The 55466-nt window shown below is 72.5% G+C and carries 55 protein-coding genes and 1 pseudogene (1 of these 56 running past the window's edge); 26 read left to right on the forward strand and 30 right to left on the reverse strand.

Translation table 11 applies throughout. The annotated features are described in order from the left end of the window. The 4 genes and pseudogenes from ABZ261_RS11710 to ABZ261_RS11725 all read right to left on the reverse strand — a co-directional run. Positions 1-94: pseudogene (locus ABZ261_RS11710) on the reverse strand (short chain dehydrogenase); the annotation flags it as partial. 54 nt (positions 95-148) lie between these two features. Then, positions 149-658: a hypothetical protein gene (locus tag ABZ261_RS11715; protein WP_356857900.1), complete on the reverse strand. Its 510-nt coding sequence runs from the start codon at positions 656-658 to the stop codon at positions 149-151. Positions 659-934: 276 nt separating this feature from the next. Next, positions 935-1114 (reverse strand): DUF397 domain-containing protein, encoded by a 180-nt coding sequence (locus ABZ261_RS11720; RefSeq protein ID WP_356857902.1) that lies wholly within the window; start codon positions 1112-1114, stop codon positions 935-937. Next, the gene (locus ABZ261_RS11725) at positions 1111-1944 is read right to left on the reverse strand and encodes a helix-turn-helix transcriptional regulator (RefSeq protein WP_356857904.1); all 834 of its coding nucleotides are present in this window, start codon (positions 1942-1944) and stop codon (positions 1111-1113) included. The genes ABZ261_RS11720 and ABZ261_RS11725 overlap by 4 nt, the downstream gene beginning before the upstream one ends. 160 nt (positions 1945-2104) lie before the next feature. Between ABZ261_RS11725 and ABZ261_RS11730 the strand changes: the two genes are divergently transcribed. Beyond that, complete coding sequence (locus tag ABZ261_RS11730; protein WP_356857906.1) at positions 2105-2656, forward strand: ATP-binding protein; 552 nt, start codon at positions 2105-2107, stop codon at positions 2654-2656. A gap of 169 nt (positions 2657-2825) precedes the next feature. After that, on the forward strand, positions 2826-3854 hold the full coding sequence (locus ABZ261_RS11735) for a helix-turn-helix domain-containing protein (protein WP_356857908.1): 1029 nt from the start codon (positions 2826-2828) through the stop codon (positions 3852-3854). Positions 3855-3872: 18 nt separating this feature from the next. Here the strand turns inward: ABZ261_RS11735 and ABZ261_RS11740 are convergent, their stop codons facing one another. After that, complete coding sequence (locus ABZ261_RS11740) at positions 3873-4415, reverse strand: MOSC domain-containing protein (RefSeq protein WP_356857910.1); 543 nt, start codon at positions 4413-4415, stop codon at positions 3873-3875. Positions 4416-4549: 134 nt separating this feature from the next. Between ABZ261_RS11740 and hemB the strand changes: the two genes are divergently transcribed. After that, entirely contained in the window at positions 4550-5566 is a 1017-nt protein-coding gene (gene hemB, locus ABZ261_RS11745) for a porphobilinogen synthase (protein WP_356857912.1), read from the forward strand. Here the strand turns inward: hemB and ABZ261_RS11750 are convergent. After that, positions 5556-6284: a DUF4232 domain-containing protein gene (locus ABZ261_RS11750; protein WP_356858206.1), complete on the reverse strand. Its 729-nt coding sequence runs from the start codon at positions 6282-6284 to the stop codon at positions 5556-5558. The genes hemB and ABZ261_RS11750 overlap by 11 nt on opposite strands. Positions 6285-6473: 189 nt before the next feature. Here ABZ261_RS11750 and ABZ261_RS11755 point away from each other — a divergent pair, with 189 nt between their 5' ends. After that, complete coding sequence (locus tag ABZ261_RS11755; RefSeq protein ID WP_356857914.1) at positions 6474-8174, forward strand: helix-turn-helix domain-containing protein; 1701 nt, start codon at positions 6474-6476, stop codon at positions 8172-8174. Positions 8175-8184: 10 nt separating this feature from the next. On the opposite strand, the gene ABZ261_RS11760 is transcribed toward ABZ261_RS11755, so the two are convergent. Together ABZ261_RS11760 and ABZ261_RS11765 are read right to left on the reverse strand one after the other, a co-directional pair. Then, positions 8185-9009: a DUF4253 domain-containing protein gene (locus ABZ261_RS11760; RefSeq protein WP_356857916.1), complete on the reverse strand. Its 825-nt coding sequence runs from the start codon at positions 9007-9009 to the stop codon at positions 8185-8187. A 70-nt stretch (positions 9010-9079) separates the two neighbouring features. Then, positions 9080-9469, reverse strand: coding sequence for a VOC family protein (locus ABZ261_RS11765; protein WP_356857918.1), 390 nt, complete (start codon positions 9467-9469; stop codon positions 9080-9082). Between the two features lie 70 nt (positions 9470-9539). Between ABZ261_RS11765 and ABZ261_RS11770 the strand changes: the two genes are divergently transcribed. Continuing rightward, a complete protein-coding gene (locus ABZ261_RS11770) occupies positions 9540-10487 on the forward strand; it encodes a YafY family protein (protein ID WP_356857920.1) in 948 nt (315 codons plus the stop codon). A gap of 60 nt (positions 10488-10547) precedes the next feature. On the opposite strand, the gene ABZ261_RS11775 is transcribed toward ABZ261_RS11770, so the two are convergent. From ABZ261_RS11775 to argS, 7 genes are all read right to left on the reverse strand, one after another. Beyond that, entirely contained in the window at positions 10548-11084 is a 537-nt protein-coding gene (locus tag ABZ261_RS11775; protein ID WP_356857922.1) for an SUKH-4 family immunity protein, read from the reverse strand. A gap of 202 nt (positions 11085-11286) precedes the next feature. Further along, positions 11287-11991, reverse strand: coding sequence for an SUKH-4 family immunity protein (locus tag ABZ261_RS11780; protein ID WP_356857924.1), 705 nt, complete (start codon positions 11989-11991; stop codon positions 11287-11289). 166 nt (positions 11992-12157) lie between these two features. Then, the gene (locus ABZ261_RS11785; RefSeq protein WP_356857926.1) at positions 12158-12733 is read right to left on the reverse strand and encodes an SUKH-4 family immunity protein; all 576 of its coding nucleotides are present in this window, start codon (positions 12731-12733) and stop codon (positions 12158-12160) included. Between the two features lie 9 nt (positions 12734-12742). Beyond that, complete coding sequence (locus tag ABZ261_RS11790; RefSeq protein ID WP_356857928.1) at positions 12743-14470, reverse strand: nucleic acid/nucleotide deaminase domain-containing protein; 1728 nt, start codon at positions 14468-14470, stop codon at positions 12743-12745. Between the two features lie 126 nt (positions 14471-14596). After that, positions 14597-16264, reverse strand: coding sequence for a hypothetical protein (locus ABZ261_RS11795; protein ID WP_356857930.1), 1668 nt, complete (start codon positions 16262-16264; stop codon positions 14597-14599). Further along, a complete protein-coding gene (locus ABZ261_RS11800; protein ID WP_356857932.1) occupies positions 16261-17136 on the reverse strand; it encodes an SUKH-4 family immunity protein in 876 nt (291 codons plus the stop codon). Before ABZ261_RS11800 ends, ABZ261_RS11795 begins: the two co-directional genes overlap by 4 nt. A gap of 53 nt (positions 17137-17189) precedes the next feature. After that, positions 17190-18953, reverse strand: a complete 1764-nt coding sequence (argS, locus tag ABZ261_RS11805; protein WP_356857934.1) for an arginine--tRNA ligase — start codon at positions 18951-18953, stop codon at positions 17190-17192. Between the two features lie 127 nt (positions 18954-19080). On the opposite strand from argS, the gene lysS reads away from it, so the two are divergent. After that, the gene (gene lysS / locus ABZ261_RS11810; protein ID WP_356857936.1) at positions 19081-20823 is read left to right on the forward strand and encodes a lysine--tRNA ligase; all 1743 of its coding nucleotides are present in this window, start codon (positions 19081-19083) and stop codon (positions 20821-20823) included. Positions 20824-20902: 79 nt separating this feature from the next. Here the strand turns inward: lysS and ABZ261_RS11815 are convergent, their stop codons facing one another. From ABZ261_RS11815 to ABZ261_RS11825, 3 genes are all read right to left on the reverse strand, one after another. Then, complete coding sequence (locus tag ABZ261_RS11815) at positions 20903-22135, reverse strand: DUF2637 domain-containing protein (protein ID WP_356857938.1); 1233 nt, start codon at positions 22133-22135, stop codon at positions 20903-20905. A gap of 169 nt (positions 22136-22304) precedes the next feature. After that, positions 22305-23132, reverse strand: a complete 828-nt coding sequence (locus ABZ261_RS11820; protein WP_356857940.1) for a DUF3558 family protein — start codon at positions 23130-23132, stop codon at positions 22305-22307. Between the two features lie 223 nt (positions 23133-23355). Then, positions 23356-24168: a DUF3558 domain-containing protein gene (locus ABZ261_RS11825; RefSeq protein ID WP_356857942.1), complete on the reverse strand. Its 813-nt coding sequence runs from the start codon at positions 24166-24168 to the stop codon at positions 23356-23358. A 215-nt stretch (positions 24169-24383) separates the two neighbouring features. Between ABZ261_RS11825 and ABZ261_RS11830 the strand changes: the two genes are divergently transcribed. After that, positions 24384-25577 (forward strand): RtcB family protein, encoded by a 1194-nt coding sequence (locus tag ABZ261_RS11830; RefSeq protein WP_356857944.1) that lies wholly within the window; start codon positions 24384-24386, stop codon positions 25575-25577. Here ABZ261_RS11830 and ABZ261_RS11835 read toward each other — a convergent pair whose 3' ends face one another. The 5 genes from ABZ261_RS11835 to ABZ261_RS11855 all read right to left on the reverse strand — a co-directional run bounded on the left by ABZ261_RS11835 (position 25578) and on the right by ABZ261_RS11855 (position 28304). Continuing rightward, complete coding sequence (locus ABZ261_RS11835; RefSeq protein ID WP_356857946.1) at positions 25578-26192, reverse strand: TetR/AcrR family transcriptional regulator; 615 nt, start codon at positions 26190-26192, stop codon at positions 25578-25580. Between the two features lie 49 nt (positions 26193-26241). After that, positions 26242-26427 (reverse strand): hypothetical protein, encoded by a 186-nt coding sequence (locus ABZ261_RS11840; protein WP_356857948.1) that lies wholly within the window; start codon positions 26425-26427, stop codon positions 26242-26244. After that, positions 26424-27200 (reverse strand): SDR family NAD(P)-dependent oxidoreductase, encoded by a 777-nt coding sequence (locus ABZ261_RS11845; RefSeq protein WP_356857950.1) that lies wholly within the window; start codon positions 27198-27200, stop codon positions 26424-26426. Before ABZ261_RS11845 ends, ABZ261_RS11840 begins: the two co-directional genes overlap by 4 nt. A 53-nt stretch (positions 27201-27253) precedes the next feature. After that, positions 27254-27592, reverse strand: coding sequence for a YnfA family protein (locus ABZ261_RS11850; protein ID WP_356857952.1), 339 nt, complete (start codon positions 27590-27592; stop codon positions 27254-27256). 295 nt (positions 27593-27887) lie between these two features. After that, positions 27888-28304: a helix-turn-helix domain-containing protein gene (locus ABZ261_RS11855; RefSeq protein ID WP_356857954.1), complete on the reverse strand. Its 417-nt coding sequence runs from the start codon at positions 28302-28304 to the stop codon at positions 27888-27890. A gap of 132 nt (positions 28305-28436) precedes the next feature. On the opposite strand from ABZ261_RS11855, the gene ABZ261_RS11860 reads away from it, so the two are divergent. The 4 genes from ABZ261_RS11860 (at position 28437) to ABZ261_RS11875 (ending at position 32985) form a co-directional block, all read left to right on the forward strand. Next, entirely contained in the window at positions 28437-29327 is an 891-nt protein-coding gene (locus ABZ261_RS11860) for an NADP-dependent oxidoreductase (RefSeq protein ID WP_356857956.1), read from the forward strand. Between the two features lie 77 nt (positions 29328-29404). Next, on the forward strand, positions 29405-30490 hold the full coding sequence (locus tag ABZ261_RS11865; RefSeq protein WP_356857958.1) for an LLM class flavin-dependent oxidoreductase: 1086 nt from the start codon (positions 29405-29407) through the stop codon (positions 30488-30490). A 293-nt stretch (positions 30491-30783) separates the two neighbouring features. Beyond that, positions 30784-31512 carry a response regulator transcription factor gene (locus tag ABZ261_RS11870; protein WP_356857960.1) on the forward strand — a complete coding sequence of 243 codons (729 nt, stop codon included), beginning with the start codon at positions 30784-30786 and terminating at the stop codon, positions 31510-31512. Then, positions 31513-32985, forward strand: a complete 1473-nt coding sequence (locus tag ABZ261_RS11875; RefSeq protein ID WP_356857962.1) for a HAMP domain-containing sensor histidine kinase — start codon at positions 31513-31515, stop codon at positions 32983-32985. Positions 32986-32991: 6 nt separating this feature from the next. Here ABZ261_RS11875 and ABZ261_RS11880 read toward each other — a convergent pair whose 3' ends face one another. Together ABZ261_RS11880 and ABZ261_RS11885 are read right to left on the reverse strand one after the other, a co-directional pair. Next, complete coding sequence (locus ABZ261_RS11880; protein WP_356857964.1) at positions 32992-34794, reverse strand: phosphatidylglycerol lysyltransferase domain-containing protein; 1803 nt, start codon at positions 34792-34794, stop codon at positions 32992-32994. 105 nt (positions 34795-34899) lie between these two features. Then, entirely contained in the window at positions 34900-35169 is a 270-nt protein-coding gene (locus tag ABZ261_RS11885) for a hypothetical protein (protein WP_356857966.1), read from the reverse strand. Between the two features lie 101 nt (positions 35170-35270). On the opposite strand from ABZ261_RS11885, the gene ABZ261_RS11890 reads away from it, so the two are divergent. Next, positions 35271-36101: a M55 family metallopeptidase gene (locus ABZ261_RS11890; RefSeq protein WP_356857968.1), complete on the forward strand. Its 831-nt coding sequence runs from the start codon at positions 35271-35273 to the stop codon at positions 36099-36101. A 404-nt stretch (positions 36102-36505) separates the two neighbouring features. Here the strand turns inward: ABZ261_RS11890 and ABZ261_RS11895 are convergent, their stop codons facing one another. After that, complete coding sequence (locus ABZ261_RS11895) at positions 36506-36943, reverse strand: hypothetical protein (RefSeq protein WP_003974483.1); 438 nt, start codon at positions 36941-36943, stop codon at positions 36506-36508. 598 nt (positions 36944-37541) lie between these two features. Between ABZ261_RS11895 and hemL the strand changes: the two genes are divergently transcribed. The 8 genes from hemL to ABZ261_RS11935 all read left to right on the forward strand — a co-directional run bounded on the left by hemL (position 37542) and on the right by ABZ261_RS11935 (position 45760). Beyond that, the gene (gene hemL, locus ABZ261_RS11900; RefSeq protein WP_356858208.1) at positions 37542-38861 is read left to right on the forward strand and encodes a glutamate-1-semialdehyde 2,1-aminomutase; all 1320 of its coding nucleotides are present in this window, start codon (positions 37542-37544) and stop codon (positions 38859-38861) included. Next, complete coding sequence (locus ABZ261_RS11905; RefSeq protein WP_356857970.1) at positions 38858-39553, forward strand: histidine phosphatase family protein; 696 nt, start codon at positions 38858-38860, stop codon at positions 39551-39553. The genes hemL and ABZ261_RS11905 overlap by 4 nt, the downstream gene beginning before the upstream one ends. Positions 39554-39695: 142 nt before the next feature. Next, on the forward strand, positions 39696-40994 hold the full coding sequence (locus ABZ261_RS11910; RefSeq protein ID WP_356857972.1) for a hypothetical protein: 1299 nt from the start codon (positions 39696-39698) through the stop codon (positions 40992-40994). Positions 40995-41129: 135 nt separating this feature from the next. After that, positions 41130-41720, forward strand: coding sequence for a TlpA disulfide reductase family protein (locus ABZ261_RS11915; protein WP_356857974.1), 591 nt, complete (start codon positions 41130-41132; stop codon positions 41718-41720). Position 41721: 1 nt separating this feature from the next. Continuing rightward, positions 41722-42495 carry a cytochrome c biogenesis protein CcdA gene (locus ABZ261_RS11920; protein ID WP_356857976.1) on the forward strand — a complete coding sequence of 258 codons (774 nt, stop codon included), beginning with the start codon at positions 41722-41724 and terminating at the stop codon, positions 42493-42495. A 3-nt stretch (positions 42496-42498) separates the two neighbouring features. Continuing rightward, on the forward strand, positions 42499-44211 hold the full coding sequence (locus tag ABZ261_RS11925; protein ID WP_356857978.1) for a cytochrome c biogenesis protein ResB: 1713 nt from the start codon (positions 42499-42501) through the stop codon (positions 44209-44211). Beyond that, on the forward strand, positions 44208-45287 hold the full coding sequence (ccsB, locus tag ABZ261_RS11930) for a c-type cytochrome biogenesis protein CcsB (RefSeq protein ID WP_356857980.1): 1080 nt from the start codon (positions 44208-44210) through the stop codon (positions 45285-45287). The genes ABZ261_RS11925 and ccsB overlap by 4 nt, the downstream gene beginning before the upstream one ends. Positions 45288-45358: 71 nt before the next feature. Beyond that, positions 45359-45760, forward strand: a complete 402-nt coding sequence (locus ABZ261_RS11935) for an SRPBCC domain-containing protein (RefSeq protein ID WP_356857982.1) — start codon at positions 45359-45361, stop codon at positions 45758-45760. Between the two features lie 29 nt (positions 45761-45789). On the opposite strand, the gene ABZ261_RS11940 is transcribed toward ABZ261_RS11935, so the two are convergent. The 4 genes from ABZ261_RS11940 to ABZ261_RS11955 all read right to left on the reverse strand — a co-directional run bounded on the left by ABZ261_RS11940 (position 45790) and on the right by ABZ261_RS11955 (position 49618). After that, a complete protein-coding gene (locus ABZ261_RS11940; protein WP_356857984.1) occupies positions 45790-47337 on the reverse strand; it encodes a hypothetical protein in 1548 nt (515 codons plus the stop codon). An 807-nt stretch (positions 47338-48144) separates the two neighbouring features. Further along, entirely contained in the window at positions 48145-48498 is a 354-nt protein-coding gene (locus tag ABZ261_RS11945) for a hypothetical protein (protein ID WP_356857986.1), read from the reverse strand. Beyond that, complete coding sequence (locus ABZ261_RS11950) at positions 48495-49073, reverse strand: DUF6232 family protein (protein WP_356857988.1); 579 nt, start codon at positions 49071-49073, stop codon at positions 48495-48497. Before ABZ261_RS11950 ends, ABZ261_RS11945 begins: the two co-directional genes overlap by 4 nt. 236 nt (positions 49074-49309) lie before the next feature. Continuing rightward, on the reverse strand, positions 49310-49618 hold the full coding sequence (locus ABZ261_RS11955) for a PLD nuclease N-terminal domain-containing protein (RefSeq protein WP_356857990.1): 309 nt from the start codon (positions 49616-49618) through the stop codon (positions 49310-49312). 76 nt (positions 49619-49694) lie between these two features. Here ABZ261_RS11955 and ABZ261_RS11960 point away from each other — a divergent pair, with 76 nt between their 5' ends. From ABZ261_RS11960 to ABZ261_RS11985, 6 genes are all read left to right on the forward strand, one after another. Further along, entirely contained in the window at positions 49695-51146 is a 1452-nt protein-coding gene (locus tag ABZ261_RS11960; RefSeq protein WP_356857992.1) for a menaquinone biosynthesis decarboxylase, read from the forward strand. Then, positions 51143-52045 carry a menaquinone biosynthesis prenyltransferase MqnP gene (gene mqnP, locus ABZ261_RS11965; RefSeq protein WP_356857994.1) on the forward strand — a complete coding sequence of 301 codons (903 nt, stop codon included), beginning with the start codon at positions 51143-51145 and terminating at the stop codon, positions 52043-52045. Before ABZ261_RS11960 ends, mqnP begins: the two co-directional genes overlap by 4 nt. A 96-nt stretch (positions 52046-52141) precedes the next feature. Next, positions 52142-52792 (forward strand): UbiX family flavin prenyltransferase, encoded by a 651-nt coding sequence (locus ABZ261_RS11970; RefSeq protein ID WP_356857996.1) that lies wholly within the window; start codon positions 52142-52144, stop codon positions 52790-52792. Between the two features lie 52 nt (positions 52793-52844). Continuing rightward, positions 52845-53300 (forward strand): Lrp/AsnC family transcriptional regulator, encoded by a 456-nt coding sequence (locus ABZ261_RS11975; protein ID WP_356857998.1) that lies wholly within the window; start codon positions 52845-52847, stop codon positions 53298-53300. Between the two features lie 38 nt (positions 53301-53338). Further along, positions 53339-54502 carry an aminofutalosine synthase MqnE gene (gene mqnE / locus ABZ261_RS11980; RefSeq protein ID WP_356858000.1) on the forward strand — a complete coding sequence of 388 codons (1164 nt, stop codon included), beginning with the start codon at positions 53339-53341 and terminating at the stop codon, positions 54500-54502. Between the two features lie 521 nt (positions 54503-55023). Continuing rightward, positions 55024-55466: the 5' portion of a UdgX family uracil-DNA binding protein gene (locus ABZ261_RS11985; RefSeq protein WP_356858002.1), read on the forward strand. It continues 208 nt past the right edge of the window; only the first 443 of its 651 coding nucleotides appear in the window; its start codon is at positions 55024-55026; its stop codon lies beyond the right edge, outside the window.

A 55466-nucleotide genomic window follows, 5' to 3' on the forward strand; every position in this document is an offset into this window, starting at 1 on the left:
GGCCGCGGGCCGCGCGCAGCTGCGGCAGGAAGTGCCGGGTCAGCTCGGCCGGGGCGACGAGGTTGACGTTGAGCTGGTGGCGCCAGGACTTCGGGCCCCTCGGCGGCGAGGCGGACGATCGCGTCGGTGCCCAGTGGGACGTGCCGCGTCAGCGGGCGGCGCGGTAGTAGGTGATGTCCCAGTGCGAGCCCTCGCGGGCGTAGACGTTCCCCGACGGGGACTTGTACTGCTTGGCGTGGTCGCCGGGCCGCTGGCCCACGTAGCGGAACTTCCTGGTGATGTAGCGGTTCACGCACGTCGTCGGCTGGATGTCGACCTTGTAGCCGTTCCAGTGGCTGTAGGTCCCGGAGGCGTGTCCCGTCTCGGTGCCGCCGGTGATGGTCACCGCGCACCTGCTCGCCTTCCTGAAGTCGATCACCCCGGCGACGGTGCTCCGGTTGATGCGCTCGAAGGACGTGCACCTCCTGTTGTTGCGGTTGCTGCAGCCGCCCGAGGAGGTCCAGGCGATGCCCGCCGCCCGCAGCTTCTGCGCGGCGGCCGCGTGCGAGTACTTCGCGGGCGCGGCGGAGGCGGCGGGCACGGTCGCGGCCAGCAGACCGCCCGCCAGCAGTGCGGTGGAGGCGGCCAGTGCGGCGGGACGGACCATGCGTCGACTCATGAGCAGTCGCTCCTCTCGTGAGCAGTTCGTTTCCGCTCCGGTCACTGCCCCACCGTGCGTTCGGGCACGCTGCGCGCAGAGGGGCGCGCGGAAGCGCCCGGCGCACCGCGGTCCCCGCCGGGCGCGGGCGCGGGCCGCTGCTGAGCTGCATGTTCATCCCGCGGGGTGACCGGCCCACGCCGTGTTGAGGCAGAGGAGGCGGCCCCGGCCCCCGAGTGACGGCGTACGTGCGGCCCGCACCGTGGGCACGGGTGCGGGCCGCAGGCGGTCGATCCGTCAGTGGGCGGCGGCGTACGGCAGGAAGGTCGCCCAGGTGGTGGGGGAGAGGGTGAGGCGGGGGCCGGTCGGGTTCTTGGAGTCGCGGACGAGGACGGCGGTCTCGTCGGGGACGGCCACCTCGACGCAGTCGGGGCCGCTGGACGTGCTGTAACTGCTCTTTATCCACTCCAGCTTCATGTCTCTCCAAGCACTTTCTCGATGAGGGCCATCGACTCCCGAGGGCTGAGAGCCTGCGCCCGGATGATCCCATACTGGATGTCGAGGAGTTGCACCTCTTTCGGGTCTGCGATCATGCGACTGACGTGCACCACCTCGATGTGGCCGACCGTGGCGCCGTCCTTGAGCCTGAGCAACCTGAACGAACCGTCGAGCCCCGAGTTCTCTTCGCGGCTCAGGGGCAGCACCTGAAGGTCGACGTTGGGGAACTCGGCTACCTCCAACAGTCGTTCGAGTTGCCCGCGCATCACCATCTTGCCTCCGATGAGCCGACGGAGCGTCGACTCGCACTGGACAAAACTGAAGACAGGTCGCGCCGTCGCATCGTTGACGATTGCCTGTCGCGCCACGCGGGCAGCTACCTGCTGCTCCAACTCGTCGGCACTGCAGGGTGGACGACGCGCGCTGAGCACCGCTCGCGCGTATTCCTTCGTTTGCAGCAACCCCTGAACGACGGAGTTGTTGTACACGCACAGCTCGACCGCCTCCGCCTCCAGCTTCTTCAGGTCCCGCACCTTCTTCGGGTACCGGACCTCCGCCACGTCCTGCTTGAGCGCCGCGATCTTGCCGCCCGCGCCCAGGACCTCGTCCGCCGCGTCCAGGTACTCCGGCCGGGGAATCCGTCGTCCCCGTTCCACCGAGGAGACCAGTTCCTCCCCGTACCCGATGGCCGTGCCGAATTCGGCCTGGGTGAGGCCGGCCGCCTCCCGCCACAGCTTCAACTGCCGGGAGACCGTGCGCATCACGGCCCCGGCCTCCTCGTCGTCCGGTCCCGCGTCCCAGTCGCTCACGTCCGCCGTCCTCCCGCCGCGCCCTTTCCTGTCCAACCGGTCCCGCCCGGCGCCGGTCATCCCGTACGGCCCGGACGGAACCGGGCACCGCACGGACAGCCGCCGGTCGCACGGGCCGCCTCCCTTCACAGGCTACGCACGCACGGACACGCTGAGTGATGTGAATGAGCGAATCTCCACCCCGCACACCTCGGCGCACCAGTTCTTCGTCCCGCTCTCCGCGACCCGGCGCGGCGCCCGCCTCGGGCGGCTGCTCGCTGTCGAGCAACTGCGGTCATGGGATCTGCCGTTGGACCCCGCCCGGCTGATCGTCGCCGAGCTGGCGGCAAACGCCGCGCTGCACGGCCGGGTGTCCGGCCGCGGTTTCCGCCTCACGCTGTCGCTCACCGCGCGGCGGGTCCTGCGCATCGAGGTGACCGACACGCGGGGTGATCGGCTTCCGGTCCGCGGGGCGGCGGCGGCCGGCGTGCCCGCCGAGTCCGGCTACGGGCTGCTGCTGGTGGAGGAGCTGGCGGACCGCTGGGGCGTGCGGATCGGGCCGGTGCCGTGCAAGACGGTGTGGGCGGAACTGGACCTGTCCGGCGCGAACGGCCCGGTCGCGCACCGGAGCCCGGACACACGTGCCGCGGTGGCGGGCGGGCCGGGGTCGCGGGCGGTAAAAGACCAAAGAACCAAGGGAAATAACCAACCAACCCGACCAAACCTCGCGTAGGTCACTCGGGCGGGTGAATCGGATCGGTGTGGCTGGCGCGTCGGCGGGCCGGGCGTGCAGTCTCGCCACGAGGCAACCGCCTGCGTCACCACCCACACATGCGTCGGCCCCCGCCGGGACTGCCATCCCAGTGCGAGGGCCTGACCAACGAGGAAGCTGGACCTTCCCCATGGCTGAGAAGAAGACTAACGCCGCGCTGCGCCCGGTTCAGGGTGTTCGGCGATCCACCACCCACTCCGGTGTCACCCACGTACGCACGTACCAGTCGGGGCAGTACGTCGTCATCGGCAACCACCTCGCCCAGCACCGCGCGTTGTCGCTGACCGCGATCGGGCTGGCGACCCACATCCTGTCGGTGCCCGAGGGCACCCCGGTGGACATCCGCAGCCTCGCCGAGCGCTTCCCCGAGGGCCGCGACCGGATCGCGTTCGCGCTGCGGGAGCTGGAGGCGCACGGGTATCTGGAGCGGGTCCGCGAACACACCGAGTCGGGCCGCCTGGTCACGCGTACGTACGCCCACCACACGCCCGCTCCGGCCAGGGCCGCCGCACCGGACACGCCGGCACGTGCCCCGCACCGGCCCGTGGCCTCACCCGCCCGTCCCGCCGGTGGCCCGGCGGCCGACGCGGAGGCCCAGGAGCCGTCCCCGGAGGACGACCGAGCCCCCGTCGCGCCGCAAGCGCCCCCAGCCGGTGGCGAACCCCCGGCCCGTGCCGAGGCGCACCCGCCCCAGCGGCGCCCCGCCGACCGGCACCACAGGGCGGCCGTCACCCTCCTCGCGGGCCTGCGCCGCACCGACGACCGCCTCACTCTCACCCCACGGCAGGTGGACCGGCTCGCTCCCGCCGTCGCCGCCTGGTTGGCGGGCGGCGCCACGGCCGCCGTCGTCCACCGCGTGCTGACCACCGAGCTGCCCGTGGACATGCGGCACCCGGCCAGGGTGCTGGCCTACCGCCTCCGCGAGCTGCTGCCGGCGCCCCTGCCCGCGAACCCGCCTGCCGCGCCGGCGGCCTCCGGCGTCCCCCGGTCCCTCCCGCACCCGTTCCAGACCTGCGACGGCTGCGAACGCGCCTTCCGCGCCCCCCACCCCGGCCGCTGCCGCGACTGCCGTTCCGCTGCGACGTGGGGGACGGCGGCGGCGACGGCGGGCACGACGGCGGGCACGGCGCTGTCGGGCGGGATCACGTGCGCGGCCTGAGCGTCCCGGCGGGGCGCGTCAGACGCGGTCCAGGGGCCGGTGCGGTCCGTCGGGCAGCTTCACCTCGATCGTGTCGCCGGGGCGCACCGTGCCGCCCTCCCTCACGATGCTCATGATCCCGGCCTTGCGCACGAGGTTCCCGTCCTCGTCGCGGCCGACGACCCGCTTCAGCAGCCCCTTCCGGAAGTTCTCGATCTGCAGGCAGGGATTGCGCAGGCCGGTCACCTCCAGCACCGCTTCCCCGCCGATGCGCAGCAGCGTGCCGACCGGCAGGCCGAGCAGGTCGATGCCGCGGGTGGTGATGTTCTCGCCGAGGTCGCCGGGCGTCACCGCGAACCCCTCCGCGCCGACCTCGGCGAAGAGTTCCTCGTGGATGAGGTGGACCTGGCGCAGGTTCGGCCGGGTGGGGTCCTGGGCGACCCGTGAGCGGTGCTTGACCGTCACACCGGCATGCACGTCGCCCTCCACACCGAGCCCGGCGAGCAGCGTGATGCTGTCCCGGTTCGGCTTGGTGAACGAGTACACGCCGTTGCTGCTGACTGCTGTCACTGTCCCGGTCATCCCGGAGCCCCCTCCTCGGCGACGACGCCTGCACCCCAAGCCTATGCCCCGCCCTCCCGGAGCGCAGCGGCCTCCACTCCCGGTCCGACAGGGCGTCGGCAAAGGCGGTGGTGGGGCGGGCGTAGCGTAGAAGCATGACGAAGTACGGATCCTTCCCCGGTACGCGTCCCCGGCGGCTGCGGACCTCGCCCGTCATGCGGCGGATGGTCGCCGAGACGAGGCTGCACCCCGCCGACCTCATCCTCCCGGCGTTCGTCCGGGAGGGCGTCGGCGAACCGGTGCCGATCGCGTCGATGCCCGGCGTCGTGCAGCACACCCGGGACAGCCTGAAGAAGGCCGCGCTGGAGGCCGTGGAGGCCGGAATCTCCGGGATCATGCTGTTCGGCGTGCCGGAGGAGGGGAAGAAGGACGCCGTCGGGACACCGGGGACCGACCCCGACGGCATCCTGCAGGTGGCGATCCGGGACGTGCGGTCCGAGGTCGGCGACGACCTGCTCGTCATGTCCGACCTGTGCCTGGACGAGACCACCGACCACGGACACTGCGGCGTGCTGGACGCCCAGGGGCGGGTCGACAACGACGCCACCCTGGAGCGGTACGCCGAGATGGCCCAGGTGCAGGCCGACGCCGGCGCCCACGTCGTCGGCCCGAGCGGCATGATGGACGGTCAGATCGGCGTCATCCGCGACGCGCTGGACCAGATCGGCCGCGAGGACGTCGCCATCCTCGCCTACACCGCCAAGTACTCCTCGGTCTTCTACGGCCCCTTCCGCGAGGCCGTCGCCTCCTCGCTCCAGGGCGACCGCCGGACCTACCAGCAGGACCCGGCCAACTGGCGCGAGTCCCTGCGGGAGCTGGAGCTGGACCTGGCCGAGGGCGCCGACATGGTGATGGTCAAGCCCGCCGGCCCCTACCTCGACGTCCTCGCCCGGGTCGCGGACGCCGTGGACGTGCCGGTCGCCGCGTACCAGATATCCGGTGAGTACGCGATGGTCGAGGCCGCCGCCGAGAAGGGCTGGATCGACCGCGACCGGGCCATCTTCGAGACCCTGACCGGCATCAAGCGGGCCGGGGCCCGGAACATCCTCACCTACTGGGCCACCGAGGCGGCCCAGAAGCTGCGGGACCCCGAGGGGCCGTTCACCAGCTGATGACGTCGTCCAGGTCCTGCTGCCAGTACGTCACCTTCAGCGAGCTGTCGTAGTAGACGCCCTTGGCGGGCAGGGCCGGGAGCGCGGACGGGCCGCCGCTGCTGTTCGGGGTGAGGCCCTGGAAGCCCACCGTCAGTTTCCGGCCGGTCGTCCCACCGGTGCCGCTGCCGTCGGCGGACGACAGCAGCACGCCCGCGTACCCCGACTCGCCGGGCGCCAGGGCGACCACGGCCTGCGGCTTGGTGGCCTCGTCCGCCTGCGGCGCCCACTGCATCTGGTCGAAGCGCAGCACCGGGTAGTACGGCAGCTGGCAGGTCGTGCCGCCGGTGTTCTTCACGGTGATCAGCATGTGGTTGAGGGGCCGCTGGAGCGGCTCGGCGGTGACGGTGGTGTTCGCGCCGTTGCACAGCACCACGGCAGCGCCGGTGTGCGCGCCCTGGGCACTGCGGCCGGCCTGGGCGGCGCCCGGCTGGGCGGCGGGCGCGGCGGACGAGCCCGGGGCGCGGGTACGGGACACGGGCGCGCCGGCCGCCGTACCGCCGCCGGTGGCGGACCCGGCCCCCTGGGTCTTCTCCGTCCCCGCGGTCTGCTCCGTCCCCGTCGCGGGCGTCGGGTGGGAGGCGCCCTCGTCGTAGGTCCCCGTCCCGTTGCCGCACGCCGTGAGCGCGAGGGCGGTGACGGCGGTGCCGGTGGCGGCGAGCAGACGGATGTGGCGCATACGCATGGCAGGTCCTCTTTCGGGCTGAGCCGGTCGACGTGCTTGGATGACCAGAGCCTGTGGGCAGACTCGTCCCGGGGGCCAGCCTCCACGGGGAAAGCGGGACGCTGGAACGCGTATATGGGCTATGACCTGCGAAGACAGTCACTCCCTGGAACGCCGGGGTGGGACGAGGGGGACGGAGGAACGGTGGCGGAGGGCACGTCCGAAAGCGGTTTCGCCGAGCTGCTGAGGGAGCTGAAGGACCGCTCCGGACACAGTTACGGCACGCTCGCCAAGCGGCTCCACATGAGTACGTCGACGCTCCACCGGTACTGCAACGGGGACGCCTTACCGGCCGACTACGCGCCCGTGGAGCGGTTCGCCCGGCTGTGCAGGGCCACACCCGCGGAACTCGTCGAACTGCATCGGCGGTGGGTGCTGGCGGACGCGGGGCGCGGACGGAAGGAACCGCGGCCGGTACGGGGGACACCGGTGGCGGTACGGGGGACACCGGGGGCGGTACGAGGGGAGCCGGGGGCGGTACGGGAGGCGCGGGCCGCGGCGGGGGACAGCCGCCCGGCGGCCGAGCCGGAAGGGGTGGCCGGGCCGGGGCCCGTGGTCAGGTCGGGGTCGGTGGGCGAGCCGCGCCCGGCGGCCGAGCCGGAACAGGTAGTCGGGCCGGTGGCCGGGCCGGGGCCCGTGGTCAGGTCGGGGTCGGTGGGCGAGCCGCGCCCGGCGGCCGGGCCGGAAGGGGTGGCCGGGCCGGGGCCCGTGGTCGGGCCGGGGCCCGTGGTCGGGTCGGGGCCGGTGGGCGAGCCCGGCGGGGGGCGGGCGCTGGAGCCGGTGGCGGAGCCGGATGCCGATACGGACGCGGAGTCGGTGCGGGGGCCGGCTGCGGAGTCGGTGCGCGTACCGGAGTCGGGGCCGGCCGGTGTTCCGGCGTCCGAGCCGGTGCCGGAGGGGTCGGCCGTGCCGGAGGCGGGGGCGGCCCGTTCCCGGCGGCGGAGGAGGCTCGTTCTCCTCGCCGCCTGCACCGTCGCCGCGCTGCTCGGCACCGCGGCGCTCGCCCTGAACGTCTCCACGAATGACGGGCGGCAGGACCGCGGGGCCGGTCCGGCGGCCACCGTGGAGTCCGCCGCCCGGACCAGCCCGCCGTCCACGCCCACCGCCGGAAGCGCGACGCCGACCCGGTCCACCGCCCGCTCGGCGTCCCCCTCCGCGAAGACCCCCGCCCGCCACGGCAGCACACCCGGCAACGCGCCGCACGCGCCCGCGCCGCGCGGCGCCGCCGCGGCGGCCCCGCCGCTCACCGTCTCCACCCGCCCCTACACCTGGGAAAGCCCCTGCTCCCAGCACTACCTGATCGACCGTCCGCCGTCCGCCGTCTCCCCGCCGCCCCTGGAGCAGGACGCGCCCGCCTGGGTGGACGTGCACAAGGCGGTCTCGTCGCGGGAGCAGCTCGTCACCTTCACCGTGCAGGGCACCGGCAGGGAGACCGTCGTCCTGGAGCGGCTGTCCGTGCGCACGGCGGGCAAGCGGTCCCCGCTCGCCTGGAACGACTACGCCATGGGCTATCCGGGCGTCGGCTGCGGCGGCGGTGTGCCGATCCGGACCTTCACGGTCGCCCTGGACGCGATGCGCCCGGCGCCCGTACCGGAGGCCGGGGAGCCGAACTTCCCGTTCAAGGTGAGCCAGTCGGACCCCGAGGTCTTCCACATCAAGGCCGACGCCTCCGCGTACGACGTCAGCTGGTACCTGGAACTGGCCTGGTCCAGCGGGGACCGGCACGGCACGCTGGTGATCGACGACGCCGGCCGCCCGTTCCGCACCAGCGGCGCCAACGGCCGCCCGGACTACGCCTTCCCGCTCGGCGGCGACAAGTGGCAACCGGCCTCGGGGGCGGACTGACGGCGCGTGCTCACTCCCACCAGAACGCCCAACTGGTCGCGCCGACCAGCTCCTCGGCGTACGCGCCCACGCTTCCCGGGCCGCTCTGCGTCACCGTGTTCGGGCACAGGGCGTAGTGCTCGGCGGCCAGCCGCTCGGCGTCGGCGACGGTGCCGGGCGGCGCCGCGACGGACACGACGAGGGAGTCCAGGCCGAGCGCCACGACCCGGACGCCGAACCGGTCCTCCCACGACCGCAGCACCGCGCAGATCCGGGCCACGTCCCCCTCGTGGTCCAGCGGTCCCGTCCAGCCGATCGCCGCGGGTATGTCGGCGGACCGGCGGGCCGGTACGAGGGCCAGGTGCGGCTCCTCGATCCACTCGCCCCACCTGCTCCGGTCGCCGTTCAGCATGTCGGCCACCTGCGCGGCGCGGGTCCCCGGGTCGGCGCAGAGGACACCGGCGGACGCGAGCCCCGGCCAGTCGGCGCCGAACGGCCGCGCCGTCGGGCAGTCCTGACCGCCCGTCTCCTGCGCCCAGTGCTCGGCGAGCACCTCCTCCGGGTCGTGGTCCCCCGGGTAGGACGCCTCACCGGGCAGCAGCCCCCAGTCCTCGACGCCGCTCCGGCAGCCGGCCAGGTCCACCAGCACCGGCAGCAGCCCCACCCGGGCCGCCGGCGCGCCCAGCGCCTTCCACGTGCCGGGCGCGGACGACTTCTGCGCGTGCCACAGCAGGGGCTCGTGCCAGGGGCCGTCCTCGGTGGTGTCCACCAGCCTGCCCGGAGGCAGCTGAAGCCCCAGGGAGCGTCCGCTGGGGTCGGTGGCCAGTCGGGGCAGCGGGTTGGGAAGAGTCGCCATGCCGGTGACTGTAAGGGCAGCCACTGACAACGCCGTTGAGGGCCTGTGCGGACCGCGGGCTCGGGCCTCGTCAGACCAGAGTCGTGATGCAGAAGGGGTGGCCCGCCGGGTCCAGCAGCACCCGCCAGCGGTCCGGCTGCGGCTGGGTCTCCGGCCTTGTCGCGCCCAGCTTCAGCAGACGGGCCTCGGCCTCGTCCAGGTCGTCGACGCCCACCTCGATGTGCGCCTGCTTCTCCTCGGCCGGGTCCGGCCAGGAGGGGCGGCGGTAGTCCGGCAGGCGGTTGAAGCCGAGGCCCGGCGTGCCGTCGCCGCCGCCGAGGAAGACGAAGTCGTCGGAGGAGTAGGTGACGGGCAGGGCGAACATCTCGCCGTAGAAGCGGGCCAGTTCGGCGGGGTCGGCGCAGTCGAAGGTGACGGCGGCGAAGCGGAACAGGGGTGCGGAAGCGGATGGCGTGGTCATGGGGAGACGGTAGGACCCGACCAGGACAGATCCGGTCCTGGTCATGCGGACCTGTGCGAGACTTCGGCTCGTGCTCAGCGCGTCCGCCCGTCTGCTGCGCCTGCTCTCGCTGCTCGCCGCCCGGCCCTCCTGGACCTGCGCCGAGCTGGCCGACCGCATGGCCGTCACCGACCGCACCGTGCGCCGGGACATCGCCAAGCTTCGGGACCTCGGGTACACCGTCGACTCCGACGCCGGGCCCTGGGGCGGCTACCGGCTGCGCGCCGGGACGCGCGTGCCGCCGCTGATCCTGGACGACGAGGAGGCGCTGGCCGTGGCGGTGGGGCTGCGCGGGGCGGCGCTCGGCGGAGCCCTCGGCGGGGACCAGGCCGCGCTGTCCGCGCTGCTCAAGCTGCGGCAGGTGCTGCCGGGCCGGATCGCCGAACGGCTGGGGGAGTGGGACGACGCCCTCGTCGGGCTGCCCCGGCCCGAGGAGCCGCGGCTGCGGCCCGGCATGCTGCTGGAACTGGCCGCGGCCTGCCGGCGCGGGGAGCGGGCCCGGCTGTCGTACCGCGACGGGCAGGGCCGCGGCACCGTACGGGAGGTGGACCCGTACCGGCTCGTCCACACCGGGCGGCGCTGGTACTTCGTCGCCCGGGACGTGGACCGGGGATGGCGGACGTTCCGGGCCGACCGGGTCGAGCGGCTGACGCCCACCGGGGAGCGGGTGCGGATCACCGACCCGCCCGACCCGGCCGCGCTCGTCTCCCGCAACATCGCGAACGGCCCCTACCCGCTGTCGGCGACCGTCCGCCTGCTCCTCCCGCTGGACCAGGCGCTCCGCCTCGTCCCCGCGACCGTCGGCACCCACCGCCCCGACGGCCCCGACGCCACCCTCGTCGACATCGGCGGCCCGGACGCGGACGGCCTCGCCCGCTACCTCCTCGGCCTGGCGACCCCGCTGCGCGTCCTCGCCCCGGACGAGGTCCGCGAGGCCCTGATCCGCCGCACCCGGGAACTCCTCGACGCGCAGAATTGACGGCGAGATCCTTACCGGGTCAGGGCCGGACGCCTCCTCCGTACGTCTATGACGCCGCCCTCACCACATGCCCTCGAGGACCTCGCCGAGAAGGCGGTTCCACTCGGTGCCTTCGTCAGCGAGAGGGGTGGGGTCGATCCCGGTGACAGCCTGCCGGAACTCGTAGGCGTACGCCTCGACCTCGTCTTCGTCCTCGGTGCAGGCGTCGATGAGTTTCCGGAAGGCACACAGCGTGAAGACGAACGATGCGATGTCGCGGTGAAGCAGCTGGCTCTCGTCCTCGCCCTCGGGGTAGGCGTGAACCGCTCCGGTCTCGGGATCGAGGACGACCACAGCCGTGACGAGGGAACCGAGTACGGCCCAACGCCGGCGCTCCGGAGGGCAGGCGCGGCCCTGGCGGTCGAAGAGGAGACCGAGTTCCCTCGGGGTGGGAAAGCCGTTCTCAGGCTCGGCACGTGAGGCGAAGGTCTGGTCGGTGGGCAGGCCGACGCACGCCAGGAACTGTGCGGTGGGCGCGTGGAGTTCGGCGCCTGAGTGCTGGGGGTGGTAGTTGACGCCGTCCAGGCCGAACAGACGGATGACGTCTTCGCTGCTCACTGCGTACGTTATGTCCGCCACGCTACCGTGCTCACTTCTGGATCATCTCCCGGCCGTTTGCCCTTGTAGCAGTCGTGCGCCCTTGCGGGCCAGTTGGGTCGCCTGTGCCAGGTCACTCGTAGCGGGGTCGATCTTCGACTCTTGTGTGTGAGAGGGCACGAACCGCTACGGGGTCAGGGCCGCCGACGCCTCCTCCGTACGTCTATGTGAAGATGCCGCCTTCGAGGTTGTCGAAGAGCTCGACCCACTCGCTGTACTCGTGGGAAAAAGGCAGGGGATCGACGAGACGGATCTCGTTCGTCAATGCGCCGACCTCGCGTTTGCGGCGCGCGTACTCCTCGTCCTCGTCCTGGTCCTCGCCGGGACTGCAGGACGAGATGTATCCGAGGAACGACATCATGGTCTTCGCCAGTGAGGACAGATCGCCGTGGACGGGAATCGCCTCCTCGGTCGCGTCCGTGTACTGGTACACGATTCCGGTCCGCGGATCGACCACGACCGCGTTGACCGGGAAGGTGCCGATCTTCACGACCTTCTCCACTCCGTCGGGGAAGGTCCAGCCGTGCTCCCTTCCCTCCGCGCAATCCCAGATGAAACCGGGGTCGAACTCGTCGGGCAGGCCGAAGGAGAACTCGTAGTCCTCGGCGCTGGGAAGCCCGGTATCGACGAGGAAGGCGAGTGTCTCGCCGGTGAAGCCGTACTGCGCCGCCGTCGACTCGGACAGACGGTACACCTCGTCCTCGCCGACCGTGTCAGCCAGCGTCTCATGATCGACTCGGAACAGCATGGTCAGCGCCGCCTGCCTCCTCATGGCGCATCGGACTCGGGCCTTGTACTCGGCGAGCTCGATCTTCTCGGCCACGCGGGGGAACCGGCCGGAGTCCATGCGTTTCTGCGGTTGGGACACTTCCGTCGGGAGTACCACGGAAAGGAGGGACTCCGCCGCAGGCGATTCCGAACAGCATGAGAGCCTCGCTGCCTCCGCGCTACGGATCGTCAGGGGAACGACGGTTGGCACGAACCGCCTCGACGGGCCCGGAACGCGAGCTCGACATGCGAGCGGGCCGAGTCGGTCAGGTGTAAATGCCCATCCAGAGATTCTCGAACATCTCATTCCATCCGCTGTGCTCGTGGGCGAAGGGCAGAGGGTCGACGTCCCGGATGCCGGCCATCAGCGCCTCGACCTCTCGCCGGCGGCGGGCGTCGTCGTCCTCGTCGTCCCCCGCGGTCCGGGACTCGATGTAGCCGAGGAAGGTGACGGCGGTGTGCGCCAGCGACGACACGTCACCGTGGATCGGAACGACCTGCTTGGTGCCTTCGGTGTACTGGTACACGACGCCCGTTCTCGGGTCGGCGGCCACCGAGCTGGTGAGGAAACCGCCGAGCTTCACGACCGTCTCGGCCGCGTCCGGATTGACCCATCCCTGTTCCGCCTGGGTGGCGAAGTCCCAGACGAATCCGGGGTCGAAATTCTGCGGCGGTCCGAACCACAGGTCGTACGCGTCGGAGGAGGGCAGCCCCGTCCGGACGAGGAAGTCCAAGGTGTCACCGGAGAAGCCGTACCTGCGGGCCGTGGCCTCGGACAGACGGCTGACCTCGTCCACGAGTCCGACGGCCGTCAAGGTGTCGTGGTCAACGCTGAAGAGCACGTACAGGCCTCACTTGCCTCTGGCGGCTTTCATCGCCGCACCGTCCGATTCCGTCATCATTCCAGACCCGAGACCGTGCTGGTCATGCCAGTCCCGCAGGTTCCTGATGAAGTCTTTGTGTTCGGCGTCCATGCGGGGGTCCCGTTTGCCATCCGGGCCCCGCGTCTGGTCGTAGCTGTGGGAGTGTGTCACTTCCAGCTTCTCGTCGAAGTGCTGGGCAAGCCATTGGTCACACCACGAGGTGGCGTCCTGACATGGTTCGCGTTCGGTGTAAAGCGACGTGAGGCCGTGCTTGTTGCCGTGTTCGAGCACCGGATAGCCTATGGTTCTTTCGGAGTGAACGCCCTGGCTGTGACCGACGAGGATGTACTTGTTCCCGTGCGTGTCGATGTAATGGGCGGCAGCGTAGTTGCCGTTGTTGTAGTCGCCTTTGGCGTAGCGGGCGAGTTGAGTGGCGTGGGCCAGATCGCTGGTCTCGTCCGGGCCCAGCCTCCTGGACCGGACCTTGGGGCCTCCGGCGGAAGGGTTCTCCACGGGGTAGGGGTTCTTCCCGCCGTCGACAGCTTGCCGGTAACGCCATACCTTGCCGTCTTCACCGACCACGTCGGGCAGACCTGACTCATCGCCCTTGACGCGGGTCTTCTCGCCGTTGTGGTGCAGCTGGTAGACGCTGCCGTCGGCGTTGAGCAGATACATGGGAGTATCGCGCCCGCCGTGACCGTCTGTTGCGACCTGGCGGGCCCGTTCCCCTACCTCCACGTCGTTGCCCTTGTGCAGGCGGGACACGGCTTTTGTGCGGGTCGGGAGGGCGTCGGTGAGGTGTTTGCCGACCTTGCCGAGGACCTCCTCGCAGCCGTGCACTGCGCCGTGCAGCATCGACTCGAAGGGCTGTGTGAACGGGTCGCGGCCCTTCGTGCGGTTGAAGGCCCCCTTCGCCCGGTTGAGTGGGGAGGAGCCGGCCGAGTGCAGCTCCTTGCCGTGGAAGGAGAGCTTGCCGGCGCCGGACTCGAATTCCTCGTGATCGATGTAGAGGTCGGCGCCTGCCGCGGGACAACCGCTCGCGGAGGCGAGTTCCAAGCCGCCTCCCGCTGAGGCCAGCTGCATGCCGCCGTGCCCGTGGCCGTGCCCTCCGCCGGTGTCGCCGCCGGGGCCGGGCGGAAGGGAGAAGGCATCCTCGGCCAGGTCCAGGACCGCGTCCTCGATCATCGCCTCCAGCTTGGCGTTGACCGGCTCGGTGACCCGGGCGATCAGCTCGTCCACGATCCGGTCGGCGGCCTCGTCGACGATCCGCTTCACGAGTTGCCGCATCGCCGTGACCTCTGCCGCGCCGAGTACGGCGGACAGTCCGCCGGTGAACGCGGCGAGACCGATGGAGAGGCCCACCGAGCCCGCCATGACCGCGAGTTCGGCTTCGGCCTTCCTCTTCATCCCGAAGATGATGTCCGCGACGATGTCGCAGGCGTCGGCGAACAGGCGGGCCAGTTCGGGAACCTTGTCCAGGTGGCCGGCCTTGACATGCGACCAGTGCCTCTCCATCGCGTCGACGGCCCACCCCTGCGAGGAGGACAGGATGCGCTCCACCGACTTGTGCGCGTCCGCGCCGTGGCCCTCGAACTTGTCGGCGAACTCCCGCATGGCGTCGGCCATGTCGTGGTAGTCGTCCTCGTCGACGTTCGGGAAGTTGATGCCGATGAAGTCCAGGATCTCGTCGAGCCAGCCGGGCAGCGTGTAACCCATCCCCCGTGACGCCCCCTCATTCGCCTGATCATCGTATGAGTAGGGGGAGCCTAACGGAGGGTCGACACGGGGGCGCAAGGGTGGCCGCGGCCTTCATGGCACGACTGTGACAACCGCGGCCGCGGCTCAGGCAGGACGCAGGCACACCAGCGACTCGTCCGTGCCGACCAGCAGATCGCCCGAGCCGGTGAGCGCCAGCGCGTGCACGGCGAGGCCGGGCCGGTAGACGCGGACCCTGTCACCGTCCAGGTCGTGGTGTTCGACCAGCCCGTCCGCCCAGCCGACGGCGAGCACCGGCCCGGCGCCCGTGACGGTCGCCGCCAGGGCCGTCACCGGGCAGCGCCGCGACCGGACCGGAGCGGCGAGCGGCTCGGCCCCGACACCCCAGGCACGCACCCTTCCGTCCGAACCGCCGCTGTAGAGCAGGGGGACACCCGGGCCGTCCCCGGCAGCCGGAAGCTCCAGCGCTGCCAGGGCGGTGACGGCGCCCTCGTGCGGCCGGACCGTGGACGCGACCGGCTCCGGGTCCCCGGGGGAGAAGGCGTGCACCCCGCCCATGCCGTCCGCCACCGCCAGCACGCTCCCGCAGACCGCCACGGCGCGCGCCTGGTGTCCCAGACGGGCCCGCACCGCCTCCACCAGCCGCTCCAGCGATGTCGGGCCCTCGTCCAGCAGCGCCGACAGGCCCGTCGCCCGCGGCGCGGCCGGGGCCCGGCGCAGGTGCAGTCCGCCTTCGACGTCCAGGACGAGGACGTCACCCTCGGCGGTGCCGGCGACGGCCGGCGCCGGTCCCACCGGCTCCGGCAGCCGGCCGGCCGGAGCGGCGTCCGCCTCGTCGAGCAGCCGGACCGTGCCCTGGTGATCGGAGACGAGGGTCCGCCCGGCGAGCCGTCCGCGACCGGACGAAAGAGCGCGTGCCGGTCCCGGCCACGGTGGCCGGACGTCACCGCGCACCCTGCGCCAGACGACCCGCCAGTCCGCGCCCTCGGCCAGCGCCGCCAGCCGCCCCGGCAGCCGGGGGTCCGCGTCGTCGCCCAGTGCCGCCAGGAGGACGACGGCCCGTTCGGCCGGGCTCTGCTCCCGGGTCAGGGACGCTCCCGCCCGCAGCCACGCGGCGCGCAGACCGCCGTGGCCGTCCCCGGAGCGTTCGTAGCGGACGGAGACCTGCCAGGGGTCCGCCGCGCACACCTCGGCCGGATCGTCCAAGTCCACGGCCGGCGGCACCGGGCGGGGTGCGTCACCGGTCAAGAGCCGTCGGCCGGTCCACGCCGCGTACCGCTCCGGGTCCGTCCACCGCGCCTCGTCGAGGTCCATCACCGCCGAGGGGGCCGCCGTCAGCGTCTCGGCCTCGGCGCTGCCGCCGCGCACCTCCACCAGCAGGCGTACGTGTGGCAACTCAGCCAGGGCCAGCGTCAGTTCGGTGAGCACGGCGGGGTCATGCGCGCCGTGCAGCTCCGGCAGGACGAGCACCGTACGGCGTTCGTCCACGGCCAGCGCGGTCACCAGCTCGCCCGGGGTGCGGGCGGCCAGCGACAACTGCTGAGCGAGGGTCCAGGCGGCGGTCAGCGCGGTCTGGCCGGCGAGCGGCACGAAGCCGTGCACCCGGCGCTCAGGCGGCTCCCCCTCCCGTGTTCCGTGGGCGATCAGCCATGCCAGCAGGCCGGACTTCCCGCACCCCGCGCTCCCGGTGACGACGCACAGCCGCGGTGCCCTGGGGTCGGCCAGCCAGCCCAGCAGCGCGGCGGCCGCCGGTTCCCGCCCCGCCGCCGGGCGGGACCACACCGGCTCGGTCACCGGTCACCCGCCCGCTGCGCGGCGTACGTGATCAACTCCTTGAGGCCTTCCTCCCGTGACTCGGCGGTGGCCCCGTAGTCGAAGCTGTGGGTGAACTCGGCGTGCGGGAAGGTGGCCTGCAGCCACACGGCGCAGTAGTGGCCGGGCATCATGCAGGGCTCCAGTTCGCAGTAGACGCGCCGCACCTGCTCCGGCGCGACCCCTTCCGCCCGCAGCCGCTGCCAGACCAGCTCCTCCGGGTGCGCGCGCCCCGGGCCCGTCGCGTCGGTGACGATCTGCTTGGCGCCCGCCGCGTCGACGTACTCAAAGGCGGACGAGAACGGAAAGTTGAGCGTGTGCCGTACGTCGTCCAACACCCTCGGCCACCAGCTCTCGCGCTCCTCGAAGGCGGCCGCGTCGATCTGCCGCAGCTCGGCGTTGAGTTCGCGGAAGGCGGCGGCCGCCACGGGCAGGCTGGTCGAGGCGGCGATCACCGGCAGCCGCCGGTCGAGGGCGGCCAGGGACGCGTTGAACGCGCGCAGGTCGGAGCTGACGAACAGGTCGTCCTCGCCGAGCCCCAGGAACACCGCCTGCACCGCCCCGTCCGGCCGCACGCACAGGTGGGCCAGCGGATCCGTGCCGATCCGCAGCCAGTTCTCCCGCCCGGCGGGCGCGGGCAGTCCGCGATGCCCGGCGGTCATCCCCAGGGTCGGCCCGTCGGTGTCACCCGCCGCGGCGAAGTACGGCGCCACGTGCAGCGGAACCCCGGTCCCCGCCAGCACCTCGCGAGCCGCGTCGGGCAGCTGCACCCCGTAGGTGGCGGGCACCGAGAACCGGCGCATGCCGTTCTCGCCGAAGTGGGCCACGGACGGATCGGGGACGCGCTCGGGCATCGGGCTGCCTTTCGGTCTGTGGAGAGGGTTCCCCACAGACTCTAAGGGCTGGGTCAGAGCTTCTCAGGGGTCCTGATGCCGAGCAGGGCCATGCCCCGGTGCAGGGTGCGGGCCGTGATGTCGCACAGGAACAGGCGGTTCTCCACCTGCTCGGGCGTCTCGGCCTTCAGCACCGGGCACTTGTCGTAGAAGGACGTGTACAGCGACGCCAGCTGGTACAGGTACGCCGCCAGCTTGTGCGGGGCGTACTCGCGGGCCGCCTCCGCGACCGTCTCCGCGAAGGAGTCCAGGTGCAGGCCGAGGGCGCGCTCGGCGCCGGACAGGGCCAGCTCCGGGTGGGCCGCCGGGCGGACCTCGCCGGCCTTGCGGAGGATCGACCGGATACGGGCGTAGGCGTACTGCAGGTAGACGGACGTGTCGCCGTTCAGCGAGACCATCTGGTCCAGATCGAACTTGTAGTCGCGGTTCGCCGACGTCGACAGGTCCGCGTACTTCACCGCGCCGATGCCCACCTGGGCGCCCCGCTCGGCGATCTCCTCCTCGGACAGGTCCTGCGCCTTCTCCCGCACCACGGCCGACGCGCGCTCGATCGCCTCGTCCAGCAGGTCGACCAGGCGGACCGTCTCGCCCTCGCGCGTCTTGAACGGCTTGCCGTCCTTGCCGAGGACGGTGCCGAAGGCCAGCTGGACCGCCGTGACGTCGTCGTTCAGCCAGCCGGCCCGGCGGGCGGTCTCGAAGACCATCCGGAAGTGCAGCGCCTGCCGGGCGTCCACCACGTAGAGGAGGGTGCTGGCCTTCAGGTTGAAGACGCGGTCGCGGATCGCGGACAGGTCGGTGGCCGCGTAGCCGTAGCCGCCGTCCGACTTCTGCACGATCAGCGGGACCGGGTTGCCGTCCGGGCCCTTGATGTCGTCGAAGAAGACGCACAGCGCGCCCTCGGAGCGGACCGCGACGCCCGACTCCTCCAGCAGCCGGCAGGTCTCCGCCAGCATGTCGTTGTACCCGGACTCGCCGACGATGTCCGCGTCCCGGATCTCCATGTCCAGCTTGTCGAAGACGGAGAAGAAGTAGATCTTCGACTCGTCCACGAACCGCTGCCACATGGCGAGCGTGTGCGGGTCCCCGGCCTGCAGGTCCACCACCCGGCGGCGGGCCCGGGTCTTGAACTCCTCGTCGGAGTCGAAGAGCCTGCGCGCGGCCTTGTAGAGGCGGTCGAGGTTCGACATCGCCTCCTCGCCGGTCACCTCGGCGTCCTTGTGGTCCAGCTCGTGCGGGTGCTCGTCCAGGTACTGGATGAGCATGCCGAACTGGGTGCCCCAGTCACCGATGTGGTGGCGGCGGACCACGTTCTCACCGGTGAACTCCAGCAGCTGGACGACCGCGTCGCCGATCACCGCGGAGCGCAGGTGGCCGACGTGCATCTCCTTCGCCACGTTCGGCTGGGCGTAGTCGATCACCGTCGTGCCCGGATCCCCGGCGTACGGCACGCCGAGGCGGCCCGTGTCGTCCGCGTACCGCGCGGCGAGGTTCCCGGTGATCGCCCGGTCCGCGATCCTGATGTTGAGGAAGCCGGGGCCGGACACCTCGACGTCCTCGATCACCTCACCGGTCACCACCCGGGAGACGACCTGCGCGGCCAGCTCCCGCGGGTTCGCCTTCGCCTTCTTCGCCAGGGCCAGAACGCCGTTGGCCTGGTAGTCGGCCCGGTCGCTTCGTCGCAGCAGCGGGTCCGCGCCGGCGGCCTCCGGCAGGGTGGCCGAGAGGGCGGACGCGAGCTGCTGCTGGACGACATCGCTGAGGGACGTGACCGAGGCCATAGGAAAGGGTGCCGTTCTCCTCGTGGGAATGGATGGTCCCGGCCAGTATCCCACGGGGGGCAAAGCGGTTTTCCCGGTCGCGAGCGGGTCTGTGACAATGGGGTGTCACCCGTTCGACAAGAAGGACGTGCCGATCGTGGCTCAGAGCACCGAGACCACCGACTGGGTCTCCCGTTTCGCGGATGAGGTCATCGAGGAGTCGGAGCGCCGGGCCCCGGGCAAACCGGTCGTCGTCGCGTCCGGCCTGTCCCCGTCCGGGCCCATCCACCTCGGCAACCTCCGCGAGGTCATGACCCCGCACCTCGTCGCCGACGAGATCCGCCGCCGCGGCCACCAGGTCCGGCACCTGATCTCCTGGGACGACTACGACCGGTTCCGCAAGGTGCCGAAGGGCATCGCCGGGGTCGACGAGGAGGCCTGGGCCGAGCACATCGGCAAGCCGCTCACCTCCGTGCCGGCGCCCAAGGGCTCGCCGCACCCGAACTGGGCCGAGCACTTCAAGGCCGCGATGATCGAGTCGCTGGCCCAGCTCGGCGTCGAGTTCGACGGCATCAGCCAGACCGCGCAGTACACCTCCGGCGCCTACCGCGAGCAGATCCTGCACGCCATGAGGCACCGGAACGAGATCGACGCGATCCTCGACCAGTACCGCACGAAGAAGGCCCCGAAGAAGCAGCAGCAGAAGCCGGTCGACGAGGCCGAGCTGCAGGCCGAGGAGGGCTCCGGCGCCGCGTCCGAGGACGACGGCAGCTCCGGCTCCGCCGGCTACTTCCCGTACAAGCCGTACTGCGGCCGGTGCGAGAAGGACCTGACCACGGTCACCTCCTACGACGACGACAGCACCGAGCTGTCGTACACCTGCACCGCGTGCGGCTTCGCCGAGACCGTCCGGCTCAGCGAGTTCGACCGCGGCAAGCTGGTCTGGAAGGTCGACTGGCCGATGCGGTGGGCGTACGAGGGCGTGATCTTCGAGCCGAGCGGCGTCGACCACTCGTCCCCCGGCTCGTCCTTCCAGGTCGGCGGGCAGATCGTCGGCATCTTCGGCGGCAGGCAGCCGATCGGGCCGATGTACGCGTTCGTCGGCATCTCCGGCATGGCGAAGATGTCCTCCTCCCGGGGCGGTGTGCCGACCCCCGCCGACGCGCTGAAGATCATGGAGCCGCAGCTCCTGCGCTGGCTCTACGCCCGCCGCAAGCCCAACCAGTCCTTCAAGATCGCCTTCGACCAGGAGATCCAGCGGCTCTACGACGAGTGGGACAAGCTCGCGGCCAAGGTCGCGGACGGCTCCGCCCTGCCCGCCGACGTCGCCGCCTACACCCGCGCCGTCGGCACCGCCGCCGGTGAGCTGCCGAAGACACCGCGTCCGCTGCCCTACCGCACGCTCGCGTCGGTCGCCGACATCACCGCCGGGCACGAGGACCAGGCACTGCGGATCCTCTCCGAGCTCGACCCGGAGCAGCCGCTGGCCTCCCTGGACGAGGCACGGCCGCGCTACGACAAGGCCGAGGCGTGGATCAACACCCACGTCCCCGCCGACCAGCGGACCATCGTGCGCGACGAACCCGACGTCGACCTGCTCAAGTCCCTCGACGAGGCCTCCCAGCAGTCCGTCCGGCTGCTGCTCGACGGACTCGCCGACCACTGGTCCCTCGACGGGCTGACCCACCTCGTGTACGGCGTCCCCAAGGTCCAGGCCGGCTTCCCCGCCGACGCCACGCCCAAGGAGCTGCCGGCCGAGATCAAGACGGCCCAGCGGGCGTTCTTCGCGCTGCTGTACCACCTGCTCGTCGGCCGGGACACCGGGCCCCGGCTGCCCACCCTGCTGCTGGCCGTGGGCCAGGACCGGGTGCGCAAGCTGCTCGGGGAGTAAGCGGTACGCGAGAAGGGGCCCTCCCGGCGGAGGGCCCCTTCCGCATGCTCACGCCGCACGAACGCGACACCGAGCGACGTCAGGCGATGTGCGGCTCCTCCTGCAGCTCCCGGGAGTGGCGGTCGGCGAACACCTTGACCATGCGCACGGCCTCCCGCAGGGGGAGCGCCACGCCGAAGGTCGCCTCCACGTCGTCCCTCAGCTGCGCGGGCGTCGGATAACCGCCGTCGATCGACTTCCGGAACACCTGGTAGTAGTCCTCCTCCGTCGGCTCCGGCTCCGGCGGTCCGCCGCCCTCACCCAGCTCACGGGTGCGGTGGGGACCCACCGGGATGGGGAAGCTGCCGGTGTCCTGCGGGGAGGGCTGCTGGAACCGCTCCGGCGGCTGCTCCTCGTACCAGTCCTCGTACTGCTCCTCGGGCTCGTACTGCGGCTCCGGCGGCGGCTCGTAGGTGGGGTCGTAACCGCCGTGGTACTCGACCTCGAGCGGCGCCTGGAACCAGGGGCTCGCCTCGTCCTCCGGGGGCTCCGGCGGACGCTGCCCGCCGGCGGGCGCCGTGATCTGCGGGGCGGACGCCGGCCCGGCGGCAGCACCGCCCGCGACGGCGGCGACGGGCTCCGGCCGCGGCGCCGGCGGCACGAGCACCGGCTCGATGCCCGCCGCCGCCAGCCCCGCCGGGGCCGTCTCCGCCAGGGGGACGCCGTACTTCGCCAGGCGCAGCGGCATCAGCGACTCCACCGGGGCCTTGCGGCGCCAGGCCCGGCCGAAGCGGGAACGCAGACGGGCCTGGTAGACGAGACGTTCCTGCTCCAGCTTGATGACCTGCTCGTAGGAACGCAGCTCCCACAGCTTCATGCGCCGCCACAGGAGGAACGTGGGGACCGGGGAGAGGAGCCAGCGGGTGAGCCGGACCCCCTCCATGTGCTTGTCCGCGGTGATGTCGGCGATGCGGCCGACCGCGTGGCGGGCCGCCTCCACGGACACCACGAACAGGACCGGGATCACCGCGTGCATGCCCACGCCCAGCGGATCCGGCCAGGCCGCGGCGCCGTTGAAGGCGATCGTCGCCGCCGTCAGCAGCCACGCCGTCTGACGCAGCAACGGGAAGGGGATCCGGATCCAGGTCAGCAGCAGGTCCAGGGCCAGCAGCACGCAGATGCCCGCGTCGATGCCCACCGGGAACACATAGGAGAAGTTCCCGAAGCCCTTCTTGATGGCCAGCTCACGGACGGCCGCATACGAACCGGCGAAGCCGATGCCGGCGATGATCAGGGCGCCGGCCACGACCACGCCGATGAGTATGCGGTGCATCCGAGTCAGCTGCGGTGGTGGCGCGGCCACTCGTACTCCCCTCCCCTTGCGTGTTGTTGCGCGCAACAGAGTGGCACACGTGTGCGGCGAACGTGGTGCCGGTCGGCCCCTCGGAGCCCTCCGGCAGCCCCTCTCGGGGGCCTCCGGCAACCCGTCCCGGGGCCCTCCGTCAGCCCTTCTCGGCGGCCGGCCCGGACGCGGACGCGCCGGACGACGGCGACGTGGACGCCGACTTCGAGGGGGACGCCGAAGGGGACTTCGACGCCGGCTTCGACGCCGACGCGGAAGCGGACGACCCGGAACCGGAACCCTGCTGCGAACCCCCGCCGTTGGCCTCCGACACGGACGCCACGGCCTCCTTCAGCGCCTTCTCCGCCGCCTTCGTCAGGTCGTCGGCGTCCGGGGTCTTCTCCCCGGCGAGACCGGCGCCGTTGTAGTCCACGGTGACGACGACGTTCTCCACCCGCGCCGCGACCGTCTGCTGCCTGAAGAGCCCCTCCTTCTTCTTCAGGTCGTACCGCACCGCCGTCGCCTCCGCGCCCGTGCCGCTCAACGGCACCACCTTCGCGTTCTTGGCGCCGTCCACCGCCTGCGCGTCCTTGACCTGCCGGGTGAAGTACGTGTGGGCCTGGGCGTTTCCGGAACCGCGCGTGGCGTCCGAGTCGAAGCGCAGCAGGGAAACGTTCAGCCAGCGGAACTGCGAGCCCTTGACGCCGTTGTTGTCCAGGCTGTTCCACGAGCACGAGGAGCGCAGGGACGGATCGTCCGAACCGCCCTTCTTCCCCGACTTGCCGCTCTTCGGCACCAGATCGCCCAACGTCTTCCGCGACAGCACCCCACACGGCTCGGGCAGCTTCCGGTACGCGGCGGCCTGCACGGTCGGCGACGCGCTCACCGAAGGCTGCGCACTGCCGCTCGCCGACTGCTGCGTGCTCCCGGCCTCCGGAGCGGCCTTGCCGTCACCGGAGTCCGAGGAACAGGCGGCGGTGACCAGCACCGCGGGAACGGCCGCCGCACACACAAGAACACGGCGAAGGCGCTTGATTCGCTGGACACTCAGGGCACGGTCGTCTCGCTGGGCTGCTCGCTGCATGGTTCCTTCACTCATAACGCTCGGTGTTCGTGCGGGTTCCTGCGGGGGCCACGGTACGCGGTGAAGGGACGGTGCGGCTTCCGTGCGCGCGCCGCACGGGCGGGGGCGCACGCAGCCCCCGAGGCCGTCAACCGGCCAGCGTGTCGGCCAGTTGAGAGGCCAGATCACGGGCCCTGTCCTGCATTTCCTTGCTGTCGGGGACCATGCCCGCGGCCATCGGCTGCTCCTCGTACTGGATGGTGACCACCACGTTGGACGTGCGGAACACCACAGTCACCGTCCGCTGCTCGGCCGTCGAACCGGTCGTGCTGAGCCGGTCGTCCAGATACGCCTCGTCACCGAGGTCCGTCAGCGCACGGGGCTGGAGATCGGCCGGCGCGGCGCCGGGCGACGCCGAGCCGCTGGGAGACGCCGAACCGCTGCCGCCGGCCGCCGGGGTCGGCGCCGGGGCCGTCGAGGACGGGGCGGCCGTCGCCGAACCGCCGCTCGGCTCGGGGAGGTCGGCGTCCGCCTCCTTCTCCTGGAACAGCTTCTGCGCCTGGTCGTCGTCGCTGACCGAGTTGTCGTACGACACCACGCGCTCGAAGTCGACGGAGAGACGGTCCCCGGCGTCGGCCGACTCCACCTTCCAGCGGCAGCCGACCTTGCGGTCCGTGTCGTAGGTGAGCGTGGCCTCGCCCTTGTACGCCTTGCTCCGCTGGTCCGGGTCGGTGATCCGCCGGATGCCGGGCAGCATGCCGTCCAGGGTCCCGCGGTCCACCGCGCCGCACGGTTCCGGCAGCGTGCGGTACTTGCCGGGCTGGGCGGCGACCGTGGCCCTGCCGGCGTCGCCCGGGTTGGCGTCGTCCGTCGGGTGGCCGCCCCCGGAACCGCTCGTGCAGCCGGCCAGCAGCGCCGCGAGCAGGGCGGCGGTGCCGGGTACGTACGCCTTCCGCTGCACGGTCGGGCTCCTCTCGACGGATCACTCGATGCTGCCGGCTCACTGTCCCCGCTGGTTATTCGCTTGCCGCAGCGGGGTGCTCCCTGGGGACAATGTCTATCGCACGCACTGCCGTGGACGCCGGTCCCCTGTCGCTTTTCATCGACCTTGGCGCCGCTTTTGCGTTTTGCTGCTCATCCGCCTTTTGTTGCCATTTCCGGGGGAACGAGGAACTCATGTCGTACGTGGAGATGCCCGGTGCCAAGGTCCCGATCCGCATGTGGACGGACCCGGCGACCGTCGAGGACGTGGCCCTGCGTCAGCTCCAGAACGTGGCGACCCTGCCGTGGATCAAGGGCCTGGCCGTGATGCCGGACGTGCACTACGGCAAGGGCGCCACCGTCGGATCCGTCATCGCCATGCACGGCGCCGTGTGCCCGGCGGCGGTGGGCGTGGACATCGGGTGCGGGATGTCGGCGGTCAGGACGTCGCTGACCGCCGGGGATCTGCCGGGCGACCTGTCCCGGCTGCGGTCGAAGATCGAGCAGGTCATTCCGGTGGGGCGGGCCATGCACGACGACCCGGTGGAGCCGGGCGACTTCCACGGGCTGGCCACGGCCGGCTGGGGGGACTTCTGGGCCCGCTTCGACTCGGTCGCCGAGGCGGTGCGGTTCCGCAGGGAACGGGCGGTCGCGCAGATGGGAACCCTCGGCGGAGGGAATCACTTCGTCGAGGTCTGTACAGACACGTCCGATGCGGTGTGGCTCATGCTGCACTCCGGTTCCCGGAACATCGGCAAGGAACTGGCCGAGCACCACATCGGCGTGGCCCAGACGCTTCCGCACAACCAGGGCCTGGTCGACCGCGACCTCGCCGTCTTCGTGTCGGACACCCCGCAGATGGCGGCCTACCGCAACGACCTGTTCTGGGCGCAGGAGTACGCCAAGTACAACCGCACGCTGATGATGGCGCTGCTGAAGGACGTGATCCGCAAGGAGTTCAAGAAGGCCAAGCCGACCTTCGAGCCGGAGATCTCCTGCCACCACAACTACGTGGCGGAGGAGCGGTACGACGGCATGGACCTGCTCGTGACCCGCAAGGGCGCGATCCGGGCCGGCTCCGGCGACTACGGGATCATCCCCGGCTCGATGGGCACGGGTTCGTACATCGTCAAGGGCCTCGGCAACGAACTGGCCTTCAACTCGGCCTCGCACGGCGCGGGCCGGCGCATGAGCCGGAACGCGGCCAAGCGGCGCTTCTCCACCAAGGACCTGGAGGAGCAGACGCGGGGCGTGGAGTGCCGCAAGGACTCCGGTGTGGTGGACGAGATACCGGGCGCCTACAAGTCGATCGACCAGGTCATCGACCAGCAGCGCGACCTCGTCCAGGTGGTGGCGAAGCTGAAGCAGGTCGTCTGCGTGAAGGGCTGATCACCCCTCGCCGGGGCGGCCGCCGCCCGGCCCGTCGAGCGAGTCCAGCCAGTGGAGGAGGCGGGCGCCTTCGCGGGTGGTGAGGGCGGGGTCGCGCAGGGCGTGGGTCAGGAGGGTCATGCCCTGGTAGGCGGAGACGAGGGTGAGGGCGCGACCGTCCGGGTCGGTGACGCCCCACGCGCGGAACTGGCCGGCGGTCCAGTCGAGCAGACGCCGGAGCACCGCGCCGGCCTCCGCGTCCAGGACGCCGTCGGCGCGCTTGCCGAGTTCGGCGGCGAGCGTGCCGGTGGGGCAGCCGTGGCGGGCGGTGGTCTCGCGCTGGTCCATCCAGGCCGCGACGAGCCCCTTGAGGCGGTCGCGCGGGTGCGCCGGCCCGTCGAGCCGGCCGATGAGGTCGTCCAGCCGGCGGCGGTGCTCCGCGAGGGCGGCCCGGACCAGTTCGTCCTTCGTCTTGAAGTAGTAGTAGACGTTGCCGACCGGGATGTCCGCCTCGCGGGCGATGTCGGCCAGGGTGGTGCGCTCGACGCCCTGCTCGTGCAGGACCCGGGCGGCCGCCGCGGCGAGCCGCCCGCGTTTCTGTGACGTCCGCGCCCGCCGATCCACTGAGTTTGTCACCCGCCCGACTCTAGGGCAGGCGGCCGGCGGCCCGGCGTCCGTGCGGGCGCTACCCGGCGTGACGCACCGCGTAGATCATGACGAACGCCAGGATGTGGATGCCGAAGAGGAAATAGGCCAGGAAGTACCAGACCTGGCGTTCGTCCTTGCTCTCCTGGTCCAGGCGCCGCCGCTCGGCGGCGTCGGCGGCCGGGCCGGCGGCGGGGTGCGCCGCGGAGTCCTCGGGGGCCGTCACAGCTCCCGGTGCACCTTCGTGTTGGAGGCCTGGGCGCGCGGGCGCAGCACCAGCAGGTCGACGTTGACGTGGCTGGGGCGGGTCACCGCCCAGGTGATCGTCTCGGCCACGTCGTCCGCGGTCAGGGGCTCGGCGACGCCCTCGTACACCTTCGCCGCCTTCTCCGCGTCCCCGCCGAACCGGTTCAGGGCGAACTCGTCGGTCCTGACCATGCCGGGCGCGATCTCGACCACCCGGACCGGCTGGCCGACGATCTCCAGGCGGAGGGTCTCGGCGAGGACGTGGGCGCCGTGCTTGGCCGCCACATAACCGGCTCCGCCCTCGTAGGTGCCGTGGCCGGCGGTGGAGGACACGACCACGACCACGCCGTCGCCGCCGGCCACGAGCTTCGGCAGCAGCGCCTGGGTGACGTTCAGGGTGCCGATGACGTTCGTCTCGTACATCGTGCGCCAGTCCGCCGGGTCGCCGGTGGCCACGGGGTCCGCGCCGAGGGCGCCGCCCGCGTTGTTGACGAGGACGCCGATGGTCTTGAAGGCGGTCGCGAACTCGTCGACCGCCGCGCGGTCCGTCACGTCGAGCTGGTAGGCCACCGCGGAGTGGCCGGCCCGGGTCAGCTCCTCGGCCAGCGCCTCGATCCGGTCCTTGCGGCGGGCGGTGAGGACGACGCGGTAGCCGGCCTCGGCGAGCCGGCGGGCCGTGGCGGCGCCGATGCCGCCGCTCGCCCCGGTGACGACGGCGATGCGGGACGCGGCGGACGGGGCGGCGGTGGCCATGGGCTGCTCCTGGAGCGTGCGGCGGGGTGGGTCGCGTCCAGCGTAGGTGACCTTCAGCCGGCGTTCCGGGGCGCCCACATGATGAGAGCCATGCCGGTGAGGCAGACGAGCGCTCCGGCGATGTCCCAGCGGTCGGGGCGGTAGCCGTCGGCGACCGCGCCCCACAGGAGCGAGCCGGCCACGAAGATCCCGCCGTAGGCGGCGAGGACGCGGCCGAAGTGGGCGTCCGGCTGGGCGGTGGCGACGAACCCGTACGCGCCGAGGGCGAGGACGCCGCCGGTGATCCACAGCCAGCCGCGGTGTGCGCGCACGCCCTGCCAGACGAGCCAGGCCCCGCCGATCTCGAACAACGCGGCGAGGAGGAAGAGGGCGGCGGAGCGGAGGACGGGCATGCGGGCAGCTTCGCACGGGCCGGCCCGGGTCCGGTGGGGCGGGGCGGCGTGCGTGTCACCTGTCGGGGGCGGGCGGGGCGTCCGGCGCGGCCCGGGCGGCGAGGGGCCCGCCGCCGTCGTGGGCGCAGGCCGCGGACACGGTGCGGGGGCCGGTACGGCTGCGGGAGCCGGGGGCGGAGGGGACGCCGGAGACCCACCGCGCGGAGCGGGGGCGTGGTGGGCGCGGACCGCTCCGGCGACCGGGTGAGCTCGGGTGCCGTGGCGGGTGGGCGGGTGGGTGAGTGGGTGGGCGAGGTCAGGCGCCGGGAGCTGCGGGGTTACCGGCGTCGTAGCGTGCGCGGGCCGCGTGGACCTCGTCGAAGTGCGTCTCCGCCCACTCCTTCACCGCGGTGAGCAGGCCGGCGAGGCTGGCGCCGAGCGGGGTGAGGGCGTAGTCGACGCGGACCGGGACGGAGGGGGTGACCGTGCGGGTGACGATGCCGTCGCGCTCCAGGGCGCGCAGGGTCTGGGTGAGCATCTTGGGGCTGACGCCGGCGATCGTGCGCCCGAGGTCGCTGTAGCGCCGGGGGCCGGGGGAGAGGGCGGCGACGACGAGGCTGACCCACTTGTCGCTGAGCCGGCCGAGGAGCTGGTTGGTGGGGCAGTCGCGCAGGAAGGCGTCGTAGGCGGTGCGGGCCTGCTCGCGGCGCTGTGCGGCGGTCTGGGTCGCCATGGGCTCTCCTCCGGGTCGGCTACGCACTCCCAGGTAACTACTTACCAATGAATAGTAGCTCTCCTACGGTTGGCGGTGCGGCCGGATGTGCCGCGGAAGTCATCAAGTACCTTTTTTCTAGGGAGAGTTGTCATGCGTGCTGCTGTGGTGAGGACGTTCGGGGGCCCGGATGCGGTGGAGATCGCGGAGGTTCCGGTCCCGGAGCCGGGGGCGCGGCAGGTGCGGATCAAGGTGGCCGCGGGTGCGCTGAACCCCGTGGACGCCGGGGTGCGCGCCGGTTTCTTCGGCGGGGCGGGGAAGACGATCGGGCTCGGCTGGGACGTGGCCGGGACCGTGGACGAGGTGGGCGTGGCCGCCGCCTGGCGGGTGGGCGACCCGGTGGTGGCGCTGGTCGGGGGCGTGGCCGATCCGCTGGGGGCGCACGCCGAGTACGTCGTGGTGGACGCGGACGCGGTGGCCGCGGCGCCGGCCGCGGTGGACGCCGTCCACGCCGGCACCCTGCCGCTGAACGGGCTGACCGCGGTGCAGGCCCTGGAGCTGCTGGATCTCGCGCCGGGCGCGTCGCTGCTGGTGACCGGTGCGGCGGGTGCGGTCGGCGGGTTCGCCGTGGAGCTGGCCGCCCATCGGGGGATCGAGGTGACCGGGCACGCCCGGCCGGGCGACGAGGAGCTGGTGCAGTCGCTGGGCGCCGCGCGTTTCACGGCCGGGCCGGCCGAGCCCCGGAGCGTGGACGCGGTGCTGGACGCGGCGGTGCTCGGCGCCGCGGCGCTGGAGTGGGTGCGGGACGGGGGCGCGTACGTGGGGGTGCGGCCCGGTGCGCATCCGGAGCCGGTGCGCGGGGTGCGGACCGGGGCGGTGGCGGTGACCGCGGACGGGGCGCAGCTCGCGGAGCTGGTCCGGCTGGTGGACGCGGGGGTGCTGACGCTGCGGGTGGCGGAGACGTACCCGCTGGAGAAGGCGGCCGAGGCGCACGCCCGGCTGGACGGGGGCGGCGTGCGGGGGCGGCTGGTGATCGTGCCCTGACGGGCCGGAACAACCCCGGGCCGGCGGCCGTTGACCGAGTAAGTTGAACAGTCAACAAATATGGAGGGTGAGCGGCCATGCAGTTCGGGATCTTCACGGTCGGCGACGTCACACCGGACCCCACCACGGGGCGCGCGCCGAGCGAGCACGAGCGGATCAAGGCCATGGTCGCCATCGCCCTGAAGGCCGAGGAGGCCGGGCTCGACGTCTTCGCGACCGGCGAGCACCACAACCCGCCGTTCGTGCCGTCCTCCCCGACCACCCTGCTCGGCCACATCGCCGCGCGGACCAAGAAGCTGATCCTCTCCACCTCCACCACGCTGATCACCACCAACGACCCGGTGAAGATCGCGGAGGACTACGCGATGCTCCAGCACCTGGCCGACGGGCGCGTGGACCTGATGACGGGCCGCGGCAACACCGCTCCGGTCTACCCCTGGTTCGGCCGGGACATCCGGCAGGGCATCGACCTCGCCCTGGAGAACTACGCCCTGCTGCACCGGCTGTGGCGCGAGGACGTCGTCGACTGGGAGGGGAAGTTCCGCACCCCGCTGCGGGGCTTCACCTCCACCCCGCGCCCGCTGGACGGCGTACCGCCGTTCGTCTGGCACGGCTCCATCCGCTCGCCGGAGATCGCCGAACAGGCCGCGTACTACGGCGACGGCTTCTTCCACAACAACATCTTCTGGCCCGCCGACCACACCAGGCGGATGGTCGAGCTGTACCGGACCCGGTACGCCCACTACGGGCACGGCACACCCGAGCAGGCGATCGTCGGCCTCGGCGGCCAGGTGTTCATGCGCAGGAACTCCCAGGACGCGGTGCGCGAGTTCCGCCCCTACTTCGACAACGCGCCGGTGTACGGCCACGGGCCCTCCCTTGAGGAGTTCACCGCGCAGACCCCGCTGACCGTCGGCTCCCCGCAGCAGGTCGTCGAGAAGACCCTGACCTTCCGCGAGTACGCCGGCGACTACCAGCGCCAGCTGTTCCTGATGGACCACGCCGGGCTGCCCCTGAAGACCGTGCTGGAGCAGATCGACATGCTCGGCGAGGAGGTCGTGCCGGTGCTGCGCAAGGAGTTCGCCGCCCGCCGCCCGGCCGGGGTGCCCGAGGCGCCGACCCACCGGTCCCTGCTCGCGGCGAAGGAGGCGGCCGGCGTGTGAGCCGCGGCCGGGCGGGTGAGACGTGGCCGGGCGGGTGAGACCGGTCCCGGTGTGCGGCGCGGCCGGGCGGGTGAGACCGGTCCCGGCGTGCGGCGCGGCCGGGCGGGTGCGGTCCCGGTGTGCGGCGCGGCCGGGCGGGTGCGGTCCCGGTGTGCGGCGCGGCCGGGCGGGTGCGGGCCGGGCCGCGTGCGCGGCCGCCGGGGCGGCCGCCCTCGGTGAGAGGCCGGTAAAAAGGGTCAGCGCTCGATCAGCGGCCCCGGCGGAACCGCCGGGGGCCTTGGCAGACTGGGGGCGTGCCCCCGAACGTGCTGCTCGCCGAAGACGACCGCGCCATCCGCCACGCCCTGGAACGCGCCCTCACCCTGGAGGGGTACGAGGTCACGGCCGTCGCCGACGGCGTGGAAGCGCTGGCACAGGCCCACCGGAACCCGCCGGACGTCCTCGTGCTCGACGTGATGATGCCGGGCATCGACGGCCTCCAGGTCTGCCGGGTGCTGCGCGCCGAGGGCGACCGCACCCCGATCCTCATGCTCACCGCCCTCGTGGAGACCGCCGACCGCATCGCCGGCCTGGACGCCGGCGCCGACGACTACGTGGTCAAGCCGTTCGACGTGGAGGAGGTCTTCGCCCGGCTGCGCGCCCTGCTGCGCCGCACCAGCCCGGGGCCCGCCGGCGGCGCCGGCGCCGAAGGAACCGCCCGGGAGGCGGCCCTGTCCGACCGGCAGCAGCTCGAGGCCGCCGGCATCCGCATGGACCCGCAGGCCCGCCGGGCCTGGCGCGGCCGGCGCGAACTGGAGCTCACCCGCACCGAGTTCGAACTGCTGGAACTGCTGGTGCGCAACGCGGGCATCGTGCTGGACCACTCCACGATCTACGACCGCATCTGGGGCTACGACTTCGGCCCCGGCTCCAAGAACCTCGCCGTCTACGTCGGCTACCTGCGCCGCAAGCTGGACGAGCCCGGCGCCCCGCCGCTGATCCACACCGTGCGGGGCGTGGGTTACGTGCTGCGGGAGGACTAGGTGGGCCGCCGCTGGCGGCTGCCGGCCGGGCCGCGGCCGAAGCTGGTCTCGCTGCGCACCACCTTCGCGGTGTCCTTCGCGGCCGTCACCGCCGCCGTCACGATCCTCGTCGGCATCCTGTCGTACAACTCCGCCGCCCGGCTCGTCCGCGTCGACCAGCAGTCGGTGTTCACGCAGGTCGTCCAGGACGTCCGGGACGAGGTGCGGCAGCACCGCATGGTCCCCGGGGACTTCTCCTCCTCCCGCCCCGGGCACGACCTGGTCCGCCCCGCCCGCACCGACGTCCAGGTGCTCGGCGCGCGCGGGCAGATCGTGGACCACGGCAGCCCGGCGCTGCCGGTCACCTCCCGGGACAGGGCCGCGGCCGCCGCGCGGACGGCCGGACGGACCGTCCAGCACAAGGACGTCCGGGTGGACGAGGACCTGTTCCGCATCGCCACCGTCTCGCTCGGCGACGGGCGGGGCGCGGTCCAGGTCGCGCAGGAGTTCAGCGACACCGAGGACCTGCTGCGGGCGCTGCAGCGGCGGACGCTGATCCTGATGGCGGCGGTCGTCGTGGCGGCCGGGCTGTTCGGGTGGTGGCTGGCGCGGCGCATCACCCGGCGCCTGGTCGTCCTCACCTCGGCCGCGGAGGACGTGGCCCGCACCCGGCGGCTCGACATCCAGGTGCCGGTGGCCGGGCTGGACGAGGTGGGGCGGCTCGGCCGCGCCTTCGACCGGATGCTGGGCCGGCTCGCCCAGTCCGAGGAGGACCAGCGGCGCCTGGTGCAGGACGCCGGGCACGAACTGCGGACGCCCCTGACCTCCCTGCGGACCAACATCTCCCTGCTGCGGCGCATCGACGAACTCCCGCCCGCGACCCGGGAGGAACTGGTCGCCGACCTCACCCAGGAGGCCCGCGAGCTCACCGACCTCGTCAACGAACTGGTCGACCTCGCCGCCGGACAGTCCGACACCGGGCCGCCCCAGCGGGTGGACCTCGCCGACCTCGCCGAGGACGTGGCCGGGCTGGCCCGGCGCCGCACCGGACGGGACATCGTGCTGCGCACGAGCGGCGACACGACGACCGACGGGCGGCCCGGGATGCTCCAGCGGGCCATCTCCAACCTGGTCGAGAACGCCGCCAAGTTCGACCGGGACGGCACCGCGCCGATCGAGGTCGCCGTCACCGGGCCGGCCCGTCCGGGCACGGTGCGGGTGGAGGTGCGGGACCGGGGGCCCGGGATCGCCGAGGGCGACCTCATCCGCATCTTCGACCGCTTCTACCGGGCCGCCGACGCGCGTTCCCTGCCGGGCTCGGGCCTCGGTCTGTCCATCGTGCGCGAGGTCGCCATGGCGCACGGGGGAACGCCGTTCGCCTGCCGGCGGGAGGGCGGCGGGTCCGTCATCGGGTTCACGGTGGGCGGCGGCATCGTGGGGGACGGCCAGGGCGCCGCCGGCCGGGACGAGGGTCCGGCGCCGCCGGGCGCCTGACCGTGGTCAGGAGCGGCCCGGCAGGGTGAGGAAGCCCTCCGCGCGTGCGCTCGCCAGACCGATCCGCGGGATGTCGCTCGTCCTGGCGAAGAGCAGGAAGCGGGGCTGCCACACCGGGCGGTACTTGGCGTTGGCCCGGTAGAGCGACTCGATCTGCCACCAGCGGGACAAGAAGGCGAGGACCGAGCGCCACAGGCGCAGCACGGGGCCCGCGCCGAGGCGTGCGCCGCGCTCGAAGACCGAGCGGAACATCGCGAAGTTCAGGGAGACCCGGTCGATGCCCAAGTCCTCGGCCCGCAGCAGGAGTTCCACCACCATGTACTCCGTCAGGCCGTTCTCGCAGGCGCGGTCGCGGCGCATCAGGTCCAGGGACAGGCCGCGCTCGCCCCAGGGCACGAAGCTCAGCAGGGCGCGCGGTTCGCCGTCCGCGTCCCGGCACTCCAGCATCACGCAGCGCCCGTCGGCGGGATCGCCGAGCCGGCCCAGCGCCATGGAGAAGCCGCGCTCGGCCGCGCCGTCCCGCCAGCGGTCGGCGCGGTCGACCAGGACGGCCATCTCCTGCGCCGGGATGTCCTCGTGGCGGCGCACGCGGACGGTGTAGCCGGCCCGGCGGACACGGCTGTGGGCCTGCCGGACCGCGCGCATGGCGCGGCCCTCCAGGGTGAAGCCGGCGAGGTCGACGATCGCCTCGTCGCCGAGTTCCAGCGCGTCCAGGCCGTGCCGGGCGTAGACCCTGCCGGCTTCCTCGCTCGCGCCCATGACGGCCGGGGTCCAGGCGTGCCGGCGGGCCTCGGCGAGCCAGGCGTCGATCGCGCCGGGCCAGGCCTCCAGGTCCCCGATCGGGTCGCCCGAGGCGAGGCTGACCCCGCCGACGACGCGGTAGGCGATGGCCGCCTTGCCGCTGGGCGAGAAGAGCACCGCCTTGTCACGGCGCAGGGCGAAGTAGCCCAGGGAGTCGCGGTCGCCGTGGCGCTCCAGCAGGGCGCGCAGCCTGCGCTCGTCCTCCTCGGCCGGCCGGCAGGCGCCGCGGGGGGCGCGGAAGCAGGCGTAGAGGACGAGGACGAACGCGGCGGCCGTCAGGACGTTGACGACCATGTCCGCCCAGCGGGGGGCGTGCACGGCGGCGACGCGGTCGGCGAGCGGGCCGACGCTGATGCCGCGCAGCAGGGTGTAGGCGATCTCGTCCTCGACGGTGGCGCCGGCGACGGTGTTCGTCGCGTGCACCAGGAGGGTGCCCAGGCCGCCGGCGACGAGGGCGCCGCCCGTGCCGGCGGCGAGTGCCAGGCGCGGGTTGGAGCGGTCGCCGACGGCGTCGAACTCGCCCCGGCCGACCAGCAGGGCGGCGACGAACAGGCCGGTGAGGGCGGCGGAGACCCAGTTGAAGGCGTGCTCGCGGTAGGGGGCGCGGGTCAGCGCGACGGCGTAGAGGCCGAGGAGGGGGCCGGCGAGCAGGAGGTTGAAGAGCCAGGCGGCGCGTTTGCGGCGCCGCATCACCACCGCGAGGAACAGGGCGAGCGCCGCCGAGACCAGGCCCGCGGTGGCCAGGTACGGGGTGAAGTACTCGCCCGCGTTGTGCGCGTGCACCTCCCGGCGGAACGGCAGCGACACCACCGCCGCGGTGTTCAGCGCCGCCAGCAGGCGCAGGTACCAGACGGTGGCCGTGGCGGCGCGGGCGCGCAGCCGGCCGTCGCCGCGGACGGCGCGGAAGCGGGGCGGCAGGAAGCCGAGGGTGCGGGGGGTGCGGGGGGTGCGGGGGGTGCGGGGAGCCGGACCCTGTGGGGAGGTCAGGGTCGTCTGCTGTGCGGGCATGGCGACGGGTCACCTTGGGGACGGGGACTGGGCACCGCAGACCCTACAGCCGGTAGGGTGACGCGGCCGGAGCCTCGGCGCGGCCACGGCATCCCTTCCCGTCCGTCAGTCGCCGCCGCGTCGGGCCGCCGCCAGCAGCCAGGCCAGGTTGCCCACCGCCGCTCCTGCGGCCACCGCGGCGGCGATCACCCCGCCCGTCGCCAGCCCGTCGCTGAACAGGTGCGGGCGCCGGTCCAGACTGTGCAGACCGAAGCCGCACAGCTCGTACACGCCGACGGCGGCGATGACCAGGCTGACGACGAGGACCGTCAGCGTCGGCGCGAGACTGCGCGCGCGGACCTCCCCCGCGGGCTCCGCTTGCGTGGTGTCCTGCATGGGTCCCCCGAAGAAACAGACGTGTGAACGGCCCGGTGGCGTGCGACCGTTGGGAACCTACAATACGTAGGGTCCGTACCGGGTCCGTTAGGGTCGAGACCGTGCGGATCTACATCAGCGCCGACATGGAGGGCATCACCGGCCTCGTCGACGCCCACGACGTCCAGCCCGGCGGCCGGGACTACGAGCGGGGCCGCTCCATGATGGCCGGCGACGTGAACGCCGCCGTACGGGGCGCGCTGGCGGCCGGCGCCACCGAGATCCTCGTCAACGACGCCCACGGGCCGATGCGCAACCTGCACCCCGACGAGCTGCACCCGGCCGCCCGCCTGGTGCGCGGCAGGCCCAAGCGGTTCGGCATGCTGGAGGGGCTGACCGGGGAGCACGACGCCGCGGTGTGCGTCGGCTACCACGCCCGGGCGGGCGCCCTCGGCGTGCTCAGCCACAGTTTTATGGGCCACGAGATCGAGGACATGTGGCTGGACGGACGGCCCGTCGGCGAGATCGGCCTCGCCCATGCCACGGCGGCGGCCCTCGGGGTGCCCGTGGTGGCCCTCACGGGTGACGACGCGGCCTGCACGGAGATGACGGAGTGGGACGCGTCGGTCGTCACCGTCCCCGTGAAGTACGCCCGCGACCGGTTCGCGGCCGAGCTGCGGCCGGAGGCGGAGGCCCGCCGGGCCGTCGAGGAAGCGGTCGCCGGGGCGCTGACCCCGGCCCCGGGCCGCCCCGCGCCGCCCGCCGCCGAGGCCGTGCTCACCGTCCGCTGGCAGTCGGCCTCGGTCGCCGCGACCCTGCTCGGCATCCCCGGAGTGACGGCCGAGGACGCGCGGACGGTCCGCGCCACCGGCCCCCTGCCCGCGCTGTACCGGCAGTTCGGGGTGTGGATGCGGGTGGCGTCCTCCCTGACCGACCAGCCCCCGTACTGCTGACCCCGGACGCCTGGACGCCCGGGGGCGCGGGTCCTGGGGCGCGGGTCGTGGGGCGCGGGCGTCGGCACCGCGCGGCCGGCGAGACGGGCACGCCAGCGCGCTCGGGGCTGGCGGCAGCAGAGGGGTGTTCGTCCACGCGCACAGCGCCGGCTGCCGCGAACGGCTGTCGGACGCCGCGCAGTTGCGCGTGCGTGGCTGAAGCGAGCGCCCCGCGTGCCGCGTTGCGCAGGAGCGTGCGCGCCCCGCGCCGAGCACCTCGGTGTCGCGTCGCGCACGGTGGCCGAGCGGGGAGGGCCTCGGCACCGCGATCCGGCCTGGAACGGTGTGCCCGGCCGTCCGAAGGCCCCTCCCCGTGCAGGACCAGGGCGGAGCCCGTAAGGCCCCGCCCCCGCGAGGGCTTCGGCTCAGGGCCACACCAGGCAGTACGGCTGGTGTCCCGCCTCGTGCAGGCGGTGGCTGAAGTCCTGCCACTCGTGCAGGAGTTGGTAGACGTTGAACGCGTCGCGCGGGCCGCCCCGGTCCGGGACCGTCGACCAGATGAAGGCCGCCGCGCCGACCGCCTCCTCGCCGATGCCGCGGAGGGGGTCGACGACCGTCATGGGGAGTTTGACGACCGCGTAGTCGGGGTGCAGGACGACCAGTTCCAGGGGCGGCACCTTGTGCAGGGGGACGCCTTCGATGCCGGTCAGGACCATCGCGGCCATCGTCTCGGGCTTGATCTTGGTGAACATGCCGTTCATGCCCAGCTCGTCGCCGCCGAGTTCCTCGGGACGCATCGAGATGGGAACGCGAGCCGCCGTCGCACCGTCCGGCGCGCCGAAGTATTTGTACGTCACCCCCACTCGACCACCATTCCTGCTCCCCGCCCGGAGGCGGTCGACCCGGTGGTCGAGCCGGCGGTCGGTCGGCCGATCCAGCAGGCGGTCCCGCCGCTGGTCGAGCTCCCGGTCGAGCTCTCGGTCGATCTGCCGGTCGTACCGCTCGGGCTCGCTCGGTACACCCTGTGCCTGACGTGTCTCGGTCGTTTCCTCCGCGTCGCGCCGGTGCCTTCCCCGCCGGGCACGTCGAGGACCCAGGTCGTCAGTCCCCTCGCCCAGTCCGCCACCGCGATGCATATCTCCACCCGACTGCTTTTCTAGGACGCGTGGCCCCCGCCGCGCAACCCGATCATCGTGTCAGTGACCTCCCCCGCGGCCGCCCGCCGAAACGTGCGGTGGAACAACAGTCCGCGGGGCCTTTCCGGTCTCTGATCGTCCGGCCACCGATGAGTACGTGCGCGGGAGCTTTGTGTATCAGGTCTCAGTCTCGCAGATGCCCGCCGCGTCGACAGCGCTTTGATCTTGAGGCCGCCCACGGTCCGGCCGGGGCGCGGCCTACCCTGAGGAGGTCACCCCGCAACCGGAGCCCGAGAAGCCGGAGAAGCCGCACGTCATGAGTGCCCTGAGCGAAACGCCCTATCCGTACGACGCGCCCGCCTCACAGGCGCTCTTCGACCGCGCCTGTGCCGTCACCCCGGGCGGTGTGAACTCGCCGGTGCGCGCCTTCCGCGCCGTCGGCGGCACCCCCCGGTTCATGGTGTCCGGCAAGGGGGCGCACCTCACCGACGCCGACGGACGCGAGTACGTCGACCTCGTGTGCTCCTGGGGGCCGATGATCCTCGGGCACGCGCACCCCGAGGTCGTCGCCGCCGTCCAGGAGGCCGTCGCCCGCGGCACGTCCTTCGGCACGCCCGGTGAGGGTGAGGTCGCGCTCGCCGAGGAGATCGTCGCCCGCGTCGAGCCCGTGGAGCAGGTGCGGCTCGTCAGCAGCGGGACCGAGGCGACCATGTCGGCCATCCGGCTGGCCCGCGGGTTCACCCGGCGGTCCAAGGTGATCAAGTTCGCCGGGTGCTACCACGGGCACGTCGACTCGCTGCTCGCCGCGGCCGGCTCGGGCGTCGCCACCTTCGCGCTGCCCGACACGCCCGGCGTCACCGGCGCGCAGGCCGGCGACACGATCGTGCTGCCGTACAACGACCTGGAGGCGGTGCAGGAGGCCTTCCACCGGCACCCGGGCGAGATCGCCTGCGTGATCACCGAGGCCTCGCCGGGCAACATGGGCGTCGTGCCGCCGGACCCCGGTTTCAACCAGGGCCTCAAGGACGCCTGCCGCGAGAACGGCGCCCTGTTCATCTCCGACGAGGTCATGACCGGCTTCCGCACCAGCCGCGCCGGGTGGTACGGCGTGGAGGGCGTCACCCCCGACCTGATGACCTTCGGCAAGGTCATGGGCGGCGGGTTCCCCGCGGCCGCGTTCGGCGGGCGCGCCGACGTCATGGCCCACCTCGCCCCGGCAGGTCCCGTGTACCAGGCGGGCACCCTCTCCGGGAACCCGGTCGCCACCGCCGCCGGGCTCGCCCAGCTCCGGCTGCTCGACGACGCCGCGTACCAGCGGCTCGACGCCGTGTCCGAGCAGATCCGGACGCTCGTCGGGGAGGCGCTGAGCAAGGAGGGCGTCGCGCACCGGCTGCAGACCGCCTCGAACATGTTCTCCGTGTTCTTCACGGACCGGCAGGTGCGCACCTACGAGGACGCCAAGCGGCAGGAGTCGTACCGCTACACCGCGTTCTTCCACGCGATGCTGGCGAACGGCGTCTACCTGCCGCCGTCGTCGTTCGAGTCCTGGTTCGTGTCCACGGCCCACGACGAGCGGGCCATCCAGAAGATCGCCGACGCCCTTCCGGCGGCGGCCCGTGCGGCTGCGGAGGCCACGGCAGAATGAGCGACAGCAAGGACGTCACCGTCGTCCACCTGATGCGGCACGGCGAGGTGGAGAACCCGGACGGGATCCTGTACGGGCGGCTGCCCGGCTACCACCTCTCCGAGCTGGGGCGGCAGATGGCCGACCGGGTCGCCGAGCACCTCGCCCCGCGGGACGTGACCTACGTCTGCGCCTCGCCGCTGGAGCGGGCGCAGGAGACGGCCACCCCGATCGCCAAGGCGCACGGGCTGGACCTGGACACCGACGAGCGGCTCATCGAGGCGGACAACGTCTTCCAGGGCAGGACGTTCGGCGTCGGGGACGGCGCGCTGCGCAAGCCGGACAACTGGAAGCACCTGGTCAATCCGTTCCGGCCGTCCTGGGGCGAGCCGTACGTCGACCAGGTGGTCCGGATGATGGGCGCGCTGAACGCGGCCAAGGACCGGGCGCGCGGGCACGAGGCGGTGCTGGTCAGCCACCAGCTGCCGATCTGGATCGTGCGGTCGTACGTCGAGCGGCGGCGGCTGTGGCACGATCCGCGCAAGCGGCAGTGCACGCTCGCGTCCCTGACGACGTTCACCTACCGGGGGGACAGGATCGTGTCGGTCGGCTACAGCGAGCCCGCCCTCGACCTGGTCCCGGTCCATCTGCGCGCCGGCGCCAGGCCCCAGAAGGGCAGGGGCACGGCCCAGGGGAAGGCCTTCGGGGCCTGACCGGTTACTGACGGTCCGTTTGACGTGGCTTAGCGCACTTTTACGGTATCCGTTGAGAAAAGCATAAGAAGTATCGGAACCTCCCCGATCGTCGTGCCCTCTTGCTGGGTGATCAGCAGGCGCGACGAATCGGGGATTTTCCATGCGCACCTTGTCCCGGACCCTCTCCCGGAGGGGAGCACTCGGCCTCGGCGCGGGGGCGGCCGCCGCCGCGTCGCTCTCCGGCTGCGGAACCCTCACGTCCTCGGACGGCACCGGGCGCCCGCACGGTTCCGGCCAGGGCAGGAGCGCGCACGGGGGCCGGAGCGCCGCCCGTCCGGCGCGGCCGCTCGGCGACGGCTCGACCTCCTTCACCGGCCGGCAGCCGCACCAGCCGGCCGCGCCCGAGCCGCTCGAGCCGGGGCAGACGCCGCCGCAGTTCGTGATCTTTTCCTGGGACGGCGCCGGCGAGGTCGGCAACGGCCTGTTCCCGCGCTTCCTGGACCTGGCCAGGGAACACGGCGCGAGCATGACCTTCTTCCTCTCGGGCCTGTATCTGCTGCCCGAGTCGAAGAAGCGGCTGTACGAGCCCCCGAACAACCCGCGCGGCGCCTCCGACATCGGCTACCTCAGCGACCCGCACATCAAGGCCACCCTGGCCAACGTCCGCCGGGCCTGGCTGGAGGGCCACGAGATCGGCACCCACTTCAACGGGCACTTCTGCGGCGGCGCCGGCTCGGTCGGCAACTGGACCCCGCGGCAGTGGCGGGACGAGATCCGGCAGGCCAAGGCGTTCGTGAAGGAGTGGCGGACCAACACCGGCTGGACCCATCTGCCGTCCCTGCCGTTCGACTACGACAAGGAGCTGGTCGGCGGCCGCACGCCCTGCCTGCTCGGCCAGGACAGGCTGCTGCCCACCGCCCGCGCGCTGGGCTGGCGCTACGACGCCTCCTCGCCGGGCGGCCGTCAGGTGTGGCCGGGGAAGAGGCTCGGCATATGGGACCTGCCCCTGCAGCAGATACCTTTCCCCGGTCGTTCCTTCGAGGTGCTGTCCATGGACTACAACATGCTCGCCAACCAGTCCGTGAACTCGACCAGGGCGCCCGCCCACAACCACCCCGCCTGGCGCAGGCAGGCCGCGCAGGCGTACATCCAGGGCTTCCGGCGGGCCTTCGAGACGAACCGGGCGCCGTTCTTCATCGGCAACCACTTCGAGCAGTGGAACGGCGGCATCTACATGGACGCCGTCGAGGAGGCCTTCCTGCACATCGCGCGGGAGAAGGAGAAGGGGGCCGACGTGCGGCTGGTCTCCTTCCGGCAGTTCGTGGACTGGATGGACGTGCAGAAGCCCGAGGTGCTCGCCAGGCTGCGGACGCTGGAGGTCGGGCAGCGGCCCGCCGGGGGCTTCAAGGAGTTCCTGCGCGGCGGCGCATCCCGGTCGGCGAGCAGGCGGGGGGCGTAGCGCCGGCCTCCCCGGACACCGCCTGAGACGCGGCTCGTGTCCGCTATGTCCCGTGTAAAAACGCCCTGAAATGCGGTTTTCCGCCCCGCAGGGGGGTGGGCGAAACCGCCGGAACAGGCATGCGAAACTTTTCACATGAGTACCCGTAGCCGCGCCGTCCTGCTCAGCGCCGTGGCCGCCGTCGCGGCCCTGACCCTGTCCGCGTGCGGTGAGGGCGGCACCTCCGGCAGCGGCGGCGACACCCACTTCATCACCGGCCGCAACGGCATCGACACCGTCCCGGCCGGCAAGCGCGCCGCGGCCCCGGACCTGTCCGGCAAGACCATCGACGGCAAGACCCTCGACGTCGCCGACTACCGGGGCAAGGTCGTCGTCCTCAACGTCTGGGGCTCGTGGTGCGGCCCCTGCCGCGAGGAGGCGAAGTACTTCGCCAAGGTGTCCAAGGCCTACGCCGGCAAGGGCGTCCAGTTCGTCGGCATCAACACCCGGGACAGCAGCACCACCCCCGCGATCGCCTTCGAGAAGGACCACGGGGTGGAGTACCCGAGCCTGTACGACCCCACCGGCAAGCTGATGCTCCGCTTCCGCAAGGGCACCCTCAACCCGCAGCTCATCCCCTCCACCCTCGTCATCGACCGGCACGGCCGGGTCGCCGCGCGCGCCCTGGAGGCGCTCGACGACACGGCCCTGCTGAAGATGCTCCAGCCGGTCCTCGCGGAGAAGTGACGTGAGCGCGCTGCTGACGCTGGCCGCGGAGACGGGCCGCAACCAGACGGTCATGCACGGCGCCCTGCCGGTCGCCCTGCCGATCGCCCTGCTCGCCGGGCTCGTCTCCTTCTTCTCGCCCTGTGTGCTGCCGCTGGTCCCCGGCTACCTCTCCTATGTGACGGGCGTCGCGGGCACCGACCTGGCCGAGGCCGGGCGGGGGCGGATGGTCGCCGGCGCCTCCCTGTTCGTGCTCGGCTTCAGCGCCGTGTTCGTCTCCACCGGGGCGCTGTTCGGGTACTTCGGCTCCCACCTGATCGAGTACCAGGGCCCGCTGTCCAAGGTGCTCGGCCTGCTCATGATCGTCATGGGCGTGTTCTTCATGGGGCTGCTGCCCTGGTTCACCATGCGCGAGTTCCGCTTCCACCGGCGCCCCACCGGCGGCCTGGTGGGGGCGCCGCTCCTCGGCGCCCTCTTCGGCGTCGGCTGGACGCCCTGCATGGGCCCGACCCTGTCCTCGGTGAACATCCTCTCCCTCAACGAGTCGAGCGCCGCGCGGGGCTCCCTGCTGATGATCGTCTACTGCCTCGGCCTGGGCGTCCCGTTCCTCCTCACCGCGATCGCGTTCCGCAAGGCCCTCGGTGCTTTCGCGTGGGTCAAGCGCCACCATGTCTGGGTGATGCGCATCGGGGGCTCGATGATGATCCTGACCGGTGCGCTGCTGCTGACCGGAGCCTGGAGCGCGCTGATCCAGCAGATGCAGACCTGGTCCGACGGCTTCGATGTGGGGATCTGACCGATGAGCAAGACCGACACCGGCAGCAGCCGGGACCAGGAGGACCTCGGGACGGCCGGCTCCCGGCTGTCCACCGCGCCGCAGGAGGAGTCCGCGGAGGAGTCCGCCGCCCCGGCGGCGTTCGGCGCCGTCGGCTGGGCGCGCTGGTTCTGGCGGCAGCTGACCTCGATGCGCGTCGCGCTGCTGCTGCTCCTGCTGCTCTCGCTCGCCGCGATCCCCGGCTCGCTGATCCCGCAGACCGGCGCCGACGCGAGCAAGGTGGAGGACTTCCGCGCCGCCCACCGGACGCTGGCGCCGGTCTACGACAAGCTCGGCCTGTTCCACGTCTACAGCTCGGTGTGGTTCTCCGCGATCTACATCCTGCTGTTCGTCTCCCTGATCGGCTGCATCGTCCCGCGCACCTGGCAGTTCGCCGGCCAGCTGCGCGGCCGCCCGCCCGCCGCGCCCCAGCGGCTGACCCGGCTGCCCGCGTACACGACGTGGCGTACGCGGGCCGAGCCGGAGCAGGTCCGCGAGGCCGCGCTCGCCCTGCTGGCGAAGCGCCGCTTCCGCACCCACGTCGCCGGTGACGCCGTCGCCGCCGAGAAGGGCTACCTGCGCGAGGTCGGCAACCTGGTCTTCCACATCGCCCTGATCGTGCTGCTGGTCGCCTTCGCCTCCGGCCAGCTGTACAAGTCGGACGGCACCAAGCTGATGGTCGAGGGCGACGGCTTCTCCAACGCGCTGCCGATGTACGACGACATGAAGTCCGGCAGCCTGTTCCGCAACGACGACCTGGTGCCGTTCAGCTTCGACCTGAAGGACTTCAAGGGCACCTACGAGGCGAGCGGACCCAACCGCGGCACCCCGCGCACCTTCGAGGCGAAGATCCGCTACAGCGTGGGCGCGTACGGCGGGCAGAAGCCGGCCACCATCAAGGTCAACGCGCCGCTGAAGATCGACGACGCCAAGGTCTACCTGGTCAGCCACGGCTACGCGCCCGTCATCACCGTCCGCGACGGCAGGGGCCAGGTCGTCTTCCGCGACGCCGTCCCGCTGCTGCCGCTCGACGGCAACGTCACCTCCAACGGCGTGGTGAAGGTGATGGACGGCTACCGGGACGCGCGGGGCAGGAAGGACCAGCTCGGCTTCCAGGCGTTCTTCGTGCCGACCTTCGACCCCCGCAGCGGCACGATGCTCTCGCAGTACCCGGCGCTGGTGAACCCGGTGCTCGCGGTGAACGCCTACCACGGCGATCTCGGTGTGAACTCGGGCCTCCCGCAGAGCGTGTACCAGCTCGACAAGAAGCACATGACGGCGTTCAAGGACGCCGACGGCAAGCTGCTGAAGAAGCTCCTCAAGCCGGGCGACACGCTCACGCTGCCGAACGGCGCCGGGTCCCTCACCTTCGAGAAGGACGTCAAGGAGTGGGCCGGCTTCGAGATCGTGCAGGAGCCGGGCGGCGGCTGGGCCCTCGGCGGCGCCGTCGCCGCGATCCTCGGCCTGGCCGGGTCCCTGTTCATCCAGCGCCGCCGCGTCTGGGTGCGGGCGGTGCGCGGCGACGACGGCGTCACGGTCGTCGAGATGGCCGGGCTCGGCCGCAGCGAGTCCGCCAAGGTGCCCGAGGAACTGGCCGACCTCGCCGGGATCCTCTACGACCGGGCGCCGGGGGCGCCCGGCCCCGACCACGACTCCTCCGAAGTTCCAGCCGTACCTGCCGAAGGGGCTGAGAAGTGACTCTCGCCGCCGCAACCAACGAACATCTCGCGAGCATCAGCAACACGCTGATCTACTCGTCGATGGCCGTCTACACCCTGGCCTTCTTCGCGTACATCGCCGAATGGCTCCTCGGCAGCCGCAGCAAGGTCGCCCGCACGGCCGCCGCGCTCACCGCCGCCCCCCGCCGCTCCGAGGCCCCGGCCGTCACCGTGCGGAAGGCCGGCGGCACCGCCGTGCTGGAGCGGCCCGAGGTCGTCGTCCGCTCGGCCTCCGGCGCGCGGGACGTGCCGGACGGGCCCGGCGCGCACGGCGGGGACGTCCAGGGCGACCTGTACGGCCGGATCGCCGTCTCGCTCACCGCGCTCGCCTTCCTCGTGGAGCTGGGCGGCGTCGTCGCCCGCGCGGCCTCCGTGGAACGGGCGCCGTGGGGCAACATGTACGAGTTCAACATCACCTTCTCCACGGTCGCCGTCGGCGTGTACCTGACGCTGCTCGCCCTGAAGAAGAACGTGCGCTGGCTCGGCCTGTTCCTCATCACGACGGTCCTGCTCGACCTGGGTCTCGCGGTCACCGTGCTGTACACGGCCAGCGACCAGCTCGTGCCCGCCCTGCACTCGTACTGGCTGTACATCCACGTCTCCACCGCGATCTTCTGCGGCGCCGTCTTCTACGTGGGCGCGGTCTCCACGATCCTGTACCTGTTCAAGGACTCCTACGAGGCCAAGCTCCAGTCGGGCGGCCGGCCGGGCTCCTTCGCGACCTCGGTGCTGGAGCGGCTGCCCGCCTCCGCCTCCCTGGACAAGTTCTCCTACCGGGTCAACGCGGCCGTCTTCCCGCTGTGGACGTTCACGATCATCGCGGGCGCGATCTGGGCGGGCGACGCCTGGGGCCGGTACTGGAACTGGGACCCGAAGGAGACCTGGTCCTTCATCACCTGGATCGCCTACGCCTGCTACCTGCACGCGCGGGCCACGGCCGGCTGGAAGGGCCGCAAGGCCGCCTACCTGGCCCTGCTCGCCTTCGGCTGCTGGCTGTTCAACTACTACGGCGTCAACATCTTCGTCAGCGGCAAGCACTCCTACGCGGGCGTGTAGGACGCGCACGCGCCCTTGGGCGGCCCGGCCGGCCGCGTGCGCGTCCCCGGCGCCGGGGGCAGGCTGGTGTCATGAGCGGTTCCATCGCACAGGGCACCAGCCAGACCCACGGGAACACGCACATCCTGCACTTCGTGGTGCGGCTCCCGCGGCGGATGGAGGACGTCTGGCCCGCGGTGGCCACGCCCGAGGGGCTCGCCGCCTGGTTCACCCCCGCCGACGTGCTCGAACCCCGGCTCGGCGGCGCCGTCACCCTGCGCGACGCGGGCAGCGGGGAGATCACCGCGTGGGACGTGGACCGTGTCGCCGAGTACACGGTCGAGCCCGGCGGCCGCATCCGCTTCCATCTGGAGCGGGACGGCGAGCACGGCAGCGCGCTCCGCTTCCTGCACGAGTTCCAGGGCGAGGAGGAGACGGAGCAGCGCTGGCGCGCCCGGTTCGAGCGGCTGATCGACACCCTGGAACCGGCCTGACCCTGGGGTCGCCCCCGGCCGGGCACGGCCTACGACGGCGGCAGGCACTCCCCGGCCGGGGGATGCCCCTCCGGCCAGGCGACGCGGACGAAGTGGGAGGCGCCGCCGGGGGTCAGCTCCACGATCGGCACCGCCTTGTCGTAGGGGTTGCCGTGCACGTCCAGGCAGATCCAGCCGCTCGCCCCGTTCACCCGCAGCGAGCCCTTGACCTGCGGCCACTGCAGGCCGACGTCCCTGAGCGCCGGCACGGTCCGGCCGGCCGGCACGGCCTCGCGGATGCCGTGCACCGCGAGGGTCAGGGTGTCGTAGCCGATGATCAGCTGTCCGTCGTCCAGCGCGACCGGCCCGATCGGGCCCACCGGCCCGCGGGCCGCGGCCGTCAGCAGCCGGCGCAGCGCCGCGAAGTCGGCCGCCGAGCCGCCCGTCCTCGCCGGTGACTTCGTCCAGGCGTCCGGGTGGGCGAGGGAGGTGTAGCGGACGGACAGGTTGTGCCGCAGCGCGTCGCGGTCCAGGTCCTTCTCGTGGGTCAGGTACGAGGCCTCGTCGCCGGTCAGCACCGTGAACCGCCGGCTCTGGCAGCCGCGCCCGCCCAGGGCGTTGATGAACTGCCGCAACTGGGTGTGCCGGCCCGCGAACAGGATCGTGTCCGTCTGCCGGTCGGTGTCGCACACCAGGTGGGTGATCTGCCGGAAGGTGTTCGCGGTGGTGCCCTCCTCGCTCCGGTCGGCGGGCGGGGTGAACGGCTGCGGCTCGTACGGCGAGCCCTTCAGCAGCGCCGCGAACGACCGCTGCAGCGTCCGCGTGTACGGGTCGCCGGGCCGGTCGTACACCAGCAGCGCCCTGCCCGCGCTCACCTTCGCGAAGGAGGCCAGCGCGCGGGCCTCGTCCGTGTTGGTCGGCGCCACCCGGGCCAGCCCCGGGTAGGGGTCAGCGCCGCCCTGCCCGTTGGCCAGGTCGTCGGCGGTGATGGTGGAGCCGATCACCGGGATGCCGCGCCGGGTCAGCTCCCGGACGGCCTGCTTGTTGGCGTCGGTGCTCTGCCCGATGCCCGCGACCGCCCGCAGCCGGTCCCCGCTCGTCGTCATCGCGGTCAGCTGGTCGACCGTCCGCCGCCAGTGCTCGCCGGTCGCGCCCGGTGCGGCGAGCACCAGCCGGATCTGCGGGCGCTCCCCGTTGGCCTCGTGGTTGGCCCGGTACTGGGCCAGATAGGCGCCCTGGAGCTGGTGCCGGATGTCGTTCAGGTTCGTCGGGGAGGTCGAGGTGTACGGCAGCATCAGCGCCACCGTCACCTGACCGCCGGGCTTCAGGCGGGCGTTCTCCCGGCCGATCGCCCGGACCACGTCCCGCAGCCGGGACTGCCCGAAGTCGTACGTCCCCGTCGCCACGCCCACGCACTCGTCGCTGCCCTCGGGCCGGGTCACCCCCGGCGCGCAGGACCGGTCCTCGTGCAGCAGGACGCGGGCCGCGGACACCAGTCCGGCCACCAGGGCCGCCGCCGCCAGCAGGGCCGTGTAGCGGCGCAGCGGGATCTCCCACACGCCCTCGCGCAGCCACGTGCCCACACCTCTGCGTGTCATCACGCCTCCCCGCTGCCGTGGTCCGGACCGTCGTCCGCGCTGTCGTCACCGCTCACCGTGCGCCCGCCCGTCGCCGCCGCGGACCGGTCCCGGGCGGACACGGCGGCCCCCACCTCGTGCGGCGGCCGCCGTGTCCGCGCCCGCGGCCCGGCGCGCGTCCGGCCGGGCGCCACCGCGGGCTGCCGGCCGCCGCGGCCGGTGGCGCCGTGGGCCGCGGCGCAGGCGCGTGGCTCCGGTGGTGCGCTGTGCGGGCGTCTTCCGGAGGGCGTCCGGCACGAGCGGCCCGGCGCCGGTGCCCTCCGGGCCGCCGCGGCAGCCGCCCTCGCCGGCCGGGTGGTCCCGCCGGGGGGTGGGTCGCCGTCGATCCGCGGCGGGAGGCGTCCGGCTTCCCGGTGGGTCCGTGCGGAGCCGGTGCCGTCGGGGCCGCGCGCGGCCACCGGGACCGGGTACGGCCCCGGCCGTACCCGGGAAGTGATCCGCCGGCCGCCCGGCACCGGAACCGCGGGCTGTCCGGCGCACACCGGCCGAAAGGCGGCGGGCCGGTGCGCGGCGCAGCCGATCAGCGCAGCCGGCGCGCGCCCCCGGCAGGCGTCGCGCGATGCGAGGAGGCCCGGCGCGAGGCCGGCCGGACCCGCGCCGGACGGCGCCCTGTGACCGCACGACCGTCTGTGCACCGCATCCCCCCCCAACTCAAGTGTAGGAAGGGGAAGTTGTTCCGGCCAGGGGCGGCGCCGCCCCGCGCGTCACGAAACCGCCGGGAGGCTCCCGCGGGCGACCGGCGCGATCCGGCCGGACCGGCGCGGCGTACTAGCCGCCCAGCAGGCCGGTGATCGCCTGCACCGCCTGGGCCACCGGCTGGCCGACCGCGCCGACCGTGGCGGCGATGCCGGCGATCGCCATCAGCGCCCGGTGCCGCTCCTGCGCGGGCACGGCCGCGTCCGCGGTGAGGGCGGGCAGGGACTCGTCCAGCAGCCGGGCGCTGGGGGCCGGCACCTGGGCGCGCAGCTCGCCGATCAGCCGGTGCAGTTCGGCGAGGGCGGCGACCAGCGCCGGGTTCGGCTCGCCCGCGCCGGCGCCCGTCGCATTCCTGACGATGCCCTGGTTCTGCCGGCCGCCGTACATGTTCACGTTGTCGCCGTAGTAGTAGTGGTCGCCGCTCATCCCGAGATCCCCACGTTTCCGTTGCCGCCGTACATGTTGACGTTGTCGCCGAAGTAGTAGTGGTTCGGCGAGACGGTGAGGCGCTCCACCGTCACCCGGAACTCCGTGTCGGGATGCTCGATGGCGTACGAGATCTGGCCGACGAGCCGCTCCAGGTACCGCGGGTCCTGGCTGGTCACCACGCCGGTGGAGGCGGCGGACGTCTCCACGGCGAGGACGTGGTGCGGGGTGGCCGTCAGCACGGACATCATCTCGATGAAGAACCAGACGACCACGCCGGCGGCGAGGATCCAGACCCAGGCCACGTAACCGGCCGCGCCCGACTCCGGGCCCTCGAAGGCCAGGGAGGGCAGGCCCGGCAGCATGGCGACGAAAGCGACGAGCAGCGTCCCGGCGGCGTACCGCAGGAACCGCAGCACCGCCTCCTTGCGCCGCGGCCGCAGCAGGAAGGTGTGGACGCGGGCGATGTTGTGCAGCGGGTAGACGGCGGAGCCGATCCACAGCAGGCGTTTGCTGACCCGCAGCTCGACGGTGGCCGGCGGCGCGGTCCGGGCCGGCGGCGGCACGTCCGGCATGGGCGGCCCGGTGGGCCCCGCACCCGGCGGCCCGGCCGGAGCGGCGGGCGGGCGGGCCGGGGCGGCCGGCGGCTCGGCCGGCGGTGCGTGGGCCGGTCGCTCGGGCGGCTCACCGGTCTTCATCCGTCCCCCAGAGGTCAGGCGATCCCTCGTTCTCGCTGACGACCATTAACCCCACCCCGGTCAGGACCTGGCAAGTGGTTAAAGCCAACCGCGGAGAGGGAGTTGACGGGGGCTCACTTGCCGGGTGGGGGGTCGTCCCCGTCCAGGGACCGCAGGAACTCCGGGTTGTCGTCGGGGGCGACCCAGCCCCCGGCGCCGCCGCGCCGCCCCGAGCGCGCGGAACCGCCCGCGGGGGTCTGCCGGACCTTGCCGGTGACCAGCCAGGCGACCGGCCCGACCAGCACCTCCCCGAACAGCAGGACGATGAGCACCCACACCGCCTTGGGCAGGTGGCGCACCTCTTCCTCGGGCGTGTTCAGGCAGTCCACGAAGGCGTAGATCCACAACGCGAGCACCAGCAGGAACGGCAGATACCTGAGCATGGCCGCGCGTACCCCCCATGCCGTGAGACGACCCTGGTGACCGGGCCAGCGTAGCGGGTGGCCGATACTGGGACACATGGCTTACGACGATCTTCGCTCCCTGCTGCGGGCGCTGGAGCGCGAGGGCGACCTCAAGCGCATCAAGGCCGAGGTCGACCCCTACCTGGAAGTCGGAGAGATCGTCGACCGGGTGCAGAAGTCCGGCGGCCCGGCGCTGCTCTTCGAGAACGTACGCGGCTCGGACATGCCCCTCGCCATGAACGTGTACGGCACCGACCGCCGCCTGCTGAAGGCGCTGGGGCTGAAGTCGTACGCCGAGATCTCCGACAGGATCGGCGGCCTGCTGCGGCCCGAGCTGCCGCACGGCTTCGTCGGGGTGCGCGAGGCCTTCGGCAAGCTCGGCGCGATGGCCCACGTCCCGCCGAAGAAGGTGAAGGAGGCCCCCGTGCAGGAGGTCGTCCTGCACGGCGACGAGGTGGACCTCGACCGGCTCCCGGCCCTGTTCACCTGGCCCAAGGACGGCGGGTCCTTCTTCAACCTGGGGCTGACCCACACCAAGGACCCCGAGTCCGGCGTGCGCAACCTCGGCCTGTACCGGCTGCAGCGCCACGACAAGCGCACCATCGGCATGCACTGGCAGATCCACAAGGACAGCCGGAACCACTACCAGGTGGCCGCGCGCCGGGGCGAGCGGCTGCCCGTCGCCATCGCCTTCGGCTGCCCGCCCGCCGTCACCTACGCCTCCACCGCCCCGCTCCCCGGCGACATCGACGAATACCTCTTCGCCGGGTTCCTCGCGGGCAAGCGCGTCGAGATGGTCGACTGCAGGACGGTCCCGCTCCAGGTGCCCGCGCAGGCCGAGGTCGTCCTGGAGGGCTGGCTGGAGCCCGGCGAGATGCTGCCCGAGGGCCCCTTCGGCGACCACACCGGCTTCTACACCCCGCAGGAGCCCTTCCCGGCGCTGCGGATCGACTGCGTGACCATGCGCAGGCGCCCCCTGCTCCAGTCGATCGTGGTCGGCCGGCCCCCGACGGAGGACGGCCCGCTCGGCCGCGCCACGGAACGCTTCTTCCTGCCCCTGCTCAAGATCATCGTCCCGGACATCGTGGACTACCACCTGCCCGAGGCCGGCGGCTTCCACAACTGCGCCATCGTCTCGATCGACAAGAAGTACCCCAAGCACGCGCAGAAGGTGATGCACGCCATCTGGGGGGCGCACATGATGTCCCTGACCAAGCTGATCGTGGTCGTGGACGCAGACTGCGACGTCCACGACCTGCACGAGGTCGCCTGGCGGGCCCTCGGCAACACCGACTACGCCCGCGACCTCACGGTCGTGGAAGGCCCCGTCGACCACCTCGACCACGCCTCCTACCAGCAGTTCTGGGGCGGCAAGGCGGGCATCGACGCGACGAGGAAGTGGCCCGAGGAGGGCTACACCCGCGACGGCGGATGGCCGGACATGGTGCTGCCGGACCCGGACACGGCGGCCCTGGTGGACCGCCGCTGGAAGGAGTACGGACTGTGAGCGGCGCTTCCGCGGCACTTCCCCGGCCGGGGCGCACCAGGGCGTTCCTGCGCCTGGTGATGATCGAGCACTCGGTCTTCGCGCTCCCCTTCGCCTACATCGCCTCGCTCACGGCGATGTTCGAGTGGGACCGCAACGTCCACTGGGTCCGGCTGCTGCTCGTCACCGTCTGCATGGTCGGTCTTCGGACGTTCGCGATGGCCGTCAACCGGATCATCGACCGCGAGATCGACGCCCGCAATCCGCGCACCGCCCACCGGGAACTGGTGACCGGCGCGATGTCGGTGCGGCACGCCTGGACGGGCGCCCTGATCGCGCTGGCGGTCTTCCTCGGGGCGGCTGCCCTGCTCAACCCGCTCTGCCTGGCGCTGGCGCCGGTCGCGGTGGTCCCGATGGTGGTCTACCCGTACGGGAAGCGGTTCACCGACTTCCCGCAGGCGATACTCGGCCTCGCCCAGGCCATGGGCCCCATCGGCGGCTGGCTCGCCGTCACCGGGGCCTGGTCCTGGGACGCGGTGATCCTCGGCCTCGCGGTCGGCGTCTGGATCGGCGGATTCGACCTGATCTACGCCTGCCAGGACGTCGAGGCCGACCGCGAGGCCGGCGTCAGGTCGGTGCCGGCGCGCTTCGGCGTCCCGGCCGCGATCCGGGGCGCGCGCGCCTGCCACACCGTCACGACGGCCCTGTTCGTCTGGTACGCCCTGGCGACCGGCGCGGGCGCGTTCTTCTGGCTGGGACTGCTGGTCGTCGCGGGCGCCTTCGTCTACGAGCACCGCATCGTCCGCCCGCACGACCTGTCCCGTGTGAACCGGGCGTTCTTCAGCGTCAACGGCTTCATCGGCATCGCCCTGTTCGTGTGCGCGCTGCTGGACCTGCTGACCCGGGGCCTGACCGTCTGACACGGCGCGCCCACGGCTCGAACCCGACCCACCCGGCCTGAACACGGTGTGACCCGCCGGTACGCTCAAGGTGTGAACGCAGGAGAAACGCGGCGTGTGCCTTGGATCGTGGGGGTGTCCGGAGCTTCCGGGACGCCGTACGCGGCTGCCGTGCTGCGTGCCCTGCTCACCGCGGGGGAAGCGGTGGACCTGGTGGTCAGCCGGGCCTCCCGGCTGACGCTGCGGGACGAGACGGGCATCTCGTTCCGGGACGCCCACTGGCAGCACGACCTGCGCGCATGGCTGGCCCGCGGCGCCGACGGCAAGCCCGGGACGTTCGACGTGGACGTCAGCGGGGTGCGGTACTGGACGGCGGGCGATCTCGCCGCCGGCCCCTCCTCGGGCTCGTACCCGGCGAAGGGCATGCTCGTCGTCCCCGCCTCCACCGCCTGTGTGGCCGGTGTGGCCCTCGGCCTGTCCAAGGACCTGCTGCAGCGTGCGGCGAGCGTCACGCTGAAGGAGCGCCGGACGCTCGTCGTGGCCGTGCGGGAGACCCCCCTGAACGGGCAGACGCTGCGGCACCTGGTCGCCCTGGACGACGCCGGCGCCACGGTCGTCCCGGCCTCGCCCGCCTTCTACGCGGGCGCCACGCACATCCAGGACCTGGTCGACTTCGTCGCGGGCCGGGTGCTGGACGCGGCCGGCGTCGAGCACGGCCTGTACCGGCGCTGGCGGGGCGAACTGGGCGGCGGCACGGCGGACGAGTAGCAGTACCTACCTCACATCACTGCAGGAACTTTCACCGGAAGGCTTCGATCGCATGGACGCGGTGGACAGGCAGCTCATCCAGGCCCTGAGGGAGAACGGGCGGGCCTCCTACGCGGAGCTGGGGCGCCTGGTCGGCCTGTCGGGCCCCAGCGTCACCGACCGCATCAACCGGCTGGAGGCGGCCGGTGTCATCACCGGCTACCGGGCCACGGTGGACGCGGCCTCCCTCGGCCTCGGCGTCACCGCGCTGATCGGCATCTCGCTCTCCGACGCCGCCGACCACGAGGACGTCGCCCAGCGGCTGCGGGACCTGCCGGAGATCGAGGACTGCTGGTTCATCGCCGGCGACGACTCCTTCATGCTCAAGGTCCGGGCGACGGACGTGGACGGGCTGGAGAAGATCATCCGCCGGCTCAGCGGCACCAAGGGCGTCTCGCGGACCCGCACCACCATCGTCCTGTCGACCAAGTGGGAGAACCGGGTCGGGGAACTGCCCGAAGAGGTGTAGGGATACGGTGGGTCGAGCTGTCGTGGAAAGGTGTTGACATGGACGTCGGGCTCAAGCGCGAGCTGGAGGAGAAGGTCCGCTCCGGCGAGCGGCTGACCCGCGAGGACGGCATCGCGCTGTACGAGTCGGACGACCTGGCCTGGCTGGGCGGGCTCGCCCACGAGGTGCGGACCCGGAAGAACGGCGACGTCGTCCACTTCAACGTCAACCGGCACCTGAACATGACGAACGTGTGCACGGCCTCCTGCGCCTACTGCTCGTTCCAGCGCAAGCCGGGCGAGAAGGACGCGTACACGATGCGCATCGAGGAGGCCGTCCGGCTCGCCAAGGCGATGGAGTCGGAGAACCTCACCGAGCTGCACATCGTCAACGGCCTGCACCCCAACCTGCCCTGGCGGTACTACCCGCGCTCCCTGCGCGAGCTGAAGAAGGCCCTGCCGAACGTCTCCCTGAAGGCGTTCACCGCCACCGAGATCCACCACTTCGAGACCATCTCCGGGCTGTCGGCGTCGGAGATCCTCGACGAACTGATCGACGCGGGCCTGGAGTCCCTCACCGGCGGCGGCGCCGAGATCTTCGACTGGGAGGTCCGGCAGCACATCGTGGACCACCGCACCCACTGGGAGGACTGGTCCCGCATCCACCGCCTGGCGCACGAGAAGGGCCTGAAGACCCCGTGCACCATGCTCTACGGCCACATCGAGGAGCCCCGCCACCGGGTCGACCACGTGCTGCGGCTGCGTGAGCTGCAGGACGAGACCGGCGGCTTCCAGGTCTTCATCCCGCTGCGCTACCAGCACGACTTCGTGGACGTGCGGGACGGCAAGGTGCGCAACACCCTCCAGGCCCGCACCCGGATGGCGACCGGCGCGGAGGCCCTGAAGACTTTCGCCGTCTCCCGTCTCCTCTTCGACAACGTCCCGCACGTCAAGGTCTTCTGGGTCATGCACGGCGTGCAGACCGCCCAGCTGGCCCTCCAGCACGGCGCCGACGACATGGACGGCTCGGTCGTCGAGTACAAGATCACGCACGACGCGGACAACTTCGGCACGCCGAACAAGCTGACCCGCGAGGACCTGCTGGAACTGATCCGGGACGCGGGCTTCCGCCCGGTGGAGCGCAACACCCGCTACGAGATCATCCGCGAGTACGACGGCCCCGACCCGGCACGCCGCGACTCCCCCCAGCCGATGCGAGTCTGACCCCACCACAACGCGGCGCCCCCGCCCCAAGGCGCGCGGGGAACCGCGCGAGCGACCACGACGGACCCGCACGTGTCGGCCGGTCGTGCGGGCCTGCCCCTGGAGGGGCGCGGGGAACCGCGTGAGCGACCACGACGAACCCGCACCCGCCGGCCGGCCGTGTGGCCCTGCCCCGGAGGGCGGCGCGGGGAATCGCGCGAGCGACCACGACGGACCCGCACGTGTCGGCCGGTGGTGCGGGCCTGCCCCTGGAGGGGCGCGGGGAACTGCGCGAGCGACCACGACGAACCCGCACGTGTCGGCCGGTCGTGCGGGCCGCCCCTGGAAGGGGCGCGGGGAACTGCGCGAGCGACCACGACGGACCCGCACCCGCTGCACGGCCGTGTGGCCCTGCCCCGGAGGGGGCGCGGGGAACTGCGCGAGCGACCACGACGGACCCGCACCCGCCGGACGGCCTCGGACACGCGCCCGTGCCCGGCAGGGGGGCGTTGGCCGTGGCCGACGGCGGGTACCCGGCCGGTATGCCCACCGCGCAGGCTCCCGAGGACCGGTACACGGCCGCACCCTTCGTCCCCGAGGGCGCCGATCTGGCCGCCCTCCGCGAAGCCGCCGCAGGCTGCCGCGGCTGCCCCCTGCACCGCGCCGCCACCCGGACGGTGTTCGGCGCCGGGGACACCGCCGCCCGGGTCATGCTCGTGGGGGAGCAGCCCGGCGACCAGGAGGACCGCCGGGGCAGGCCGTTCGTCGGCCCCGCCGGCAAGCTGCTGGACCGGGCCCTGGAGGAGGCCGGGATCGACCCGGCGGACGCCTACGTCACCAACGCGGTCAAGCACTTCAAGTTCACCCGGGCCGAGCCCCGCAAGCGCCGCATCCACGCCTCGCCGAGCCTGCGCGAGATGTCCGCCTGCGCCCCCTGGCTGGCGGCGGAGCTGGCGCTGGTGGAGCCCGAGCTGATCGTGCCGCT

The sequence above is a fragment of the Streptomyces sp. NPDC006193 genome, from assembly GCF_040613915.1.
Lineage (GTDB): Bacteria > Actinomycetota > Actinomycetes > Streptomycetales > Streptomycetaceae > Streptomyces.

Bases quoted from the DNA above. Each gene is read 5' to 3' on its own strand.
- ABZ261_RS11720 (WP_356857902.1), bottom strand. From the start codon at position 1,114: ATGAAGCTGGAGTGGATAAAGAGCAGTTACAGCACGTCCAGCGGCCCC.
- ABZ261_RS11735 (WP_356857908.1), top strand. From the start codon at position 2,826: ATGGCTGAGAAGAAGACTAACGCCGCGCTGCGCCCGGTTCAGGGTGTT.
- ABZ261_RS11885 (WP_356857966.1), bottom strand. From the start codon at position 35,169: ATGCAGGACACCACGCAAGCGGAGCCCGCGGGGGAGGTCCGCGCGCGC.
- ABZ261_RS11935 (WP_356857982.1), top strand. From the start codon at position 45,359: ATGAGCGGTTCCATCGCACAGGGCACCAGCCAGACCCACGGGAACACG.
- ABZ261_RS11750 (WP_356858206.1), bottom strand. From the start codon at position 6,284: ATGCGCCACATCCGTCTGCTCGCCGCCACCGGCACCGCCGTCACCGCC.
- ABZ261_RS11940 (WP_356857984.1), bottom strand. From the start codon at position 47,337: ATGACACGCAGAGGTGTGGGCACGTGGCTGCGCGAGGGCGTGTGGGAG.
- ABZ261_RS11845 (WP_356857950.1), bottom strand. From the start codon at position 27,200: ATGGCCACCGCCGCCCCGTCCGCCGCGTCCCGCATCGCCGTCGTCACC.
- argS (WP_356857934.1), bottom strand. From the start codon at position 18,953: ATGGCCTCGGTCACGTCCCTCAGCGATGTCGTCCAGCAGCAGCTCGCG.
- ABZ261_RS11950 (WP_356857988.1), bottom strand. From the start codon at position 49,073: ATGCCGGACGTGCCGCCGCCGGCCCGGACCGCGCCGCCGGCCACCGTC.
- ABZ261_RS11880 (WP_356857964.1), bottom strand. From the start codon at position 34,794: ATGCCCGCACAGCAGACGACCCTGACCTCCCCACAGGGTCCGGCTCCC.
- ABZ261_RS11960 (WP_356857992.1), top strand. From the start codon at position 49,695: ATGGCTTACGACGATCTTCGCTCCCTGCTGCGGGCGCTGGAGCGCGAG.
- ABZ261_RS11910 (WP_356857972.1), top strand. From the start codon at position 39,696: ATGCGCACCTTGTCCCGGACCCTCTCCCGGAGGGGAGCACTCGGCCTC.
- ABZ261_RS11760 (WP_356857916.1), bottom strand. From the start codon at position 9,009: ATGGCGACTCTTCCCAACCCGCTGCCCCGACTGGCCACCGACCCCAGC.
- ABZ261_RS11765 (WP_356857918.1), bottom strand. From the start codon at position 9,469: ATGACCACGCCATCCGCTTCCGCACCCCTGTTCCGCTTCGCCGCCGTC.
- ABZ261_RS11850 (WP_356857952.1), bottom strand. From the start codon at position 27,592: ATGCCCGTCCTCCGCTCCGCCGCCCTCTTCCTCCTCGCCGCGTTGTTC.
- ABZ261_RS11800 (WP_356857932.1), bottom strand. From the start codon at position 17,136: ATGCCCGAGCGCGTCCCCGATCCGTCCGTGGCCCACTTCGGCGAGAAC.
- ABZ261_RS11860 (WP_356857956.1), top strand. From the start codon at position 28,437: ATGCGTGCTGCTGTGGTGAGGACGTTCGGGGGCCCGGATGCGGTGGAG.
- ABZ261_RS11945 (WP_356857986.1), bottom strand. From the start codon at position 48,498: ATGAGCGGCGACCACTACTACTACGGCGACAACGTGAACATGTACGGC.
- ABZ261_RS11815 (WP_356857938.1), bottom strand. From the start codon at position 22,135: ATGCACCGCATACTCATCGGCGTGGTCGTGGCCGGCGCCCTGATCATC.
- ABZ261_RS11715 (WP_356857900.1), bottom strand. From the start codon at position 658: ATGAGTCGACGCATGGTCCGTCCCGCCGCACTGGCCGCCTCCACCGCA.
- ABZ261_RS11975 (WP_356857998.1), top strand. From the start codon at position 52,845: ATGGACGCGGTGGACAGGCAGCTCATCCAGGCCCTGAGGGAGAACGGG.
- ABZ261_RS11955 (WP_356857990.1), bottom strand. From the start codon at position 49,618: ATGCTCAGGTATCTGCCGTTCCTGCTGGTGCTCGCGTTGTGGATCTAC.
- ABZ261_RS11830 (WP_356857944.1), top strand. From the start codon at position 24,384: ATGTCGTACGTGGAGATGCCCGGTGCCAAGGTCCCGATCCGCATGTGG.
- hemB (WP_356857912.1), top strand. From the start codon at position 4,550: ATGACGAAGTACGGATCCTTCCCCGGTACGCGTCCCCGGCGGCTGCGG.
- ABZ261_RS11905 (WP_356857970.1), top strand. From the start codon at position 38,858: ATGAGCGACAGCAAGGACGTCACCGTCGTCCACCTGATGCGGCACGGC.
- ABZ261_RS11790 (WP_356857928.1), bottom strand. From the start codon at position 14,470: ATGGGTTACACGCTGCCCGGCTGGCTCGACGAGATCCTGGACTTCATC.
- ABZ261_RS11855 (WP_356857954.1), bottom strand. From the start codon at position 28,304: ATGGCGACCCAGACCGCCGCACAGCGCCGCGAGCAGGCCCGCACCGCC.
- ABZ261_RS11925 (WP_356857978.1), top strand. From the start codon at position 42,499: ATGAGCAAGACCGACACCGGCAGCAGCCGGGACCAGGAGGACCTCGGG.
- ABZ261_RS11915 (WP_356857974.1), top strand. From the start codon at position 41,130: ATGAGTACCCGTAGCCGCGCCGTCCTGCTCAGCGCCGTGGCCGCCGTC.
- mqnE (WP_356858000.1), top strand. From the start codon at position 53,339: ATGGACGTCGGGCTCAAGCGCGAGCTGGAGGAGAAGGTCCGCTCCGGC.
- ABZ261_RS11865 (WP_356857958.1), top strand. From the start codon at position 29,405: ATGCAGTTCGGGATCTTCACGGTCGGCGACGTCACACCGGACCCCACC.
- ABZ261_RS11740 (WP_356857910.1), bottom strand. From the start codon at position 4,415: ATGACCGGGACAGTGACAGCAGTCAGCAGCAACGGCGTGTACTCGTTC.